This is a genomic window from Virgibacillus litoralis (assembly GCF_017873675.1).
Lineage (GTDB): Bacteria > Bacillota > Bacilli > Bacillales > Amphibacillaceae > Lentibacillus > Lentibacillus litoralis.
Genome location: NZ_JAGGKK010000007.1, coordinates 1 through 57671, shown reverse-complemented (window position 1 = coordinate 57671; position 57671 = coordinate 1). Strand labels below are relative to the sequence as shown.

The window sequence follows — 57671 nt, the reverse complement described above, 5'->3', positions numbered from 1 at the left end:
ATAACTGTAGAATTTTCTTCCCCATACTTTGACCGCTTCATTCGTAATACCAAATATATCAACCACGGTGCTCCTATAAGCGCGGTTATTGCACCAACAGGCAGTTCGGAAAATGATGGATCAATCACTCTTGCCAATACGTCAGCAAACAGCAGTACATTTCCTCCCCAAATAAACGACGCAATAACTAATGGTAAATGTTTTCGATAGCCAATTAGCTTTATAATATGTGGTGCTACCAGCCCAACAAATCCTATGGGCCCGACAACACTTACCGTTACTGACGTCAGTAATACCGCTGCGATAATCGATACAAACTTGACGACGTTCACATTTTGACCCAGTGCAACAGCAACATCATCACCTAATGTCAGTGTATCCATTTTGAATGTAAATCCCAGATTCACCACTAAGCCAATCACTACAAACGGTAAGGAAAAATTCACACCGCTCCAGTCATTTTGAACAAGCGTACCAGATCCCCATAAGAATAATCCTGCTGTTTCATTTTCATAAAAAATCTGCAACACGCTGGTCAAAGAAGAAAACAGAAATGTCACAATCATCCCTGCTAAAACCATGCGTACCGGTGTGGCACTGTTACCCCCTGATAATATAAACACTACTAAGAAGGTCATAATGCCGCCTAGAAATGCGACAATAATTCCATTTCCCACTAATGCCGCCGGAAAGAAAACCGTACTAAAGACTACTGCAAAATAAGTACCAGAATGGATTCCTAAAGTACTTGCAGATGATAAATGATTTTTGGTCACTGTTTGCAGAACAACACCAGCTACTGCAAGCGCACCCCCGGCAATAATACCCATAACCGCACGTGGCAGGCGTAACGTGCGAATCGTATGATGCTGTAAATTATCTTCCGGCGCAAAAATAGAATCAATAATTGTACCCGTTGGAATGGATACACTTCCTTGATTAATATGTATGAAGGTTAATATGCACAAAAGCGCGGTTCCACCACCAAAGGTGAGAACCGCAATCATAGATTTTCGTAATGCCTCATTCATCAAATCACTCTTTTACCATAGCATCGACTAATTGTTTTGTTAAAACTTCTGCTGATAATACACCACCAAATGTCCACGTATCTCCAGGTAATTGATGTGTATTACCATTTTTGACAAAGCTTAAATTTTCCCATACAGGATTTCCTTTAAGCTGATTTTCGAAAATATTATCTTCTTCCTGCACAATATACAGGAATTGGAGGTCATCCTCCTGGAAGTTCTGCAGTGCTTCCACCGTAACTTCGCTATAACCATATACTTCTGTTTTGTCTGTCGAATATGCATTCTGAAAGCCGAGTTTACTCATTAATTTCGCAACGATAGAATTCTCGGTGAATAATCTTAATGTCGGTGTATTTTGTGCTGTGAATGCCTGTGTTGCAACATATTTCGAACCTTCCAGCCCTGCGTCTGTTACACGCTGCTTTTGTTCATCAACAAAATTATTTAAATCTGTTACCGCTTGTTCCGCTTCGTCTTCTTTGTTAACTATTTTAGCAACCGTGTTCAATTCGTCAACCATATTCTGATAATGGTCCTGCACAGCTTCTTCCCCATATGGAGCAAACGTTACAACTGGAGCAATTTCTTTTAATTTATCAAGGTATTGTTCATGTCGGAATTTAACCGCAATAATTAAGTCTGGATTTAATCGGGAAATAGCTTCCAGATTTGGTTCCTGGCGTGTTCCCACATCTTTAACACTCTCATCAAATTCCTTATCGATGTTTACCCATTGATGAAATCCATCTAAATCAGCAACACCAGCTGGCTGAATACCTAGTGCCAATAGGTTTTCTGCGTAGGACCACTCAAGTGCTACTATTTTTTCAGGTGTTCCTTCAATTGTTTGTTCACCCAATGCGTCCTGAATTTTTACCTTACGTTCTTCATTTGAACTGTTATTCTCATTCGCATTACCGTCATCACTATTTCCACTGCAAGCAGTTAAAATTGATAATAGTAAAATTAACATAAAAATGGCTAATTTCTTCATGTAAATCGCTCCTTTATTCTGTTTGAATCCACTCGATGGAATTACGTATCGGTGTCCGTCCACGATTACGCGGGATTCTGTTAGGATACCCAATCTGAACAACAGCTATTAACCGGTGTTCAGTTGATGATAAACCAATATCCCTTATAAATTCTTTATCCAAAAGTGTCGGCTTCGCTGTCCACATCGTACCAATTCCCTCCGACCAGGCAGCTAGCTGAAAATTCTGGATGAATGCACATACAGCAGCATAGTTTTCATCATCCAGGTACCCGCCATTATCCTCTTTATTCATGTAGAACAAAGCATGGTGTGGTACGGAATTGAAAAATCGATCATACTTTTGTCGTGCTTTCTTTAACTTTTCATCTGAAAGTGTGTTTAAATATCCGTATCGTATGTAACTATCTACAATTTTTTCGCCAAAGGCAGATCGAGCTTCATCTTCAAAAATTTTAATTCTCCATGGTTCCTTCAAATGATGATTCGGTGCATATGCAGCATGGCCAAATAATTTAATTAGTAAATCTCTATCTACCTTTTGTTCTTTGTAATCAAGTATCGTGCGCCGGCCACGCATTAGTTCAAACAGATCGATCTTTCTCACCTACTTCATATTAACTAATTGATAAAGATTATCATTATCATCTATAATACTACGGAGTATCATGACCCCTGTCAAGAAAATCTTTTAGCTATTAGCCATTTCTACAAATTTATTTTCATAGTATCGTTTTTTCTTAGGATTGTTTGTGTTATCAAAAAAGGCTATTACATCAGCCAATGCATTTTCCTGCAACTGACGATCCTTTGTAAGTTCAAGAAGCTCAATTGCCTTTTCGTAATTTTCCCCTGCATTCTGGATGCTACTTCTTTCCTTATGTTCCAGACAATAAGCGTATTGCATATGAATCATGCCTAGCTGTCGATGGGATGGAAATTGCAAATTATTATACCTCTCAATTGCATCCTGATAATAAGGAACCGCCTCATTATGCTGTGATTTGTCAAAATAGAAGTACGCCATTTCAGTTAATGCCTCAGCGTGTGCTATCGTATTCACTAATGAAGAGCCCTCCAAAAGCTGTAATGCTTCTTCTAAGTACGGGTATGCCTGCTTATTTTGATCCTTGCTGCCGTATGTCTTAGCGATACTTACAAGACTTTTAATTTTAAGCTCATCATTATCGTTACCTGCCATTTCAATCACTTTATTTAGGTATGAAATAGATTCTTCTCCTTTATTTTGCATCGAATATAGCATCCCAATCTTAAAATGGATATACAATATCATATACTTGTCCCGGTTATCTTCTTCCTCGAAATAACCGAGCCCTTTTTGGAAATACTTCACGGAGCGAACAAACTTTTCAAGCTTTTCTTCCACTTCAGCCAATACCAAAAAGCCCCTGGCAAGTTTGATTCGATATGTCTCCTCTTCTTCCTCCATTTGTTTAACCGCAGCAGACATAATTCTGCGTGCTAATTTATAGTCGCACATAAATGCGAGTTCACCAAGTAGCATCAAATCGCTATCATCATCCATATATAGTTTAGAGATAATTTCGGATGCAGCCCTGCTTTCGCCAATTTCCGCATGACAAATCGCCTCAACCATCCACAATTTTTTAACAAGATCAGTATGTAATTCATTATTTTCCCGTAATGTTTTTAGCTTGGACAACACATTCGGATAGTGTCCACGCTTAAACTCGTCCAAAATCTGAACTAAATCATCTTTATGTTCATCTGACACATTATTATTAAAAAGTTCTTCTAAATTTAGAATATCCATAACCAAAACTCCCCTCTATAACTAAATATTAACCAAAATTCATGTTAAAATAAAGCAAAAGGTGAGTGTTCAAACGGAGGATGATAATGACAAGTCGGCTAAGTTCACAACATCCTGTCCTTCGAAAGTCGAGGCTAGCGTAGCTTATTTCGGTAGCGCACATGTATAGGATGTACTGACATCTGTGTTACCCACGACGAAATTCGTTGCGTCATTTTTACCGGACTTTTTGAACAACCTCTAAAGGAGTGTTATGAAAATGATTATTTACTTTGATAGCTACTGTAAAATGTGCACAAGTTCATCAATATTCTGGAAAAAAATAGATTGGAGAAACCAGCTTTCATTTGAATCGTTCCGTACGATTGAAAATTACCCAAAAGCAATGGAAGAAAGTCTGCATGTATACCATCAGAAAAAGTGGTTTGAAGGCTTTGATGCTATTATTGAAGTCTCTAAGAAACTGCCGCTTATGTGGGTTCTTCTCCCTATCATGTATCTATTCAAATGGATAGGTTTAGGTGACTTTACTTATAAAAAAATCGCCAGGAATAGAAGGCTTGTACCCGTCAATCAATGTGACCATGATGGATGCAGAATAAACTCAGAGTGATTCAGAGGTTAGTATCTTAATAATCATTTTTCCCTCATCAACTGATGCACGAATCAGGAGTGGCTGTTTGTAATTATTCTTAAAGACGAAGTCAGGTCCATACCAGCTAACAGTTGCGTCTCGGCCTGGCGGTACATACGGAACACTTCGGCTGTGTGAATATCGTTCGACTATCTGGACGCCTTTAAGTTCTACGGCATTATATAACGTAGAAGAAACCTGGCATATTCCCCCGCCAATATCTTCGGCCAGTTCACCTCTTACTATTACCGGTGCACGCTTATAGCCTCTTTCTTTCGTTCTTTTACCAACTACATTATTAAATGAAAATCTTTTACCAGGAAAAACAACATGATTATTTATTGCTTCAGCTGCGAGCACAATATTATGTGACCGTTCCTTATTATTCTTCCTAAAATAAGTAGTATATCTGCCGATTTCCTTTTCACGGATTTCTGCTAGTAATTCACTATCAACACGAGGGTAAACCTTTTGTCTTGGAAGAATGATTTCTTTCCTGTTATTATCATAAAAATAATCTTGAAAAAGCTTTTGGAATTTAATGCGGTCGAGTGCTAATCCAGGCTTTTCCTGCACTATTTGACCTTCATCATTTAGCTTTGCATTTGTAGGTTTTTCATATACTTTTTCACTTAGGATATTCATTTCGAGTTCCAGCTTCTGATTGTCTACAAACAAGCTGTCTACATAGGTTAACGTAAAATCATTCCTCGTTAATTCCCCTACAGACTTTTCATCATTAATTATCGTTAGCGGAGTCGAAGCTAATAAAAAAGACAAGATAACGGTTACCAAAAAACCACCTCCTGTCTTAGTATTCGATAGATAAATAAAAACATGTAACAAATAAACTACCTGTATTAGTGATAATCAATTTAAGTGAGATAAATTGCAAAAACCACAAGTGAAATTATAATCGTAACAGTATAAATTATAAGCTGCAGGGGAAGATTTGACTTCAGCGATGATGATTCATATTCATGTGATCGACGCAGCTGATCTTCTACGGTATCCCCTTCTTCTTCATATCTTTTCATTTTATTTTCTTCTTGTTTAAATACCAATAACGTTCCAACCAACGCAACAACAAAAAGAAAAACTAGCAAGATAATAAGTTCAATACTCACGAAAAGCCCTCCTCTATATAATTACACTATAAATGATTAACACTATATAAACAGTGATATCCATCACAGATATAGAAAACAATCCCAAACATACCCAGAAACTTGACTTATCTCCACTTTAATACAGTAAGAATGTATTTATAATTTCTTTAATGCTAAAAACCACCCTGCTACTCTAACAGGATGGTTTTAACTAGTCTTATCGAAAATCTCTTGAATCCTCTAGGCTACGGGTTGCTACCGTATACCCAATAATTGATGCCAATGTAATCAATAATACATATAATGTTCCATTTTTCATGAAAATGTCCCTCCTCATTTATTTAAAGCATGCGTAATTTACCTTTTTTCAAGATAAGTTTAGGTCCACCAAGTAAGAACAAGTAACGATTATCAATTACTTTTTTCATTGCAGTAGCAGGTGTACCATAAAGCAGGCGCTCAGAGAACACAGTTCCCATCGCGTCATTTTTACCAAGGGAAGCTACTGTACCTTTGTCATCAAAAGTAAAGCTTTCTAATTGTTCATTACGAATTAGGCCTTTTAAATTGGTAGCACATGTATCAGCATGCTGCATTGCAGCTTGTGCAGTTGGTGGGAATGGACGACCTTCTTCTTGATTCATTACCCAAGCACAATCCCCAATAATGAAGATATTTTCTTCACCTGGTGCACGAAGATCAGACTCAACGGTAACTTTACCTTTTGTTATTTCAAATCCTGATTTGCCAAGAATAGAATTACCGGTAACACCGCCAGTCCATACAATAGTTCCAGCTTTAATCTCTTCCCCATCATCTCCAATAACAAAGCTGTTCTTCTTACACTCGGAGATTTTGGCACCTTCTCGGATTTCAACACCGCGGTCTTCTAACGATTTCTTAGCATATGCAACTAGATCATCATTAAAGCCAGGTAAAATTCTCGGTGCTGCTTCCACATTAACGATACGTGCTTTACTGCGATCAATATCATACTTTTTGCATAGCTTCGGTACTTGTTCAGCAAGTTCACCAACAAATTCGATCCCAGTGAAACCGCCACCGCCAACAAGAATTGTTAAATCATTTTCATTTTTCTTGTCTGAAGTACTGTATTTTGCAAATTGGTACTCAATATGTTCGCGAATCATGCGGCTTGATTCGATGTCTGTAATGGAAAATGCATTCTTTTCCATTCCTTTAATTCCAAATGTATTTGTTTCAAAACCGAGTGAAATAACAAGATAGTCATAAGAAACTTCACTATTTTTCAATACAACACGGTTTTCATCTTTTTTCACTTCAACAACTTCATCATAAATTAGACTTACACGATTCGGATTAATTACATCACTAATCATCATTCGCGCCTGATTCTGATTCCTCGTTCCGGCTGCAACCTCATGTAGCCAAGTTGTCTGATAGTGATAGTTATGTTTATTTACTAATACTATCTCCGCTTCATCTGGTCCTAGTTTTTGCATTAATCGTTTAGTCGTCATCATTCCAGCATAACCAGCGCCAAGAACGACTATTTTTGGTTTACTCATATAATATCCACCTTCCTCAAATAGTAAAATAGCAATTTCATACGATAATCATATAAAATGCAATTAAAACCTTATGTCCACTTCCCCTATAATATCAAAGATTTTGTAAATAGGCTAACATATCTGTGCTTCAGAGGGTATTCTTTGTAAAAATGATGAAAATCATTCTATAATTATATGGAGGTGGATTATGGAAAAGCTTAAAATTTATCATGATGACAAATCTGTGAAAGAATTAGGCAATGCTGATCCGCAAATGAAAAAACTCATACAAATCATTGGAGATATCGAAGTTATAATGCGCCTCGATTATTTTACATCTTTAGTGCGTTCGATGATTGGACAACAAATTTCGGTACAAGCAGCAAATGCCATATATAAAAGGCTTGAATCGCTTATGGAAAATAATATTACAGCTGTCTCAATTCTTAAAACATCTGATGAGCGATTGAGTTCAATAGGTTTATCAGGACGAAAAATCATCTATTTACGGGATCTGGCAGAAAAGGTTAATCAAAGCGAAGTCGATTTACAAAAATTGCACACACTTGATAATCAGACGATTATTAAACAACTGACAAGTATTAAAGGTATCGGAAAATGGACGGCTGAAATGTTTCTTATTTTTTCTTTAGGCCGAATGAATGTACTAGCATTAGATGATATTGGTATTCAACGGGGCGCGAAATGGCTTTATGAAGTTGAAAAGTCAGAACGCCGAAAAATTTTAGTCGACAAACAGCCAATCTGGAGTCCGCACCTGACAATCGCGTCGTTCTATTTATGGGAAATTGTACACTTGGATTTTCTGAAAAAATATAATTCAATTGAAGATATTGGAGGAAATTAATCGTGGATGACAAAAATAAAATCAAAGCACTTTACCAGAAAATGATTGACGGATGGAACACTAGAAGCGCCCATGATATGGCAGGACAATTTACCAAATTCGGCGAATCAATTGGGTTTGATGGCAGTCTGATGTCGGGGCAAGATGAAATGATTTCGCAACTAAGCGGAATATTCGACGAGCATCCTACACCACCATTTGTAACGAAGATTAAAGAAATACGTTTTGTCGGAGAGGACACCGCAATCTTACGCGCTATTGTTGGCATGGTGCCACCTGGCCAGAATGAACTGAATCCAGAGTTAAATGCCTATCAAACAATTGTTGCTGCTAAACAGTCAAATGAATGGAAAATTGAACTGCTTCAGAACACACCTGCACAATATCATGGCCGACCAGACCTGGTTGAAGAGATCACTGAAGAACTGAAGTGTGTAATGTAATACTGATTATTTATATAGTTAGTTGTTGATATATATTGCATCACAGTGAAAATCCACTTTTATGCTGTTTCCTCTTGTTCTAATGATGGTTGAGTGCTAGCATGTCGCAATTCACAGAAACTTCGACGATTAAAAAGCACAAAACATTTGAAAAGAAAGGGAATGCTGATTATTTTTCAGCACTCCCTTTATGTTTAACTACACTGGTCTTACTGTCACTTCATTAACATTCACATAATCCGGTTGTGTAACCGCATATACAACGGCACGTGCAATATCATCTGCTTCTAACTTTTTCCGATCAGAGTTGGAGGCTTTCTTTTTAAGATCTTCATCTGTTCCATGTGATGCAAGATCAGTGTCTACAGCTCCTGGCGAAATGTTTGTTACACGAACACCTGTCCTTGCAAGTTCTTTTTCTAAGCCCATTGAGAGTGCACGAACAGCAAATTTTGTTGCACTATAAACTGCATTCACTTTGGAAACTTCATGTCCTGCGACTGAAGAAATATTGACAAGATGCCCTGTTGAGCGCTCTACCATTTTAGGTAAAACCGAGTTAACCCCGTAAAGAACACCTTTAATATTAACATCAATCATCTGATCCCATTCATTAACATGTCCTTTTTGAATAGTTGACATTAACATCAGCCCTGCGTTGTTAACATAAATATCTACTTCGCCAAAGGTTTCTGTAGCTTTTTCTGCAAGCGTGTCTACTTCTGATTGTTTTGCAACATCTGTTTCAACAGCAATTGCTTTTCCATTTTCTTTTTTATTTATTGATTCTACAAGCTCATCCAGCTTTTCCTTGCGTCGTGCAGCTAATACTACATTAGCACCTTCATTTGCAAGATGTTCTGCAATCGCAGCACCAATTCCGCTGCTAGCACCTGTTACAATAGCAGTTTGCCCTGATAATTTTGCCATAGTTAATTCCTCCCTTACAGTTATGAGTTTATCATGTTAGAAATGTAAGTTCTAAATATTTGGATTAGTATTAGGATTACATTGATTGACAAAAAAATGAGAGTGATCATCCATACTTGATCACTCTCATTTTAAACTCAAAATTGTGAACTTCGGCGGGGAGATTGTGAACTTGAGCCAAATGTGTGACAACTTCAGCCGAATGTGTGACCACTTCGGCGAAATCTCTGTGAACTTCAGTCGTTCGACAAATTTCGACACTTCGGAATCATACTCGATCCCGGAAAAGTCATTCTAACTACACTTCACGGCCGCAGCACGACCTTAATGCAATCATCTTCTTTCCCGTTAAACATTTTATATCCATCAGAGGCATCATCAAGCATCATGTGGTGTGTTATGATCTCTTTAGGATCGATATCTCCTTGAACAACCTGATGATAGAGCCTATCCATATAAGATCTGGCATGTGCTTGACCTGTCTTCAGCGTAATGTTCCTTGAGAAAAACGGCCCCAGCGGAAACATATTATACAGTCCACCATAAACGCCTGTGATTTGGACGATTCCGCATTTTTTCACTGCTTTTGTTGCTATTTGGATTGGTCCAAGTGTGCCACCCTGAAGTTTAAGTTTTTGTTCAATAAATTCAAGGGGTGACTTTTTGCCGTCCATTCCGACACAATCGATAACAACATCAGCTCCACCGTGAGTTACCTCTTTTAATTCTTCACCCATATCATCATATGCAGTAAAATCATACGTTTCAGTTCGATTCATTTTCTTTGAATGCTGAAGTCTAAATGGAATGTGATCAACTGCTATTACACGGGATGCACCCTTTTGCCATACGAACTTTTGAGCCATCAATCCGACCGGACCACAACCCAATACCACAACTGTATCTCCTTGTTTAACCCCAGCATTCTCCACACTCCAGTACGCAGTTGGCAAAACATCAGATAGAAATAATAGTGAGTCATCATCCATTTCACAGTCTTCTGGTATTAAGAAAGGTGTATAATTACCATAAGGTACACGAAGGTATTCTGCCTGTCCACCTGGATAATCACCGAATTTCTCTGAATATCCAAAATAACCACCTGAATCATAATGGGGATTCGCATTGTCACATTGAGATTCCTGATGATTCTCACAGTATGGGCAGTTTCCACATGCAACTGTAAACGGAATGACAACGCGGTCACCTTTTTTAACCTTGGTTACATCATTACCGACCTCTTCCACAATCCCCATTGGTTCATGACCAATCTGATAACCAATTGGTAGTGGAAAATTACCTTGATATAAATGTAAGTCCGATCCGCAAATTGCTGTTGATGTAACTTTTATAATAACATCTTCTGAATCCTGAATTTGTGGAAAATCAACATTTTCGACACTGACTGAATACTTGCCTTGATATGTTACAGCTCGCATAGATACTCCACCTCTGCTAAATTAATTTAACTAAGCATTAAGATGTCCTAATTGCAATAATGTATGTACGCTATTACTTTCTTATTCCAGACTCCGTAACTTTAAATTTTATTTTTAAATCAATAGGAAGTGTCTGATATTCTGCTTTAAACTGTTCCTTGTCATATTTTCGAATGCTGCTTCTTACATGTTCTTCAATTCCAAGAGGGTCTATGTTTAACTCCTGAAATTGTTTTATCAGTTCATTTGCTTTCTTTTCAAAATCGTTTTCTAAATCTTTTTCAAAAGAAGGAATATGTTTGGTTAAATTTTCTTTTGTGTATTCCCTAAAAACCCCCGATAATTTAACATCTATCGTAACATCTATACTGCCTTTTTCATCTGTAACACGAATGTTCCTCGTTGAATCAATATTTTGAAGTGATGCCTTGTAATTTTCAGTGACTAAATTATACTGTCCATCATTAAAATTTTGATAAAGCATTTTAAAGATATTTGCATCCTCGATCGGTATACTGTCAACAAGTGAATCATTATTAAAGAAAGCTATAGATTTTATGCTCGGAATTCCTTTCTCCATACTTAACATTGGCAAAAATGGATCCCTGGTCTTACTTTCTAACACGGAGGAGAAAATTTTTAAATTCGTCTCGGGTAGGTTCCCATATTGAACATTGTGTTGGAATAAATCGGATAAATAAAACCCCGCTCCCTTACTACTATTAATAGAGGTCAATAGTTCATATGCCGATTCCTCCACTATTCCTAAGTACAAACGTGAACCAATCGACGGGTCTCTCAAAAGGTAATCAAGTGTTTCTCTAAGTCCGTTCTCTGCTAACTCCTTGTTAAAAAAAGCGATTTCCAATTTTCCGTTATGAAGCTGTTCAGAAGCTTGGGCATTCAGTTTCAATCTGTTTTCATAAACCATAGAGGATGTATCCGTATACACCAAATCAGTTAATTGATTTTTCTGTAAAAACATGGGTGATACGACAGTCCCTTGTATAGTCTCTTTATCTACATAATCATATCCTGCAACCGTAACCATTCGAATCTGATCAATAATCTTCTTTGGCATACCAAAATTCGCAAATATACTGACAGCTATAAATGTAAAGAAAATAATATATTTAAGAGGCATTTTTCTTCACCTTTCTGCGAATTAGGTTAATCAAAAATAATATTGGAATGTAGCAAAATAATAGTATGCCTCCTGCTTTACCTGTAATATCATTGATAAAGGCTATAAATTCCCTTCCACTAATAATAATGCAGGCAATATAGACGATAGCAAGTAAAAATACCGCTGTTTTTTTATGGGAAATACCAAATAAATTGTGCAGCGATCTAGTACTTGCCCACAAATATAGTGCAACGTTAGGCAGGATGCTAAAAAACAGTGTTGCAATACCAACGTATTCAAAACGAGCAAGAAAAGGCATCTCAATAATTTTCCACAGACCTAATGTAGCCCATATCGTATTTTGCAATTCACTTTGGTTGTAATATATGTACGAAACAAGGCAAATAAATACATATAAGAAAGTCGTATATATATTTCCGATATGAGCAAATTTTTGTGATTTTCTGGACTCACGTATAAAAGGATAAAATACAAGTAATGTGCTAATTCCCAAAAAACTGAAGATGGCCAATGATGAAGACTGCAGTATTTCCGTAAAGGAGTGATCAAGAATCGGTAATATATTTGTTAGATTAGAATACTTTAATGGATAGAATAAGGTGAAAATCAAAAAGAATGGATAGACAACACCAAAAAAGCATACACCCACTACAATTCTAAACTCTCCTGATATAATATAATAAATTAGTGGAATAAGCAGTAATAACAATGCCCACACTTTCACATATGGGAACATCCATACTTGAATAATTTCTATATATGTTCGCAATACAACTATGGAAGTCAATATTAAATACACAGAAAATATAAAAGAAAGAATACCCCCAAGCCATTTACCATATGTAAACTTGTGTATGGAAACAATTTCCCCTCCGTCATTATTTTGCAGGATTCTATACATAATCCAAATGATAATATTAAATCCAAGCCCAGCCACGATTATCGATATCCATGCATCATGACCAGCATACTTATTGATAACACTTTGAAAACCAAGGACACCAACACCTGATTGTGCAGCAGAAATCAAAAAGAACACCATAAGTGCCGGCACTTGATCTTTTACCTTAACCATCGCATACCCCTCTACTTCTCATAATCTTGTTTCGCAGATCGTAAAACTTTTTCAGGTCTTACTGCAAAAGGACGCTTATTTTGTTTATCAAAAGGTAAGCGGATAAAAGCATCTTTTAGATCGGTCAATCGAAATGGAAATATTGGTTCTAGGAACGGTCTTCCTAACGATGTTAGTTTTAGCAAATGAACCATAATATATGCAATACAGATACCAACCCCAAGAATCCCGTAAATATGTGCAAAAGCCAATAACGGAAATCGGATAAGGCGAATCGTGTTACCCATTTGATAGACGGGAGTTGTAAAAGATCCAAGTGCTGCCAATGCAACAATGATCAACAAAACATTACTTGTCAGACCCGCTTCCACTGACGCTGTTCCGATTACAATTCCTCCCACAATACCAATTGTCTGACCAATTTTACTAGGAAGCCTTGCCCCGGCCTCACGCAATAATTCAATTGTTAACTCGAGAATGATAGCCTCCAATATTGGAGGAAACGGGACTTGGGTTCTTGAACTAACTAACGTTCCCAGCAATGTTTTAGGTATTAGTTCAAAATGATGGGTAAGAATCGCAACATATAATGGCGTAATTAAAATAGAGAAAAATACCGCAAATAAACGAATTAGACGAAATGCCGATGCAAGCGTCCAATTTAGAAAATAATCCTCAAAAGCTGAGAAGAATTCTACCAGCGTGGTCGGGCCGATTAAGACATGTGGTGAACCATCTACAAAGATAGCTACTTTTCCTTCCGTCAACACCGCAGCAATTCTGTCAGGTCTTTCCGTATCAAGTAATTGCGGAAATGGCGAATTCTGGTTATCAGTGATCGCCTGTTGGATATAAGAACTATCTATTACCTGGTCCATCTGGACATCTTTAATCCGCTGAATAACGGTTCTAACATTTTCTTTGTCAGCTATACCTTCAATAGATACGACTGCAACCTTCGTTTTTGTTACCGTACCAACCTTCATCTTTTCCATGCTTAATTCAGGTACAGAAATCCGCTTTCGGACTAGATTTAAATTTGTATCAATATTTTCAACAAAAGCTTCTTTTGGCCCTACAACACTGAATTCTACTTCTGGAATACCAACTTGGCGTGTCTTGGTAAGCGGAATAGGAATTAGCAGATACTGAGGATTCACATTTTCCATATAAATGAATACAAAACCTTGAATTAGCATCTCCTGAAGTTGATCAGGATCATCGATTAATTGTGACTTAGTAATAGGAATATCATTAATAACTTCATTTAAATCAATATAATCATTTTGCTGTATTTGTGGAAGTATGTACTTTTCTAACTTTTCTGTGTCAATTGCTGACTTTAAATACCCAAGACAAATAGAACTGTCATTGTGTTCAAATTGATAATCAATAAAATCATCTTTTTGTGTCAATTCAGCTAATGTATTTTGGAAGTCTCGTTGCTTCTTCTTTTTAGTCACTTTCTTTTTCATAGGAACATCCTCTTCAAACAGTGCTACAAAGTAGTATGAAAAATAAAGTGGTTTCTTATGCATCTGTTTGAGTTAACATGTATGTAAGTAATTTATAAACAAAGTTAGCTTTCACAAAAATTTTTTTAAATAATACATAATCTATTGAAACTTGCTAAACAATACGTACGGAGCACAAAAAAGCTCAATAAAATTAATGGAGGTTTTTAAGTTATGGCACAACAAAATCCACAGCAGCAACAATTACAGCAAGCTGTACAACAGGCTCAACAAGCTCAACAAGCGGTACAGCAAGCTTCTGCTAGTGCTGATCCACAACAGCTTCAACAAGCTCAGCAACAATTACAGCAAGCTGAACAAGGTCTTCAAAATGCTCAATCCCAAGCTGGTGCTGCTGGTCAGCAAGATCCACAAGCTCAGCAAGCACAACAGCAGTTGCAACAGGCCCGTCAGCAAGCAAATCAGGCGCAGCAAGCACAGCAAAACAAACCTCAATAATGCCAGAAATAATAAGGGAGCCTCCAACACAAAAGCGGAGACTCCCTTCATTATTATTGATTTGCTATAAATTCCACAATTTTATCCTCAATTTCCGGACCATCATCCTCATCCAACAAGTTATTAAGCATAATTGAAAAAATGAGGTTATCCCCGCTTTCGCTCTCTACCATCCCTGATAGTGTACTGACACCATAAATAGTTCCGGTTTTCGCCTGGACATTCTTATCTTCCATCCGGTTTTTCAATGTTCCGCCAATCATCCTGTCAGCTTTACCAGCAATAGGCAGTGAATGAAGATATGAATCATACCAACTTTGATTCTGTACTAAATAGAGTAATTTTGACATCTCATTTGGGGGAATTAAGGTTGCATGTGAAATCCCCGAACCATCGCGAATCATGAGGGAATCTGTGTTCATCCCTATTTTTGTTAATTCTGTTTCAACTACTTCCAGTCCTTTCTCCCAGCTGCCTTCACCGTGTACAACCTTCCCCATTTCTTTAACCAATATTTCCGCAATCGTATTATTACTTAATTTCATGAACGGTACCAGCATTTCAGAAAGCTGCATCGATTTATCGGAATAAAGAACTTCTGCCTTATCCGGAGCAGCTCCAGTTTTCACTTTACCTTCCCAGGATATCCCCTGTTTCTGAAGTGATAGCTGAAACAATTCCATGGCATACTCAGTTGGTTCCCATACAGCCATCCACTCCTTAGTAACAGTAGACCCAGCAGGAATGGTACCCTCAATGGTAATTGTATTTCCACCATGAACTCGCTCAAGTGTTAAATCCTCTTCCATATTTGTATCGCTGGTTGTAGCTGTATTCTTCACTTTTATATAATTGTTCTCAGGTGAAATAGTAACATCAGGTTTTTCCCCTTTACTACCAGGGCTTACCTCAACTATCACGGTGCCAGCATCATAATCTTTATCTGGTGAAGCAGTTAAAGCAGAAATTTGTGCTCCATAAAACCAATGCTCATCACTCCAAATCAGATCTGGAGAAAGACGTACTTTGTCGTACCACGTATCATCTCCCACAATATCCCCCTTTATCACATTGACTCCACTTTCTTTTATTTTATTCGCGAAATTATCAAAGTCAGAAGGCAGCAATGTTGGGTCTCCTTTACCCTTTAAAAAAAGATTGCCAGACAATGTACCATTATTAATCACCCCACTGATAAGCACCTCAGTTGAAAAGGTATGATTCTCACCCAGCACGGAGAGTGCCGATGCAGCTGTCAAAAGTTTCATGTTTGATGCAGGTCGCAAACGAACATCACCCATATGATCATAAATCTTCTCCCCATTTTTTGCTGAACGGATACTTATTCCAGTTATCGCTCCACTCAATTTCGGCTCAGTTTTTATAAAATTCTCTATCTGTTCTGTCATTGTACTACTCTCCTCTGTTGTGTTAACTGGTTCACTTTTTTTATCTGTTGCAGCAGACCCTATCATGAAGATTAATAAGAATAGAAAAAGCATTCCAAAGCTATAATTTTTTACTGTCATCCCTATCACCTCATTTCAGACCTAATACTGATTTCTGTATTTATGTATAGATTCCTTTTTTCTACTCATATATTTAAAGAACTTTTCGATAAACTGACCCAAAAACAGCCTATTCCCAATGATTTACTTGACTCTAAAATTATATACTTTATTTTTAGAAAACCAAGCTTATTCCCAAGGCTTAGTTGCACTTATGCAGTAAGAAAGGATTTATTCTTTCTTACTGCCAAAGAAAAAAGCACCGCATAAATGAGCGATGCTTCCACTTTCTTCTATTCTACTAATAATTAACTGCATCGTAAGAATTAATTAATCCATCTTCAAAATAATAGCCAGCACCATTCATGTAATCAGCTGTATTTTCTATGGCTGCTCGGATCTGGTCGTTATTTCTGCCCTGACCCGCCAATAAACCAGCAAGCCCTGCAACATGTGGTGAAGCCATCGAAGTACCCGACATATAAACATAACCATCACGCAAATATGTTGATGCAATATCGACACCAGGTGCCATCACATCCACCCATTCACCATAATTTGAAAAACTCGCAATTTGATTATTACTATCTACAGCCCCAACAGCGATAACATTTTCATAGGAAGCAGGCTCGAAAGTAGTCGAAACACCATCATTTCCAGCAGCAGCTACAATAAGTGTACCTTTATTCCATGCGTAATTTACTGCATTTTCCAATGTTTGCGTATCACAATCACAGCCAAGTGATAGATTGATAACTTCCGCCCCATAATCAGCAGCATAGATAATTCCATCTGCTATATCTGCCAGAGATCCACTTCCTCTTGCATCTAATACTCTAACAGCTAGAATCGATGTATTTGGTGCCATACCAGCGATTCCAATCCCATTATTCGTTTCTGCTGCTGCAGTTCCAGCTACATGTGTACCATGGCCGTTTCTATCCATTGGTTTATAATCATTTTGGACAAAATCATACCCCAAAATTGTTTTACTATTTAAATCTTCGTGACGATAATCTACACCAGTATCTAAAACAGCAACTTCCTGCCCACTATTTCCTCTGGTAACATCCCATGCGGCGTTAGTATACGTATTAAATATTCCGTATTGGTAACTAGGATTTGCGTATGTGTCATTTGGAGACCAAGTAGCACTCATTTTATAATTTGGTTCTGCGTAATCGACATTGGGATTTTTGTTAAGTGCTTTAACCACAGCCTCAACATTTCTAACTTCCAGGACTTTAAAAGGAGATTTAACGGCATCTTCATCAGGCATCACTTCCGCCTTCACCCCTTTTAATGCCTTTTTTTGCCCATTTTCTGTAACACCAGTCTTAAACTTGACGATCACCTCTCCTTTTACGTGTGAACCATTTTCATTCGATTGCTCCATGGCTGACACTTTTTCTAACTTACTTGCATTGCTCTGATCAGATGATTCTGCACTTCCTAATGTTGGAAATGCCAACAGCATCGCAATAAACAACACACTAAAAAGCTTTATTCTCATCACTATTCCTCCTTTTTTAGACTTATATATATATTCTGAAAAAAGGAGATGAAAACCTTTATAAAAAGCTTGGGAAACATGGGGGCAAAGAATGTCGAATAACGGCAACTTTTGACCCACACTTTCCTGTGGTTGGAGAAGTGATTTTTCATAAAAACTAATGACCCTTACGTATCAACGGTTTGAGAAAAATAACAATGTCTTTATGTATACTTAGATATTTTAGTAAATAAAGGCAGTTCAAATTTAATTTAACAACGAATTTATAATTTCAGTTAATATTACCCAGTGCAGAATACAATTAAGTTCCATTAATTAAATATATAAGTGCATTTGCGCAAGTGAATTTCAAGTTAACCTTACGATTATTAGATTAGTGCAAACGCCCGTTTAGCAAAATACTTTTGTTTAAAATTACTCTTTAGCTCTATTACAAATCATTATTTTCATAACAGATGGGTGCTGCGCATTGCGGAGTCACGGAGGTTTAACGATTCATTTTCATGTAGAAGGTGGCTTGCATCTGGCAGCCATGTTGATTTCTTAAATGCTAAAAAATTATAAATAATTCTGATTTAAAACATCCATCCTAATTATGTTAGTAATGTGTATGAAGGTGTGAGCGTAATGGATTTTTTCAGTGGCCAAGAATCACTTACCGCAATACAATGGGCATTAAGAGCTGTTGTGGGATTTATCTTTTTAATTGTCATAGCAAAAATTATGGGACAGCGATCAATTTCACAATTGAGATTTCTCGATTTTGTCGTAGCATTGCTAATAGGAAACATTATTGCCCATCCGCTATCAGATGAAGGACTGGGACTTAAGGGGTCAATGATTACAATGAGTGTTGTAGTAGCGTTATATATGTCTGGAGTATTGTTGAGTTTAAAATGGCCACCGATACGAAAGATATTCAATCCTCCCCCTATACCTCTGATTGAATACGGGAAAATAAAGTATAAAAACCTGAAGAAGGCAAGGATATCAGTAGACGTACTTTTATCCGAACTACGAAAAGAAAAAACAGAGGATATCCAAAAAGTAGCACTCGCATTGTGGGAAAATGGTGGAACTATATCGATATTTCTATATCCTCAATACCAGCCACTTACACATTCAAATCTGACGCCACCTTTAAAACCATTCCATTATCCTCATACTCTCGTTAAAGAACGTAAAATCGATTATGAAATTCTGCAAAAGGCAGGAGTAGATGAAGAATGGCTAGTTCAAGAATTGACAACAACCCATAATGTAAAACTAAACGACGTACTGTTGGCAACAATTGATGAAAACAAAAACCTCAAAGTATTTCTGTATAACTGATAACATGGTTAAACACTTATCAATCATATTGTTAGAAGACTTTGCAAGCACCAATAAGTGCCTTAATTGCACTTATTGGTGCTTTATAAGATCCTGATAATGGATATAATAATTAATTTTTAAAAAAGGCAGTGAAAAAATCCACATATTGTGCTGTGCCCTAAGATTTCCCTTTTCAGCCTCTTCAACATAGAATTTTTCTTCAATAGGTAAGCGGAATAAAAACTTGCCAAAGGCTAAATAAATCCCTGAATTATTAGCTTTATTTGCACTTGAAAGTTGAAGTGCCGAATCATCCTGGTTTAGTTCAAGTACGCCAACCATTGAAGCGTACGGTAAAGGTAAGGCTATGTTCATGTAGGACCGACCTTGTTCCTTATGTGCAGAATATAAAGCCACAAAAGTGGTCTCCTCATTTATTTTTCGAACCCATGCCCTTACATCATTGCGTCCATCATCCTCATCCTTAACCGAAAAAATATTCCCATTCATCTCGGCCTTTTTACTGGAAAATGGTAAGTTAATTTGCCCAACATATCTGCTGATCAAACGATACATTGCTGCAAAAGGCTTAAACCATGGTCGCCATTTCACCTCAGCAATTAACCGGTACTGATTTGTGTTTTCATAAAAATCTGTAATAGCTGGTGATAATGTATCCGTATTTATATCACTTTCATACACGCTCATATCATCTACTAATCCCTTATATGTCTTATGATCTGTTCTGCCAGTTAAAATCCCTTCACCAATGACACTTTTCCCTCTAATTTGACTAACCGGAAAGTTCGGCCTTCGCATCACAGTAAAAGGAAGCTTAATATACCAGCCTATAATACCTGCTGCTGCAAACAACACAGAGTTAGTTATTCCATGAAATAAAAGCATAAAATTAATTGTTACGGTATACAGTCCGGTAACATTACCAAATGCGTATACTAATGAAAAAATGATTGCCACACCCAACGCAGCAAAAGACACTCGATTCAGCCAATTAATAGATGCTTTAAAAGATATGTAGATTAAACCATAAATACCAATGATATAGATTATTACCGATAACAGTTCTAATAACGTCGAAAATGTGATTCCTACCGCTACAATAATTGGTGAAACAATAACAACTATGCCTACCAATTTATATAATGCTGATTTGTATAACCTGCCAAGCAGACCAGTAAAGATAGGCAACAGAAAGGCCGAATAATGAAAATGGATACCTGTCAGCCATGTCATCATTGGAGAGAATCCGGTATCCACATTGGCTTCATATGCAACAAACCAGCCACCGCCGATTGCTATATAAATGAGGCCGATATCAATTAAAAATTCCTCCAAGTGAACAAAACCTCTATGTAAAAATCGACTGACTCCATATCCAGCAATGAACAAAGTAAAAAGAAAATAAATTACCGTAAAGACCGTATCCCATGCAGTATCATTTGTAACTTGCAAAAAAATAACAGCAGCAAATGCAGGTATTGCTAGATAAGGAAGAAATCTTGGAACCTTCCAGTTATCACCTTCCATTACCAGATGAAGTGTAAGCGGAACGTAGACTAATTGAGCTACAGTCAACATCATAAAATACCATGGATGTGGACTGAATATAGCAATCACGAGCACTATTAATATGTTACATAATCCAATGTTACGAAATGTCATCGGCTGTAAACTCTCCTTCATACGAAAACAGTGTACCAATCAACGGATTTCTAACTTTAACATGTATCAAGTATACATCTTTTTCCTCCAAATACTTCTCCGTAACTGTCGCCAACCCCTGAAACAACGTTGGCAATGGAATTTCCAGCCGGCCGAGTACCAAGCGCTGCCGATTTGATGAGATTTTCAAAGCCCCTTCTGTGGTTACATGAAGTGACAAGTCTGAATAAAATAGATGTGGTTCACCAAGGTAATCCTTTATAATCTTCCGTTCGGAGTCTAAACTCATCAGCGCATTAAAATACCTTTTCTTCGATCCAAAATAAAATGTCCGTTCCCAACGGATCTGCTCCTCACCATTTCTACCAGTTTCTGAAGTATTAACAATTTTAAAGGGAATATTCTCCCCATGCTCCGGAAAAAGTAACCTAAACTTCACGCCTATCCAAAATAAAGGATACAGCCATTTCGGTCCACCTGTTATACTTTCCATCATACCAGTCCCTTTAAAGGATATTCCCCTTTGGATCTCATATCTTTTTTGCAACATGGGATGAAGCTGATAAAAATCTTTCCCCATAACACGTTTATAAATCGACATCTTAATCTCCCTACCTCTTTCGCTTACAATTTTTTGCTGTAGGAACATTTTTGCTGAACATTAACCCCACTACAGACAGAATGAATAATGCTAAGTTGAATGTTAAGGGATTAAACGGATCCACAGCACTGCTTGGCTGTGCGATAATTGCTCCCATTGTTAACAGAGGAAAAATAATAATTTGTAACTGAAACAATTGTCTTTTTTTCGAATACACCAGCCAGGCCGCCCCGAATAATACTTCGATAATTCCAGCAATCAGAACAACCCAGGATGCTTGCATATACGAAATAGGTACAGCACTTTGGACCATACCTACCTCAGCTGGATGCATACCAATTACTTTTGGAACAAGCCCATGATACAGCCAGATAAATGAAAATAAGAGCGTAATAATCCAATAACTAAAAAACTTCAGATACTGTGATGAAGGTGTGTCCCCTTGCTCCAGCCATCGTTTCAATACATCAAAACTTAGCGCAGTCCCCCATCCTATAAGTGGGCGAAACATAAATTTATCAATCAATTTACCAATCCTGCCAAGACCGGGTTCATAATTGTATTGTGTTAAAAATATGATTGAGGAATCTGATCGAGGAATATACTTCCAATACCCTCTTCCTTCACGAATAAGGGAGCTTGCCTGGTCTGTTCCAAAATGTAAAGAAGATGTTTTCGATCCATCTTTCGCATGAAAACTGCCAACACTTTTCCCCCACCCTTCAACTGAGAGACCAGGACCAATAGTTGTCTTATATGTAAATTCCTGTGGCTGGTTTTCTTTTTTAGGAAGATAGGTAATTGACGAAAAACGAAGATCCCACTGTTCATGGAGTTTTGGAGTTTGTGTTGCATCCCATAACATATTCATCTCTGATTCAATGGGTACTTCAACGTATATTGGTTTACTCTTCACAATGTTCACCTCAACTTGCACATGGAAATAGTAGTTTTAGTTTAACATATAGAAAGATAGTTTTATTATTTAGAAAAGCTTAAATCTCCACTAGGACTTAAGCTTAACTTTATAATGAATATGAATGCTTATCTTAATTGGACTTTCTGTTTGCTACCCAAAAAGCTAGTATAACCAGTGGAATTACCAGGAATATTGGAATGTTAATATGACTTTGTGTAAGCATTGCTAGAAAGAACAGTACTGCAATTCCTATAATTATGTACAAACATCCGCGCCCGAATGCTTCCAACACTTTAGCCCCCTTCCCATTCGAAAATTTAACTGTCTATCTACTTAGTCGAGAGTACCCCATCCTCAAGGAACCTGAAGAGCAAAGCCCAGTGAGTAGGGTGGGGTTAATCGACTTCGGATCAGAGATGGCTAATGCCATCCCAATGATCCGACTTGCCTCTTGAAAAGTTATGTGCTAGAATAACAATAGAACACATGTTCCTAAATCAGGAGGTGAATACAATAAACAATCAGAATTGTGAAGCATCTTACCATACGCAACAAATTTGGATTAAGCCTGGTCACCGCATGTACGACTATTTTAAAGAGTTGAGTCAATGTGCCAAAAACATGCATAATGTGGTTAACTTTTACATCAGACAAGTGTTTACCGCTTTGATAAATGAAGGCCGCCTGCACCCTTTGCAGGAAGAAGTACTGACTACCATTTACCATAACTTAGATGCGATGAATGAACAACAAATGCTGGCATATCAACGCAGGCTAGCAAAAGAAAATGCCAAGCCCGTGGATGAACGAGAAAAACTTTCGTGTAACATATTCCAGGCACCGACAAAGGAAAATCCATACATCAACTATTCCTTTTTAAATCGTTTGTTTCACACCATCAAACAACCTGACTACCTTGCCCTGCCAATCCAGAGCAGTCAATGGGTGATGAAAACAGTCTTTCAAAACTGGAAAGGTTTTTACGCCAGTTTAAAAGATTATCGCCTCCATCCCGAAAAATACAAAGCCAGACCAGGCATCCCGAAATACTGTCGCTCCTTAGAGAAAGAAGTTATTTTCACCAACCAGGATTGTGTTATCAAAGACCAAAAGTATTTGAAATTCCCTAAAACAAAAGAAAGACTTAACATAGGCAAGCTTGGCATGGCGAATGGAAAGCTCATGCAGGTACGGGTCATTCCAAAATATGGTCACTATGTCGTGGAACTGATCGTCAAAGCGGACCAGCTTCCGACCAAACTTCCTATGACCGGCAGATTCATGGCACTTGATCTGGGAATTAACAATCTCATTTCCGGGGTCACAAACACCGGTACAAGGCCATTTCTGATCAAAGGTAAGCATGTGAAATCCATCAATCACTATTACAATAAACAAAAAGCTCATTATTTGGGCGTTCTTCGTCATGGAAAAACAACCAACGAAGGTCCCTTTACCTCCCGCCGATTGGAGCGATTGCATCAAGTTCGATATAAAAGATTAAAGGATATCTTTCACAAGGCCAGCCATCAAGTGGTGAATCTTGCCATGGAAGAAATGGTAGACACCATCATTATTGGTCAAAACAAGGGCTGGAAACAAGAGACAGGTATGGGAAAACGAAACAATCAGGCCTTTGTAAGTATTCCGCACGCCATGCTGATTTCCATGATTACCTATAAGGCGAAAAAACATGGAATTCGAGTAGTTACAACAGAAGAGTCCTACACATCCAAAGCAAGCTTTATAGATGGCGATGCCATACCTATTTTTGGTGAGGCCAACGAACAACGACCAGCATTTACTGGAAGTCGAATCAAGCGCGGCTTATATCGAACAGCCAAAGGGTTATTCGTAAATGCTGATGTCAACGGTGCAGCGAATATTCTAAAAAAAGCTGTAGGCCTCTTACAAGTTAACCAGCCATTCTCCTTTCATCATGTAAATGTTTGGAATCCCAAAGTCATATAAAAGAAGTGCCAAAGGAAAACCGATGGCATAGAGGGGTTGGGTGTTTTCAGCACACCAACGTGTCAACCCCACTAACGTTAAGCGTCTTTGCATGACGATACGTTAGAAACCCCCACTTCAAGGAATCCTGGAGGGCGAGTAAGTGGTGGGAGTATTCATTGTATATGTATTAACAGTACTCTTATGATCTAGCCTTGCATACTGTGAACGCCCTAAATAAAGCGGAATTTCAAGTTTACTGAAATCCGGAAGTCCATTCTCCAAAAATAAATCATCATCACGATAGCATTGTGTAATATCGCCTACAAACCAATCATGATCACCATACGTATTAATATCAATTGTCTTACACTCATAGGCAACATATGCATCATGAAGAATTGGTGCATTGATAGTTAAACCGTTATCATATGATATTTTACCATAGTCAAATTTGTCGAGATCCTCCCCAGTAAATACCCCTGTTTCTTGAATGAACGCGGCTTTTTCATATGGAACGAAATTAATCGCAAATTCTCCAGCATCATAAACCAGGTCAAATGTATAACGTTCTCTCCCAATTGCCACCCCATACATCGGCGGGTCAAAAGAAATATAGGAATGCCATCCAGCAGCCATAATATTACTTTTTCCATTATAGGTTACCGTAACTAGTGCGACCATACCAGGATAACTGTGCATGACCGTCTTTGATGTCGCTTTTCTCATTGTAATCACCCTATCTATGTATCTATTTTAACCCGATAAAAAAGCTGAGAACTAATTTGTTTAACACTGCCATACCAGAATAAGTAATTATCTTTATTTATATTAACACCATAGTAGTAGAGCAACAAGCCAATAAGCAGTAAGTTCTTTAATCTAAATGACTATTTTTTATAAAAAAATATATACATTACGACATAATCCGAAAAAAAACTGACCGGGTCTCATAGCCTTAGTGAAGACACGTTTCTCATTATTTGAACAGAATTCACGTTCTCATAACACCGATGAAGACCTATTTGAACAGCTGTCGCTTTCTCATAACCCTGATGAGTGGCCGCTGAGCAAATGACACATTAGTGCTAAAAGTGGTGAAAGCAAATTATTCTGCCGGAACTTTGAAGTACTCAGATAAGAACAAGAGATAGCAACATAATAATTTTCACTGTGTCACATTTTATATCAACTTCAAATGTTAAAGTGCAACAAAGGTTACAAGCAGAACTATAATAATTTTACTATTTCCATGCCACCTTAGCCAGTTGAGAATCGATAGTAATAATAAGAAAGGTTCACTACTACTATCGTTAATCAAGCTTAAAAGGTGGCATGTTAAACGAATAAATTTCAGAAAAATGTAAGTGAATCAAGAACAAAAGCGCAAGCGCCTGTTAAGCGCCGTATGGACTGTGCCCGCGCATCGCGGGTAGGTCGACGTTGCCGCGCAAAGCGACGGTCTTAGTCGATCTTTCTTTTCCCTGAGATAAAGGATACACGAAGAGCGTAAGCGATTCGATGTTGACTTATCGTAGACACGGGGAGGGAAGTCCACTAGGCGCTAGGCGCTGGAGCTGGACGTCGGTGATTCAGAAGTCCAGTTATCCACTGCACTTAAATTTTATAATTTCCTATACAATTAGAAAGTCACTTTCCAATTAAATGAAAAGTGACTTCAAACTTCTTTACTGTTGTACTGGCTGATATATATTAGCTATCGTTTGGATTGCGTTTTGTAGTGCAGCCATAAGTGGATAGTAACCCTATTTAGTCATGTATTGCCATATTTCATAAGCCTATTCACGTTTTTGGTCAATTGTTCCTTCAAAATAATCATCTGAAACTTGTTCATGTGTTTCGGCCAAACCTTTTTCAATCTGTGTATGACCTTGGTAATCAGACGTCTCATAATTCTTTTCAGCGACTTTACGGCTATCTTCTGGATTTACTTTATTTCGTTTTTTTGGCAAATTCACACCTCCATTGCTTTAATTATTGCAATTTAGCTCTGACTAGGTATATCAGTATGAAGCGGTGGCGTTATTAGCCATCCTTTTTCCTTATTCAGACGAAGTGCCTTTGCACTCGTTTGACTTTTGTTCATATGGAACTGGCCGAACAACATTGCAACGTCTTCACGAGTACACTGGCCCATAATTGAACTGCAGGATACTAATCCAGCAGCAAGGCTTGCTGATGCCATTGCACTTATTTCCTGATCATTAAACTTTGCCCCTGAAGGAATGTCTTCAAGGTCAGCTAAAGAGCGTTCTGGAGGTGAAGGAGGAATCGTGATGCCATTCATCTTCAAAATTTCCTCTATATCTTCAGATTCTTTTTTTATACCTTGAATTAATTCTTCCAGCAATTGTCTTAAATCCTTGTCACCCGTGTGATTAATATAAGTTTGAAATGCAGCATAGTTCCCTTTTGCTACCACCAAATATGACCACATGCTAAATACCTCTCCATAGTGAAGTGGCTGTTTCTTTGGGTTACCTGACAAAATACCCATAATAATACACTCCTTTGAATTTTATTTACAAAGATAGTTTTACTCCAGACGTTATTTTTATTCAGGCTAAAACAATAAATATTAACCTGACAAGTTGTAAACAATAACATTTAAGGTGGTAGAAATGAGGGGATATTTTGCAGAATTACCAAAACACAGATAGATCCAGACGATATAAAGCATATGTAAGCCCATTGGGTACCACTCAAATCCATTTAAGAAACCCATATGTGATTGCTTGGTGGTCTGCGGCAATTCCCGGCTTTGGACACCTGCTTCTCTCGAAATATTTAAGAGGTTTTCTGTTATTTATATGGGAAATTGTTATTAATGTTAATTCGAAATTAAATCTATCTATGGTATATACCTTTGGAGGACAATTTGATATGGCAAAAGAGGTTTTGGAACCCAGATGGATACTTTTATATATACCTGTCTACATTTATGCTATATGGGATAGTTATCGGACATCGGTTGATTTAAATAAAGCTTACATACTTGCTGATCATGAAAATGCAAGCTTCATAAATTTTCAAATCACATCCATGGAGATTAACTATTTGGATAAACGAAAACCCTGGATGGCTGTTATGTGGTCTTTTTTCATGCCTGGAGCTGGTCAGATATACATCCACCGAATTGTTGTAGCTTTTTTCCTTGTATCCTGGACGACCATCATTGTTTATTTTTCACATGTTCTTGAAAGTGTACATCTATTGGTTTCAGGAGACTTTTATTATGCTAAGGCGATATTGAATCCTCAATGGTTAATGTTCTTACCCTCTGTTTATTTTTTCTCTATCTATGATGCCTACGTAAATACCGTGGAGAATAATAAATTATTTGATAGTGAACAGAGAACTTTCCTAAAAAAGAAATACCAAAATAAACAATTTAATTTACCCTTAAACCTTATTAAAAGGAGCAAGTGAAGAAATGTATATAATGGCCACTTTTGATCATTCAGCCTATTTGGAGTTAGTACTTTCTTATTTGGAAAAAGAGAATATTCCCAAGGAAAATATTTTGGCAGTTCCCATCGACAGCAGAAAGGAAAAAATGAAATTGTTTGATACACTTCATAGGTCGGACGGGGTAAGCTTATTCGATATGGCAAGTGCCTTTGCAACTGCTTTTGCTGTGATTGGGGCAAGCGTTGGATTCCATTTGAAATTGGGACCGATTATATGGGGAATTATTGGGGCGGTAGTAGGGTTTGTTTTAGGCTTTGTAATTAAACTTTTCATTCAGAAGCTGAAACAAAGTCACCAATTAAAGAAGAAAAACAAATCAACTGAACTTGTTCTCATCATTCACTGTAAAAAAAGTCAAGTGGAAATGATTGAAAAATTACTTTGGGAACACTTAGCTTTTGGTGTCGCAATCCTGGATAACAATTTTCAAAGCCAATAATGAAAACAAAGGGGATGTGAAATAATGATATTTTTACTTGTGTCTGTGGCAGTCTTTAACCTAGCAGCAATATTAATACCAAAAAATATTTCATGGATAGAAATCTATGGCACAATTTTAATTTCTATTGTTCTTCATCTTCTCATAGATACTTTCCTTGATCTTAAATATGACCTGTATGGCTATTTTGATAAAGGGGTCGATTTTAAAACTTTGATTTTTACCTTTGGTATTTATCCTGCAGTAAATATAATAATTGTAAATTTATACCCTTTAGTCCACGGAATCCTCTCTAAATCATTATATATTCTTATTCTAACTATATTTGCTTTATCATATGAAGTTGCACTTTTGAATGTAAATATTTTTTATCACAATGAATGGCGACTTTGGTATTCTGCCATAGTATATCCCTTCCTATTAATCCTTCTGTTTCTTAACAGAAAACTTCTTAAACGACTATTGAATTAGCATATTCGAATAATATGTAGATGAGCGGGGAAAATAATCATAATGACTATATAGGAGGGTATATTTTTGGAAAATACAAATGCCTTAACACCTGGGGAAATCACCAATCTTTGGAACTCCTATCTAAGTAATTCAATGGCTGTGGGGGTGACAAGTTACTTTATAGGAACTGCAAAGGACCCAGAAATAGTCGAGTGGCTTGAAAAAGCCCTTGACCTTACTTCCTTTCAAGTACGTGAAGCGAAGAGTTTATTAAATCAGTCCGGCCATCCTCTACCTCAAGGTTTTTCAAGTGAGGATCTTAATTTTAAGGCACCTGCACTATATAATGACAACATTATATTGTTTGTGAAATATATTTTGTCAGAAGATGCTGGTCCAGTTTATACGATTGCTTTGTCAGAGTCAACAAACTCTGATGTACGAAATTATTATCTAACTGTTGTAACTAAATTAGTAAACTTAACTAATCAGCTTGTTATGCTAATGGAGAAAAAAGGGCTATTCGAGCCAAAAATACACCTGCCTATCCCTGGTAGTGTCGAAAAAGTACAAAAACAGTCCTTTGCAGGTAATTGGCTTACTGGGCGACGGCCACTCAACGCGGCAGAAATTACTCAGTTAAAGTCTAACTTTATCAATTTGGAACTGATACATGAATTTTTTAGAAGTTTTATTCAAATATGTTCATCCAACAAACTGCGAGAGCATTTTAAACGGGGTCAGGAGATCACAGAGAAACACATGGACATTTTTCAATCATTATTGACTGCGGACGAACTGCCAAACCTTCCTACGTGGGAAAGTGAAATCACCGATAGTACAGTTTCTCCTTTTTCAGAACGTTTAATGCTATATAAAATTTCGGTATTTGTATCATCAACCGTCTCCCGGTATGGTACAGCACTAGGAACAATTATGAGAAAAGATATTGGTGTCGAATTTTCACGTCTATTAGCAGAAATATCATTATATGGCGAAGACACACTTAATTTGATGATTGAATTTGGCTTCTTAGATCAATTACCACTGGCTAAAAGCAAATAATATTTAATTTGAGAGTAGGTAAACAAGATGGGCGTACCTGAATTACTAGTTCGAATTATATTAGCATTTTTTGTACTATTTATCTTAGCAAGGATTATGGGTAGAAAAGAAATCAGTCAAATGACATTTTTTAATTTTGTATCTGCAATTGCAATTGGTACCATTGCCGGAAGTCTTGTTACAAGTCAGAATTTAAGTATACGGAACGGTATTTTAGCTCTAGTTGGATGGACTTTATTCACCCTTGTTATGGGCTTTATTGATATTAAATCAAAAGGTGCACGAAAAGTGACTACCGGAAATCCTGTGATAGTTATTAAAGATGGTAAAATTATGGAAAATTCACTTCGTAAAACCCGATTAGATATTGAAGCACTTAAGGCATTGCTGAGACAAAAAAATATATTTTCTATGTCTGATGTTTCCTATGCTATTTTCGAAACAAGCGGGAAACTATCTGTCATGAAAAAAGAAATTAATCAACCTGCAACAAAAGGTGATATGAATGTTTTAAGCACAACACCAGACACGTATCCGATAGCAACGGAAGTAATATCTGACGGTATCATAAACACTAAAAACTTAGCCAAATTAAACCTTGACAGGGATTGGGTAGAAGGCCAAATTAAAAATGCTGACGTAAATTATCCCTCACAAATCTTTTATGCAGAGGTTCAGCCAGATGGCACCCTTTATATTGATAAGAAGGACGATCATATCTAACTAAAAACTAATTTATGTAATAGGCCCTAGTCACCGGGCCTAAAGTGAATTAGTACATTGTATTATAATTATTTGGTATTGCGTTGTACTGTTGTGCCATATTTTCTTCCATTTGCATATATAATTTGTCAACCATTTCAGCATAATAAAAATGTTTTTGATAAAAGTACATATGCTTCTTTGGATCTACATATTCGTATTTTTTTGCTAACAAAAAGTATAAATTTGCATTTGTAAGGGCCTCATTAAGTTTCGGATCAATTTGCACTAGATATTCCTCCTATTTTTTGAAATCAGTATAGGATATTCATCTATCAGCACTTGGTTCATGTGGTTTGCCTATAGATCCTTATTAAAAATTGGGAACGAAACTGTAATGTCCATTATCCTTCTATTTGAAGTGAAGTATAATTTATTTTTCACTATCTTCACTTTTAATCGTATGTTCATTCGTCTCCTCGGAAAACTCGGTTTGTAATTGATTTAGTGATCGTGAATCCTCGCGTTCATCTCCATCAGCAAAACGTTCTTGTATAAATCCGTGAATAAAAGGTTCGCAACAAGTGATGAAGAAGGCTACCATTATAGAAATAGTTATAATGGGAATACCTTCCGCTAGAAACAAATTGCCCAGGATCCATAATGACAGAAATGCTAGCGGAAAATCTGCAAAGGATGCCGTAACATTGCCGAATTTTCGAAGGATAAATAAATCTCCTATTAAATAAGATATCCCTGTAACCAGCAGACTTATCCAAAACAGATTATACAGGGTGGCATCATAGAAAATCCCGAATATCGAGAATACTGTAATAGAAATAGCGACAAATTTAAGTCCTAACGCTTTTAAATGATCCATAGAATAAAAATCATCCTTTCCTAATTTGTATTTATTAGTTATTAGTGTTTGTCAAATCATCCAAAATATCACGATTTTCATGAAAAGCTTATATTCATCTTATCCTCGTTATTCTGATTAGAAACAAAAGTTTAGGATTAATTTAATTGAAATGGATAAAATAAGGTTTGCGGTGGAATTATACTTCGAGCAACAGGAAGTAATTTTTTACACTAAGTCTAAAAATAGGAGGTTAGTTATGGATAACAGAGACAGAAATCGCAATAACCGCAACAACGATAACGACCGTAACCAGAACGCTGACAATGTTGAATTCGCTAATGAAAACGAGTTTGTTGATGATTTAGATAACAACAATAACAATAATAACGACAACAATAATAACAATAGAAATAACCGCAACAATCGAAACTAAATTAAAGGTACTAAAAAACCTGTATCACTCTTGATACAGGTTTTCCTCTGTTCATCCTTTATTCCATTCAATCTGCACCGAAGAAGCTTTTGAATGACTGAATTGTAGCTTCCCTGTTGACTGCGCCAATTGAAGTGGTTATAGGAATACCCTTAGGACATACTTGAACACAATTCTGGGAGTTTCCACAGCCTTGTAGTCCGCCATCATCCATGAAACTTTCAACTCGTTCATCTTTATTCATTTCTCCGGTAGGATGGGCATTTTTAAGCCGAACTTGAGGAAAAACAAATGGTCCCATAAATTCATTCTTATCATTCACATTCGGGCATGCCTCTAAACAAACACCACACGTAAAACATTTCGATAGCTCATAGGCCATTACACGCTTATTTTCACTCATCCTTGGACCCGGACCGATATCATATGTACCATCAATGGGTATCCATGCTTTTACTCTTTTAAGTGAATCAAACATGTCTTCTCTATCGATGATCAAATCCCTAACAACCGGAAATGTTCTCATCGGTTTTATCCGTATAGGATGTTCTATTTTATCGACCAAGGTTGAGCATGCTTGACGAGGAACATCATTTATGAGCATTGAACATATACCACAAACTTCTTCCAGACAACTCATTTCCCACTGTACTGGAATCGTGTTTTCCCCGTCTTTATTAACTGGATTTTGCCGAATATACATTAAGGCAGAAATTATATTCATATTAGGGCTATATGGCACCGTAAATTCTTCATTATACGGCTTTGAATCTGGATCTTCTTGTCTCTCAATAATTACATGAATGTTTTCCATATCGAAGCTCCTTTTAAGTTAAATCAACAATTCTAGTCTTTACATATTGTAATCAAAAAACTTTATTTTAAACTATTTCTTTAATTTTTAGATTCAATATGAATAAAGACCTAAATGTCAATTGGAGCTTTTTATTATAAGTCTATAGGCCACTTATTGGAGGTTTTCTATAAAGTTTTTCAATACATGAACGGTTTGTACGCAATCGTTTAAATCAGACCACTCTGCTGGGTTGTGGCTTATACCATCTTTGCTTTGTATAAACAGCATTGCAACGGGAAGTTTGTCTCCAATAATCATTGCGTCATGCCCTGCGCCACTTGGTAATTTATATGGCTCAATTCCTTGTTCATGGAATGATTGTTCAAGAATGTTCTGTGTTTGTTCCTCGATTGGAACTGGTTCTACACGCAACTTCTCTTCATGCTCGACAGTAATTTGATGTTTTTGGGAAAATTCTTTTGATAAAGATAATACTTCATCTACTAATTGATCCCTTGTTTCCAGAAAGATATCCCGGATATCAACATATAAAACTACTTTTCCGGGAATCACGTTCACGCCATTTGGTTCAACTAATTGCTTTCCAACCGTTGCAACTGCTGAATCACTTATTTGACCTGGAAGCTTATTGACTTCAAATATAAACTCACTTGCTGCTACCAATGCATCTTTCCGGTCGTTCATAGGTGTATTGCCTGCATGTCCTGCTTCTCCTGTAAACGTTAATTCCAGCCAGCACGGACCTGCAATACCTGTGACAATTCCACAGGGTAATTCCCTGTTTTCAAGCCTCTTCCCTTGCTCAATATGCACTTCAACGAACATTTCAATATCATCTAAATTGCGATTAGCCTTAGAATACCCTTCAATAGTTAATTCAACATTGTTAAGTACTTCTTCAAAGCTTAGTCCATCTTTATCAACAAGTTTTAATTTTTTCTCCAGGTGACTATTTCCGATTAATGCTTCACTACCGTTTAGCCCACCATTAAAACGTGACCCTTCTTCATCCGAAAAAATGACTACTTCAAAAGGTTTTTCAGGCTTAAAACCAGTTTTATTCCAAGCTTCAACCACTTCCAATGCCGATAATACCCCAAGCGGTCCATCAAAATGGCCTCCATTTGGCACGCTATCAAGATGTGAACCACTTAGAATCGCCGGGAGTCCGTTATTTCTTCCATCAAGTCGTCCAAATATATTCCCGGCCCCATCTTCTCGTACATCCAGTCCTGCTTCCTGCATCCATCTTGAGACCAATTCTTTTGCCTGTTTCTCTTCCATTGAGAAACCTGGCCGGTCTGAACCATTATCGTCTGTTAGACCAATTTGAGATAATTCATTTAATCGAAAGGCAAGCCGTTCTCCTAGAACACCATCATAATTATGTTCATCGTTATACTCTTCCAGCAGTTTTTCATTTAACGAGAAATAGTTATTTGTATCCATTGTCTCAGCTCCTTTTAAAATGTTAAAAATTTGGCTTATCACCAAGCCTTAGTTGCGCTTATGCAGTAAGAAAAAATTATTTTCTCTTACCTGCAAAAATAAGCATGGAATAGTATCCATGCTCATTAATATGCGAAAGTCAGCATTTAATCCTGTATATTTTTCTCTACTTTACCATCTTTAAGGACAACCTGCACTGTTTCATTATCACTAATGCAGAACGAAAGTAGTTATACTTTGAAAACTGCTAAAAATTAAAAATGCTAAGCATGTATTAATGCATGGATTTTCCAATATTTCTCCATCACACTTGTAAACCATGAAGCCTCAGGAATATCTCTCTTCCCTTACACCTTCTAATTCACCTTCTTCGACCCTTCCCAGTACATTTCCCTTAAGCGATATTTCTGCAATTTTCCTGTAGCTGTTTTCGGCAATGCTTCCACGAATTCAACTGCTTTCGGTGCTTTAAAATGAGCCATATTAGACCTGCAATAGTCTATAATTTCCCCTTCCGTTACATTCGTATTTGGATACAACACTACAATAGCTTTAGGGACCTCGCCCCATTTCTCATCAGGTATTGAGATAACTGCAGTCTCCATAACAGCCGGATTTTTATACAATACACCTTCTACCTCCGTGGAAGAAATATTTTCACCACCGGAGATAATCAGATCCTTGGCACGGTCCCGAATCTCGATAAACCCATCCGAATGGGTGACCGCTAGATCCCCTGTATAAAACCACCCATCCTTAATTGCAGCAGCAGTTTTTTCCTCATCCTTATAATAGCCTTCCATCACGACGTTTCCACGTGTAATAATTTCTCCTAATTCTTTCCCATCCCAAGCAACTTCTGCGTCATCTGAATTGACCACCTTGGTTTCTCCATTAAATGCCAATTCAATCCCCTGTCTCGCCTTAATTGTCGCTTGTTCATCAGCGGATTTTGAATCAAATTCTCTTTTCCATTCACAATATAATATAAAAGGTGAAGTTTCGGTCAAACCATAAACATGGATCATATTTAACCCTAATATATCTTGTGCTTTGTTAATAAGAGCCGCAGCTGGGGGCGCGCCAGCTGTCGCCATACGCGGGTGCGTCTTAACGTTTGTTTCCTTTGCTTTTGGTTCATTTACCAGCATGTTCACAACAGTAGGGGCACCACATAACAATGAGATATTTTCACTTTCAAATAAATCGAGAATATGAGGCGGATCGACCTTCCTCAAACAAACATGGGTACCACCAGCTGCCGTAATCGCCCATACGCCTCCCCAGCCATTTGCATGAAACATCGGTAATGTATGAAGATAAACATCATCGTGATTAACACCAAGATGGTACATGAAATTAGCTGCATTGATGTAATTACCTCGATGAGTCAACATCACACCTTTAGGTTTCGAAGTCGTTCCACTCGTATAATTTAACGTTAGAAGCTGATTTTCATCAATTTCAACAAATGGAGGTTCAGCATTCTTTGAAACATGTTGAAGAAATGCCTCATAATCCACGCCTTTTATAGTCGTTTCATGGCCTGGAACCGAAACAATGACAATCTGTTCCAACGAAAGCTGATCTTGAATTTCCTCAATCGGACCACAAAACTCCTCATCAACAATTAACATTTTCGCATCACTGTGATTGATAATATATTTCAAGTCCTCAGCAGTTAAACGATAATTCAAAGGAACCATTGCAGCGCCAAGCTGACAGATACCATAAAAGCTCTCAAGCATATAGTGCGTGTTGGGCAGCATTACTGCAACATGATCCCCTTCTCGTATGCCTGTTTCATGTAAGGCCACTGAAAGCTTGTCTGTACGCTCCCCAAATTCCTTGTAAGTAAACTGCTTATCCCCGTCGATGACCGCAGTTTTTTCCGAATAATATTTCACCGCTCTCCGTTTCCAATCAAGTGGGGTTAATGCAGAAAACATAATAACCAGCTCCTTTATAATTTATATATAGTTACTCAAATCTACTATTGATGATATACTAGGCTATTATATGCTGTAATGTTTACTTAGAAGATTTGATGGAAATCCTAATTACTTCAGTAATCACGATTAAAACAGTTATGTTTATATTCTACTTCTACCTGCTACCATTTCACTTCTATCTACCACCTAAATATTCCTTCTTTTTCCACATTAAATAGCTTCAACGATTTATAACTCTGATGAGTGACATTTTTACTGGAATTGAATAGAAATCGTGTTCTCATAACTTAGAGGTGAACGATTTTAATAGGCATAAAAAAACGCATTGATTTAATTAATATCAATGCATTTTCGTGTTGCTTTTAAGTGATTGTTTTCAAAAAATTTGATATAAAAACAGGAAATGACAGAAGCACCCTTACCCTTTTTTCCGTTTCTTGTATCCCCAAATGAATAGAGCCAATGGGAGAATTGCACCCATCAGTATATTTATAGGAACATATGACTCAAACAGGAATTCATTTAGTTCTGCATAATTCTTGGCGAATAGAATGGCACCTATTCCAATCAGCCAGGCTAGTGGGATGACTAAAGGTTGATATGTATTTAATTTAAGAGCTTGAGCCAAACCTAAACTTAATCCGTAATAAAATAGAGCTATTCGAATCATAAGGCCAATCGTCCAAAAAAGAACCGCAATAACATCAAATCGATTGATAACCTCTCCTGCTTCAATGTAGCGAACTTCTGAAAAGGTGGGGAATGCCATTTTTGCAGCCTCATCGGCACCAAATAAAGCAATTGGCCCAGTAATTGGACCAAGGAAAAAAATTAACGTAACAACTGCTACTCCCACCCCAGTTTTCACCAGTTTTTTCGGTCGTTGAACATAGGGAAGGATCATGCCCAAAATGACAAATTCACCAAACCATCCCATTACCGACAACGACCCTATTGTAACAGGCATAAAACCATCCCCCATAATTGGCAGCAAATTGGTATAATCCTTCTTCTCCCCCATCGTCATAAAGACCACCGCAATCGCGATGATTACGAGTATTGGTAACATAATCTGATTCAGTCGTCCCATAGTTTCTAATCCCAAATACACAATAAAAGACGTTAAAAGAAGTATAACTGTCACAAAGGCCCACATTGGTGTTTCATCCATAATTAATTTATAGGCTTCTACAAACAACCTTGTTCCTAAAATAACCATGATATAAAAATAAATCAGATATAGCACACCAATGATTTTCCCAATCCACGAGAAATGTTTAAATAAAATTTCAATTAACGTAAGACCCGGGAAGCTTTGGGACAGTTTCACTAATGAAATAATGCCAACCAACCCTAAAATGGTGCCTGCAATAGCTGCAATCCAACCATCCTGACGACTTTGGTGGATAACCACTGTTAGTAATATCAAATGTCCAATGATCGTTAAGGATGTGATAGCTAACATTGCTGCCTGAATATTACTAATTCTGCCTTTTTCAATCATGGCTGGTACCTCCGTTTCATTTCTCCAGTGGACTCAACATATTTAATAATTTGGAAATCGAAGGGTCTGAAAGATTATAAATCACTAAAATCCCCGCAACAATACTGAGACCGACTATCCCAAATTGGACGAATAACGTTTTATAATCCTTCTTTTTCCATACAAAATAGATATGTGTTCCTGTCGTGATGGCAATCAATACGATGAGGAGTAAACTAAATAAAATATTCATACGCTACCTCGATTCATTCGCCTTACTTGGATTTTTAAAAACTCCAAACCGTGTAATATTTGCTGAAACGTTTACATCAATCTCCATCTCTTTTAGCAGGCCATTCCTCCAATTAGGGGCTAGTTGATCCCACTTGTCAGGTGACTTTCTTGAAAAAGCCTTACCGAATCCAAAAATATCTGTTTGCCATTGATTTTTTGCTTTTCTTAATACGCTAAATGCTTCCTGTTTAACTAAATACTCTAATTGTTGATTTAAACGATCGATTTGACGAGTAGTCATTTTTATATCAGAACAAGTTACTTGACCGATGTCGGCATCCACCTGAATATTCACGTTCATCTTTGGTTTTCTGCCAGATAGTTGAGGGGACATTTGCGATTTTGAACCGGTTATATTCAAGCTGACTGTTCCTTTATTTTTCCCACCACATTTCAGGCTAACAATTTCATGTTGGAGTTCTCCTTTTATCCATAATAGTCCGCGAGTATCCGGTTCATCGAGAAAACCTCTTAAGTGCCCATTTTTAAACACCGCTGTACCATTCAAACTTAATACTTTTGGTATATCCTGTTGGTTTTCTCCTTTGTTATCTGACCGTTGACTCTTTGTTTTTTTCTCATCTTCTTGAACATCAATTCCTTGCTGTTTTGCAGGACTAATGACTCCTGTAGTAGCGTCTATCGTATTGCTGGATAGGGCTTCTCTAAATTGACTAATATCTTCAACCATACCTACAGGAGCAAACTTACTCAAAAGTGCTGAGTTTGTTATTTCCAAACCAAGTGTCGCATTCAACTGTGGGGGGGATTTTACCACGTCGGATGCGGATCCCTTCGTTACAAGTAACAGGACATTAGGCCGAAAATCACTTTGTCTTTTAAAATAGTCTAAGGAGGATAACATCCTTTCACGTGCTGCCCGTTCACCAAATACAATCGCATCAACATGTCCAAAGTATGGTGTTTCCGAAATAGCAGTCGATAAGTTACCCATTGCCTCAAATACGGTCTTACCTGTTGCTGTTTCAATCAGAAATTGGCCTTTTCCTTCACCAGAAATAGCAGTTTCTGCAAAAAGTGTATGGGGTTTTACAATTACAGTAGTGACCTCAACTTCACCAGCTTCATTTTCATCAATGGCCATAAGATTGACAACTGCAAGGTTATTGATTTCATCGGCACTCCAACACCCTGTAAGTGATAGAACGACAATAAATGCTCCCATTATATAGATTGATCTCATCCATTTGAAAGACTTACTTTTTCTCATCCTGATCCTCCTTACTAGCTTTTGGAGGCCGAGCACGATTACCTTTACCTGCGCGATCTATGTTTTCGACTCCAATCCCCGGTGTACGGGTATCCATGGCCCACCAGGGTGCTCGAATGAATACGTCTTTCCACCCTTCTTTTCTCGCAGGAGAAACCGGGGAGAAGTAAGGGACACCAAAGGACCGTAAACTCACTAAATGGGTTAAACCAAACATCAGACCGACGATAGTACCCATAAAACCAAAGAATCCTGTCAATAAAAGTAACGGAATGCCACAAAAGCGTATCACCTGGTGAAATTCGTAATTCGGTAAAATAAACGAAGTCAAGGCTGTCACTGAAATAACAATCGCCATCAACGGTCCAATAATTCCTGCCTGTACAGCTGACTGGCCGATTAACACCAGCCCTAAAATCGTAACCACTCCGCCACCAAACACTTTGGGCATACGTAATCCGGCTTCTCGAATGAATTCAAATGTCAGCAGCATAAAAAGTCCTTCAATGAGTACTGGATACGGCAACGCCTCACGATTAGCCGCAATCTGAATTAGTAAAGGAGTCTGCAGTAAGTCTTGATGAAACATCGTTACTCCAACATAAAATGATGGAAGAATTAAGGTGACGAAAAGTCCCACAAAGCGTACCCAACGAATGATGGTTGAAGCTAACGAACTGTCATAGTAATCCTCACCCGAATGAAGAAATTCGACAAACATAGAAGGAGCGGTCAAAGCGAAAGGTGAACCGTCTGTAATAATACCAACTTTCCCATCTAACAGCCCGCCACAGACACGATCAGGACGCTCAGTGCTATATATAGTAGGAAAAGGTGATTTTGGTGAATCTTTAATCATCGATTCTATATAGTGGCTGTCTAAAACCCCATCAATATCGATACGGGATAACCTTTGGTGTACCTCATTTACAATGCCGTCATCAGCTACTCCTTTGATATAAACAATACTAACTTGAGTATTTGTCTGTTGACCTAGTGTTAAATGTTCTACTTTTAAAGAAGGCGTCTGCAGTTTTCTGCGAATTAACCGCAAATTTGTATGAATATCTTCAACGAATCCTTCTTTCGGTCCCTTAACCGTTGACTCAGTAGTCGGCTCCGTAACTTCCCTACCTGTTGAATTTGTGCTATGGAATGAAAAGATGTGATCCAACTCATCAACTATAAGTATTGTATGGCCAGAAAGAATCTTCCTAACAACAGACTGTAGTTCACTTAATTCATTTACTGTTCCCAATGGAAATTGTTGTCGAATATGTGATGTAAAACCTCTGTTAGCATCAGTAGAATAATGAGACAGGCCTCGGTCAATTTCGTACAGTACCTGATTGTTGACCATTTCTGACAAATAGACAAAACATACAGATTTATTATCTATCTGGGTGGGTTGGAAGATAATATCATCACACGATTCAAATATCTCTTTTAAGATAGAGACATTCTTTTCCAGGGACGATGAAATAGGAGCGGAAGAGGTTTCAGAGGTCATTTCTCCGTTTTTCTTCTTTCCAGTAAAAGATTTACTCATGTGCCGCACCTCCTTTGAAGATAGTTTTTCATATAGGTGGATATTTATTCTCGGTAATTGAAATTGCAGATAGAATTAGAAAATGAATATTTCATATATTAACGTCAAATAATACAAGGAAAGTACAATACCGCTATATGGAGGATTGAAATCATGAAAACTGAACAAAACATAAGACTGACTTCAGCAGAGCTTTCACAACTTTGGACTTCATATCAAAATGATAGTGCTTCCATATGTATGATAATGTATTTCTTGAGGACTGTTGAAGACCCCGAGATTCGCCCAATCTTAGAACACGCTTTACAATTATCCCAATCACATATCCAGAAACTAACGGCCATTTACACCGATGAAAATTATCCACTGCCAAAAGGGTTTTCGGTAGATCAAGATTCAAATTTAAACGCCCCACGATTATATTCTGATAATTACATGCTACAGTTCATGAGTCAGATGGGCCAAATATCACTTAATGGATACAGTGTCGCTAAGTCTTTAGCTGTAAGATCAGATATTGACGAGTTTTATGCACAATGCGCAGCAGAAGCGAATCAACTGGACACAATGACAAAAAATCTTTTGTTGTCGAAAGGACTTTATGTACGTTCTCCTTATATTCCTTATCCTGAAAAGGTTGATGTTGTCAAAAAGCCAAGCTTTCTAACCGGTTGGTTTGGCGAAAGAAGACCATTACTATCATTGGAGATGACCAATCTTTATGCTAATTTCCAACGTAATGCTTTAGGAATAGCAACTTTAATAGGGTTCAGTCAAGTCGCTAAATCAAAAAAAATTTCACAATTCTTTGTACGCGGTAAGGATATTACTGCAAAACACAACGAAGTTTTCAGTTCCATATTACGTGAAGATGACCTTACTGTTCCGATGTCTTCAGATACATATGTAACGGAATCCAAGGTCGCTCCATTTTCCGACAGCCTGATGTTGTTCAGCGTTACTGGATTAATCGCATTAGGCATTGGCTATTATGGAACAAGTATATCCACATGTTTAAGGCGCGATTTAACAGCACATTATGACCGTTTCATACATGAAGTCCTGAAATATTCAGAAGACGGCGCAAACATTCTTATTGATAACGGTTGGATGGAAGAACCTCCCCGTGCTAGTGATCGTGATGAACTGTCGAATACCTAAAATTACAGATTGGAAAAGAATTGAAACCTGTTTAGTAAAATTATCATTTTCTTTTTTTAGCCAAAGCTTCACGATCATCAACCATAGGGGGTTGCTCCAGCCAGCAATTTTTAATCATAAGATTTATACCATCCTCAGCGTACAGTCCAATTTCCCCTATAAGCCGCGTATACTGTACTGCTAAATCTCGTCTTTGGACAACGGACAATGCTGCCCCGTAAAATCCTGCCGCTGTGGAAACAAGTGAGACAATATGGTAAAGCATAAGCTTATCTGAAAAGGGTGGAACTGTAGAATTTGTGACTTCCGATTCCCATTTCTTTGGTGCAGGCAGGTTATCTCCGGCCAAGACTGAATCAAGGATTTTAATGTGCTTTTGGCAAATCTTTTCCCCTTTTTGAAAATACTTACGAAGACCCTTTGATTGGGTGACCTGACTGAACCCGATTTCTAACACGACTTTAACCATAAGTTTTTGTGCATTAAAAGTGAGGCCATCAATTTCGATTGCATTTAATGGTCGTTGTTTCCCAAACCACCCGTTTAAATAACGTTGATTCTTCACAAAGTCAGTTTGTTCTGGGGCGTTAATAATTGGAGGTCTACTAACTATTCCTTTTTGAAGCATCACCTCCACGATATTATCGTATAGTTGCATGGATTCTTTATTGCACTGAATAAAGTAACTTCTTTGGTCAGCACGGACGGAAGTGCCTGTAGCCGCAGCATAACCCGTTATACCGTGAAGTGTCATAATATACATATAGTACAAAGTTAAAGAATCTGAAAAAAGTGGCGGTGCTTCAAGGTTCACATCTTCTTTCGTGAACCCTTTTGGGACAGGGTAATTAGCCTGATTTAAAAAATCCTTAATTTTTCCAACATGAGACTTCGATAATCCTAATGCAAATTTAAGGATTTCTCGAACATTTGAATCTTCTACTTTCTCCAGGGAATGGCCTAAAAAACAGATGGCCATACTGTCATTTTGAAATTGTGTCCATAGATTGGCTAATTCTGAAGAAGTTAAGGGCACATTATGATACTTGTTTTCCATGAAAAAACGCCTCCAATTGAAAAGTATTATAGTGTCTTTTACTTTTCATATGTATATTTCCACTTTCACCGGAAAAATATCCATTCTTAGTAACCTTTGTGTTCATTGACTTTAAGGCTGTAATCATGCTATCTTTTGATGGTATAATCAATAAATGAAAGAATTTAAAGGAGAATTATTCCGATGTAAATCAAAATTCCCTATCGTAACTAGAGTAACTATAATTGAACAATTTAGAATGGAAGGGATTTTGTTATGAGTCTAAACGACGAAGTTAATAAAAGAAAAACGTTTGCTATTATATCTCACCCGGATGCCGGGAAAACAACCTTAACAGAGAGGTTACTTTTGTTTGGAAATTTAATTCGCTCAGCCGGAACCGTCAAAGCAAAAAAGTCCGGTAAGTTTGCAACATCAGACTGGATGGAAATAGAAAAACAACGTGGCATATCGGTAACATCGAGTGTAATGAATTTTCCCTATGGTGGATACCAGGTTAATATTTTGGATACACCTGGACACGAGGATTTTAGTGAGGATACGTACAGAACGCTTACTGCAGTAGACAGTGTAGTTATGATAATTGATGCAACAAAAGGGATTGAAGCACAAACAAAAAAATTATTTAAAGTATGTCGTATGCGCGGGATTCCGATTTTCACCTTTATCAATAAACTGGATCGTGAAGGAAGAGAGCCATTTGATCTATTAGAAGAAATTGAGGAAGTATTAGATATTGAGACATACCCAATGAACTGGCCAGTTGGAATGGGCAAACGATTTCTAGGAGTTTTTGACCGCCATAAAGAGCAATTTGTCCAATATAACGGTAACGAGGAAGAAGTCTATATACCATATGAGGATTTGGATAAACCTGAACATCAGGAATTAGTGTCTGATTCCACATTTAAGGCAACAGAAGATGAGCTGGAATTATTGGATGAAGCGGGAGATAATTTTTCATTAGAGACTGTTTTATCAGGAAAACAAACACCTGTATTCTTTGGAAGCGCTCTGGCACCATTTGGTGTGGAAACTTTTTTTGATACATTCATATCCATGGCACCCGCACCGAAACCAAGGAAATCTACAGAAGGAGTCATCCAGCCTGATAACCCGAATTTCTCAGGATTTGTCTTTAAGATACAGGCAAATATGAATCCCGCTCACCGTGACAGAATAGCATTTTTACGGGTATGCTCTGGTAAATTTGAACGTGGAATGAATGTTAATTTGGCAAGAACTAATAAGCCAATTAAATTAGCGCAATCCCAGCAATTTGTTGCATCTTCAAGAGGTACAATTGAAGAAGCATATGCTGGTGACATTATCGGGATATACGATCCGAATGCCTACCGAATTGGTGACACGTTAATTGAAGGAAAAGAACACTTTGAATATGATGAGCTGCCTCAATTCCCGCCAGAATTGTTTAAAAAAGTAACAGCTAAAAACGTAATGAAAGCGAAGCAATTTAAAAAAGGTCTTGAACAGCTTGTGCAAGAAGGTGCAATTCAATTATTTAAAAGACATCGTACTGAATCCTATATTCTAGGGGCAGTAGGAGAATTGCAATATGATGTGTTCAAATATAGAATGCAAAATGAATACAATGTGGAAGTAGAGCTAGAGTCAATTGGAGAGCGTATTCCCAGGTGGCTAAAAGTACACCAAGTTGACGAATCATTATTTGATGAACGGAATATCCTCGTCAGAGATAGAGAAGAGAATCATATTGTTTTATTCAGAAATGAATTTGCACTGCGCTGGTTCGAGGATAAACACCCTAAAATGGAATTAATTGATTTATTCGAAGTAAATCAATATGATCAAACTAATTAAAGAATCAGCCGTTACCGTGAGAGAGATTTGGTAACGGCTGATTTTATAGATAAAATACCACTTATTATATGATTTACTCTTTAAGATATGGATTGATTTTATTGATAAGATCCTGGAGTTCTATTGATTGATTGTAATACATTTGTTTAGCATTCTGGTCATTAGTCTGAATCGCAAATCCCTCCAAATCAGCCTGCATTTTTCTCAGTTGTGCAGATAGAAGAGGCTTCTGTTTAACTTGTGTCACCTTTTCTTCTTCATTATATAAATCAACATAAACATTACCTTTTGAATCAATTTGTGCTAAGAACACATCTTTAAAATTTTTGGCACCTTGTTTCAGAACTTCACCAAGAAGCCACTCTTTTGAATAACCAAGATAATTAAGCCGCTTATCTAACAATATTCCATCGACAATAATCACTGATGGAGTATGCTCCGCTTCGACTGGTATACCCATATCTTTTGGTGTTAAGGGATTAAATTCTGCTTTTTTCATCACAGTTATAACGCCACTTGTCTCCAGGGTCGCCGTTTCAACGTCTGCTAATTTAAAAACACTCTTCTCGCGCAAACCCTGCATTAAGTCATCAAATGTTATCTTCTCTTTTAATAAATTCTTCTCTAGCACATTTCCATTTCTCATTAATATTGTTGGTCTTCCTTCAACAAGTTTTCTAAATTTTAGTGATTTTAAGGCCCCAAAAACGACGATGGTAGTTAAAAGCGAAAATAAGAGCAAGCCTATTATCGCATCCATTGGTTGCATATTTACATCAATAGCTAAAGCTGCAGCCATATTACCAATAGAAATTCCTGTTATGTAATCAAAGAATGTCAGTTGAGCAATTTGTTTACTTCCAAGTATTCTTGCTAGCAATAAAATAAAGAAGAAGGCAAATATAGTTCGAACAATTACTATTGTATATTCAGACATGTTAATCCTCCATATTATAAGAACTATTGTTCATATCTTTTATTATTATGGTTAAGTTAATTAAAAAGATACGAGGAGTACAAGATATGAAAATACCAAAATTAGCTATACTTTTCCTTTGCTTCACAATATTATTCGGATGTTCAACTGAAAAAATACAAGGTTTGCCGATTTCACAAAAAGCCATCGAAGTTAGAAAATTAGTGAATCAGTCCCAATGGGATAAAGCTAAGCATGAGGCAGCTCTTATCCAGGAATTATACGAGAGTAATTTATGGAGATACCAGATATTAGGTGATAAAACGGAATATCATAATTTAAGCATACATATCAAAGAGTTAAAGGTAGCTTTGGAAGAAAAAGATAAAACGGAGGCTAAGTTAAATATAGTTATGATAGAAAACTACATAGAATCACTGTACTTCAGATAAACACTAGAATTTTAAAGCAGTTATATGCCAGTTCCTGTCATCCCCCTAAAAAAAGACGTTAGGTAATAGTGTCATATCGTTGTAGTATACTGCACCAATTAGGTTATAATAATTGTAGTGATCGTTCATCAAAGGAAGTGAATTACACATGAATAATGACTACAACAAAGCCTTGCTATTTAAGCAAGTAAATTACTCAGTTGACGGTATACATATTTTGAAAAACATTACAGGATCGATACCTAAGGGTAAAATAACTACACTAGTAGGTCCGTCTGGGTCTGGGAAAACCACATTATTCAAACTATGCAATGGATTGCGATCACCAGATTCTGGCGATATTTACATAGATGACAAGCCTATCAATAGCTATGATCCGGTGAAACTGCGTCGGAACGTTGGTATTGCTCTGCAAAACGCTGCAATGATTAGTGGAAGCGTGATGAAAAACCTTTCCCTTCCTTTAGATTTACAAGGAGAAAAACTATCTGAAGAACGTGCAAAGGAATTACTGCATCTCGTCGGAATGAATAGGGATTCGTTACAGCGTAATATCAAAGATTTATCAGGCGGACAACGTCAAAAAGTATCAATTGGCCGAACACTTGTAAACAAGCCGAAGATTTTATTACTTGATGAAATTACATCCTCGCTGGATAGTGTATCAAGACAGGATATTGAAGAACTTATTACTAAAATTAATCATACGTATGATACGACGATTTTCTGGATAACACACAATCTGCAGCAGGCAATGACAATAGGAGACTATACATGGGCTATGATGGACGGAGAAGTAATAGAAACTGGCGAAAGTGACTTTTTAAAAGATCCAACTGATGAAAGAATGAAGGACTTTGTTAGGGGTGAAGTGGAATGAGTTTTCTTACCTTATCCATTGCACTTCTTTTTGTAATTATTCCGCTCGTCTTATCCAAAGCATTAAATCTAGGTCTGGAAAAGGATACTGCCATTGCAGTGGTTCGATCCATCATCCAATTACTCGCTGTTGGGTACGTCCTTCAATTTGTATTCAATACCGAAAACATCATCTACATCTTACTGATGATATTGCTTATGATTGGAGCCGCCACACAAAATGCCAGGAAAAAGGGAGCGTCTATACCAGGAATCACATGGAAGTTAATAGTAACCTTTGTGTTTATTGAAGTTTTGACACAGAGTATTTTACTTGGACTGGATATCACTCCTCCGACACCACAATACGTTATTCCAATCAGTGGAATGGTGATCGGAAACTCAATGGTGCTGTCAATTTTATTTCTTAATCGCTTTACATCAGAAATCGAAACACATCAAGATGAAACGGAACTCATATTATCGCTCGGCGGAACTCCCAAACAGGCGATTCACACTCAACTAATTACATCCATTCAAGCGAGTACAATCCCTACAATTGAAAGCCAAAAAACAATTGGGCTTGTACAGCTTCCGGGAATGATGAGCGGTCAAATAATTGCAGGAGCTGACCCGGTACAAGCAGTATTATTTCAATTACTCATATTGTTCCTCCTTCTGACTACTGCTGTTATCACAAGCATCATACTTGGTTATTTATCATATCCAACCCTTTTTAATCAGCGCATGCAACTATTGAAGGAAAACATTCAAAAAGAGTGAGTTTTACTTATTATGACTGGTAAAACTCTTTCATTTTTCAACTCCTTTAATACCCGCATAGGTATTTTTAAATGTGTGACATATATCACTGCAGATAAATGTCTTGTGTATTATTATTAAGACATTAAATACCCCGATAGGTATTATACAAGGAGGAAATCATTATGAATAAAAAAATTGTAATAGTTGGTGGAGTTGCAGGCGGTTCAACAGCTGCAGCACGTCTTAGAAGATTAGATGAAAATGCGAACATTATCATGTTTGAAAAAGGTGAATATATTTCTTTTGCAAATTGTGGATTACCTTACTATATTGGCAAACGATTAAAGATCGTGAAAAACTACTTGTTCAGACTGTCGATAGTATGTCTTCCAGATACAACCTTGATATTCGTACATTTAGTGAGGTCACACAAATTGACCGCACAAATAAATCAATAAAGGTGAGCAATTTACAATCGAATGAAACGTATGAAGAAACTTATGATGAATTGATTTTGTCACCAGGTGCGCGTCCAATCGTACCACCTATACCGGGTATTGACGAAGCAAGAGCCCTATTTACGTTACGTAATATTCCAGATACAGATAAAATTAAGGCGTATATTGATGAGCAAAAACCTAAACAAGCTGTTGTTGTCGGTGGTGGTTTTATAGGTTTGGAAATTGCCGAAAACTTACATGATCGTGGTATTGAAGTGACTATAGTTGAAATGTCTAACCAAGTAATGGCACCAATTGACTATGAAATGGCTGCAATTATTCATCATCATCTTGTAGAAAAAGGGGTAAATCTTATCTTAAATGATGGTGTGAATTCCTTTAAGAATAATGGTAAAAAAGTGATTACAAACAATGGAAGAGAAATTGAAACTGACATGATACTACTATCAATCGGAGTTCGTCCGGAAAATGAACTAGCAGTCAATGCAGGCTTAAACGTTGGTGACCGTGGTGGAATCCAGGTAAACGAGTCGTTACAAACCAATGATCCTAATATATATGCAATTGGTAATGCTGTCGAAGTAAAAGATTACACAATCTATCAACCGACAATGATTCCATTAGCATGGCCAGCCAACCGACAAGGTCGAATTGTAGCAGATAATATTTACGGCGAAAAAGTAAGATATAACGGTACCCTCGGTACTTCAATTGCCAAAGTTTTCGATTACACTGTAGCTGCAACAGGTAATAATGAGAAAACGTTAAATCGCTTAGACATCCCATATCAGGTCGTTCATGTACATCCTGTTTCCCATGCCGGATACTATCCTGGGGCTACACCAATTGCATTAAAACTTGTTTTTGATCAGGAAACAGGCAAAATTTATGGGGCTCAAGCTGTTGGAATAGATGGTGTCGATAAGCGTATCGATGTGATTGCCACAGCCATAAAAGGTGGCTTAACAGTTCTTGATTTACCAGATTTGGAATTAGCATATGCCCCCCCTTATTCTTCGGCAAAAGACCCGGTCAATATGGCTGGCTATGTTGCTGGAAATATCGTAGAAGGTTTTGTTGAAACAGTTCAGTGGAATGAAATCGATGAAATTGTAGCAAATGGTGGTGTATTAATCGATGTGCGTAATCAAGACGAGTTGGAAAATGGATTTATCACAGGTGCCAAGAATATTCCACTTGATGATTTACGGAATCAGCTTGATACGCTGCCAAAAGATGAAACAATCCATGTTAACTGTCAAGTAGGCTTACGCGGTTATATAGCGACGAGAATATTGCAGGAAAATGGCTATAAAGTTAAAAATCTGGAGGGTGGCTGGAAAACTTATTCCGCCGCACTAGGTCACCTTAATAATGTAAAAGCATCCGTATAAAAATATATTAAAAACGTTGCATTTATTAAAGGGGTTCTTATGAAAGTATATTTTACTTTCACAAGAACCCCTGTTACTTTGTAATAAAAGCCATAATGTTTACTGCTAAAAAAAGAGGCTGGGACATAACAAAAACTTTCCACTTGAAAGACGAATAAAATAAATGATAGGATGTTAGATTGTTCATTATTTTCAATGGCTGACTTTAATACGTAGTTGATATAAAATGCGAACTAGGAGTTGTGTGCAGTAATACCGCTACGGAAATACACTTCGCTTTCCGGGGGCGGCTGTTGAGCCCTCCTCGTGCTGACGCACTCAGATGTCTCATCTAGGCCTTTCCTCCCCCAGGAGTCTACGTGTATTTCCTGCGCTGGGATTTGCTCGTTATAACTTGATAAAATAACAAAATATACATTGTGATGGATAGAGAGTAAAAATTTTTTAAACCATTTAAACTAGCAGCTGGAATATGCGAGACTCCTGTGGGAAAAACAAGCTAGGCGAGACCCCGCAGGCGAGGTATGAGCTGAGGAGGCTCGGCACTTGCCCACGGAAAGGGAGCATATTCCAGCTGCGTGGTTAGAGAAACTTACAAATTTCACTAGTTCGTAGTTTATATCTACTGCAACACTAGAAAACTAGGTATTCACCAAGCCTTTTGGTGAATGATTAGTTACAATTATGCAGTAAAAAAGTAGTTATACATTCTTAACTGCAAAAAATCCGAACTAATTCGAATTCCAATTAAAGAATTTTGAATTATAAGTTCGGATTTTACTTTGACTAAATATACTTTTGTCCCATTCTCTTCATTTTATATTATGCTACGACATCATAGCCTTGATCTTCAATTGCTTCGTGCATGTCTTCTACTTTAACAAGTGCATCATCATAAGTGACATCGACTTTCCCAGAACCTAAATCTACTTCTACACTTGTTACTCCCTTCAGTTCTTCAAGTGCACCTTTAACTGAGGATTTGCAGTGGCCACATGTCATACCTTTAACATCCAATGTGATTTGCATACTAATTCCCCCCTTTCCTAAATGCTTTTTAATTATATCTTAACTCGCTTCAACCGAAGTGAGTTAGAAACAACACTGACCGAACTTAAAGCCATAGCACCGCCAGCAATCCACGGTGCCAATAATCCAATAGCAGCTATCGGGATACCAGCGCTATTATAAGCAAATGCCCAGAATAGATTTTGACGAATATTTTTGATTGTAGCTTTACTGATTTTAATTGCCTTTGGTATCAGCAGCAACTCGCCGCCAAGGATTGTTACGTCCGCTGCTTCAATTGCTACTTCTGTACCAGTACCAATGGCAATGCCAATATCAGCAGTTGCCAATGCAGGCGCATCGTTAACTCCATCACCAACCATGGCTACCTTTTTACCAAGCAACTGAACTTCTTTAACTTTATCCGCTTTTTCCTCAGGTAAAACTTGAGCAATAACCTGATCAATACCCACCTGTTTTGCAATTGCCTTCGCAGTTCTTTCATTGTCACCTGTAAGCATAATTACTTCCAAGCCTTGCTCTTTCAATTGACTAATTGCTTCAACGGCTGTTTCCTTAATTGTATCTGCTACCGCGACTATTCCACGATATTCACCATTTACCGCTATTAGCATAGCCGTTTTTCCATCTGTCTCATACTTAATCATTTCTTCTTCAGATTGAGCAATTTCTACATCATTTTCAGTCAATAATTTTCTGCTTCCTACAAGTATCTGATTGCCAGAAATTACAGCATTGATACCTAGGCCGGGTACTGCTGTGAAACTAGTTGCTTCTGTTAATGAGATACTTTTTTCCGTAGCATATGCAACAATTGCTTCTGCTAAGGGATGTTCTGAACCTTTTTCAGCACTGGCCAATAGTTTGAGTGTTTCTTCAGCACCAGTAAAATCAGTCACTTCCGGTTTACCTTTTGTAACCGTCCCTGTTTTATCCAGAATAATAGTATCCAACTGATGTGTGCGCTCCAAATGTTCGCCGCCCTTAAACAAAATACCAGACTCAGCAGATTTACCAGTTCCAACCATTATGGACGTTGGTGTGGCCAAACCTAATGCACAAGGACATGCAATAACAAGCACTGCAATAGCCGCTACTAATGCTGGTTCAAATGCACCTGGTGTTACAAAAGAAATCCAGATAATAAATGTCAAAATAGCGATACCAACAACAATTGGAACGAAGTAGCCTGAAATAACATCCGCCAGCCGCTGAATAGGCGCTTTTGTACCTTGAGCATCTTCTACCGCCTTAACAATCGACGCAAGGGCTGTGTCTTTACCAACCTTAGTTGCTTCCATTTCGACCGTACCATTTTTATTCATCGTTGATCCGATCACATTTGACTGTTCATCTTTTTCAATTGGAATAGATTCGCCTGTAATCATTGATTCATCAACAGATGTCTTACCTTTTACAACGATTCCATCGACAGGGAATTTTTCACCTGGTTTTATAATCAAGTGATCACCAACAGCCACTTCTTCAACCGCAATCATCAATTCTTCACCATTACGGATAACACGTGCCTGTTTCGCTTGCAGGTCGAGCAATTTTGATAATGCAACCGTCGTTTTACCTTTCGCATTTGTTTCAAGATATTTCCCAAACAAAATTAATGTAATTAATATTGCACTTGTCTCAAAATAAAGATGCGGCATATATCCGGGATTACCGATTGTGTTAAAGGCTTCGTATAGACTATAGAAATACGCGGCACTTGTACCCAAAGCAACCAGCACATCCATATTTGCTCCACCATTGCGCAGGTTTTTATAAGCACCAACATAAAATTGCCAGCCAATCACGAATTGGACAGGTGTTGCTAATGCAAATTGGAACCATGGATTAAGCAGAATAGCTGGTACGTTAATTCCAGCTAAGTGAACAAGCATCGTTATTAAAAGCGGTGCTGAAAGTAAAACAGAGACAATCAGTTTCGTCTTCATTTGATTTAACTGCTTTTCCTTCTGTGTCTTTTTATCTTCCTGATTTGCTTTTATTTTAGCATCATAGCCAAGTTTCTGAATCCTGCCAATGATATCAGCTTCTTCCATCAACCCTGGATTATATTCAACAGCAGCACTTTCAGTAGCTAAATTTACACTGGCAAGCTTGACACCAGTTTGTTTATTCAGCACTTTTTCTATTCTGCTAGAACAAGCTGCACAAGTCATGCCATAAACATCAAATTCAGCTTTTTCAGTTTGAACACCATAGCCTAACTTTTCGATTTTAGCCGTTATATCATCATAGGTTGTTGTAGATGGATTATAGTCAACGGTCGCCTTTTCGGTTGTTAAGTTAACCTTTGCTTCCACACCATCCATTTTGTTTAGTACTTTTTCTATTCTATTGGAACAGGCTGCACAAGTCATGCCTGTCACGCCAAGTTGTGAATGTTGTTGTTCTTCTGAATCGCTCATATGATTGATCCCCCTTTATTTGGAAAACTGTTTCAAAACCTCAAGAAGCTCATCAATTGCTTCATTTCCATTACCCGATTGTACTGCATCGCTGATACAATGCTTCGTGTGACGCTCAGCTATAGAGAAGCCTACTTTTTTTAAAGCAGCATTAATTGCACTTATTTGAACTAATATATCTATACAATAACGATCTTCTTCAACCATTTTCTGAATTCCTCGTACTTGGCCTTCAATTCGTTTCAGCCGGTTAGCGACAGCCTGTTTCTCATCTTCTGTTCGAGGCGTAACCGGATGATCATGCATGTATTCTCCCATTTGCTTCACTTCCTTTCAATCTTTAATTTTAATATACCCCCCGTATGTATTTTTGTCAACTGATAACTTATTATTAAGGCAAATATGAATACAAAAGAGTTCTACGAATTTATAATATACATAAATTCAACATTATACCCTCGTATGGTATTGCATATTGATAGTTGTCCGTGAATATAATACTATTGGACAACTTACGATTGGAGTTGAAGAGATGGCGATTGGATTATTTTTTATTATAGGAACATGTATCATTCAAGTACTGGCAATTATCATGTACATTACTTACTATCGAAAATGGGTAACTCAAATGTATGGAATGATGTTTTCCATGGCCGTTGCTATGATGGTAGGTATATTAATGGGGACGATTTTAGGGGTATACAACCAGGGAGATCTATTTGCCTCAACCATTTTGTCTATCTTAATCGGTTTATTTGTGGGATTCATTGCTGGAATGCCTGTGGGGTTGCCTGCTGTCATCGATGGCATGATATCCGGATTAATGGGGGGCATGATGGGGGCAATGCTTGGGGATATGTTGGCTATGGCTAGACCCGAAACTATTATTAAAATCATGGCACTTATCGTGACAATGGTCTTATTGCTAGTTTTGTATACAGCCGAAGACCTAATACGCAGAAAATCTGATCAACTAGTATATTCTTTTTTCAAATATCCCTTTGTTCTTCTATTTATCATTGCTGTTCTTTTTCTCGGATTAACCAAATTGGAAGTAAAATAAATTGTTAAAACCAGTGAACAAAGAACTATCCTATCCGCCAATATACTATTTTAGTATGCTCACGTTAGGAATAGTTGACCTTTCCAGAACTATTCCTACATTTCTTCTTTAATTCCTTTTCTTACAAGAATCCAATTAGCAGGATAACTAGTCAGGAATCCTAGAATCATTGCAATTTGCATCATGAACCAATAGGATGCCTCATTTGGTTTTGGCGGTTGAGCAAATAGTACAAAATGGACGATTGCCATCCACCCGAACATCCCAATTTCAAATGCTATTAAAGACAGGGTATCAGCCTTAATAGCAGCTTTAATTGATCCAACTATCCCTTGTTCCTTATTCATGGGATATATGGCATAAAACTGGAACACAATCCCAAAGATATACGCCAATATAAATTCAACAACATAATGAGCATACAAGGTCGACCCAATAACAGCCATTCCTGTTAATGCTACGATTGGTACACCTGCTGCGTCTCCAACAGTGCACCCAGCCGAACAATGGCTAGTGGATACAAATACCCTTGCAAGTCTTCCACGACGGTCTTCATCCTTAATCTTCTTTGCTTTTAATCTGCCCCACTTAAAATATGTCCATAACGCAAATGGGCCAAAGAACCACCCATTTATCGGCCAAACCACATTCATTATTTTCATCATCTGCGGATATCTAATCACATCAATAACAATGATAAATGAACTAATTAACCCCATTGTTAACGCAATCCATGAAATAATTGTTAAGAGCATTTTATCACCTTATCTTGTTAAAACATTCTGTTTGATTAATACCCGTTTGAATACAAGATAAACGTTTCAAGTGAGTTAAAGAAACAACAAAGGGACTATCAAAATTTATAGTCCCTTTGTTACTTTATAGTTATAATTTTTAAGTTAAACCATTTACTGTCTGGGCTTAAATTCCTCCCTAAGCAATTGTTCTGCCTGAGGAAAGGAAAGACCCATTTTCCAGCCACCCATTCCATATAGATTATAGTCTTTCACAAGGCGGTATTTTGCTAAAATTGACCTCGCATCCTCAAACCACACTTCATGCTGATCGCCATTTTTATCTTTATATCTAAACCACGGCTGATGAGTTTCCTTATTATAATGAATGACTGAGCCATGATCAAGAGCTAATTTAATTGCATGTTCCTGGGCATATGCACTCCCCTTTTGCTCTTTGTTATCAATATTCCAGTCATATGCATACATAGGAATCCCGAGAATGATTTTGGAACGCGGGACTGCAGAAATTGCATATTCGATGGTTTCCCTAACCTTTCCCAGGGGAGCAATAGCACCAGCAGGACCTCCAGACCAATGCCAATCATATGTCATAAGAAACAAAGAATCTACAGTTTTTCCAAGTGTTTTATAGTCGTAACCTGAATAATAATCCGGATAACGGTCCCCTTGCATTGGTGGTAATGATACATTTACTTTCATACCAACCGGATGAAGTTTAGCTGTAAGTTCCTTTATAAATTGATTAAAGTTCTCACGATCATTGTTTTTAATTCCTTCAAAGTCAATAATGACTCCTTTATAATCGTTTTTATGCAGAACAGAATAAATATTATTAATCAGCTTCCCTCGGGTCTCTTTGTTGCCTATTACTTGGTGAGCTAATTCATCATCAAATCCGTTTGAACTTAAATTTGTTATTGTTGCATATGGAATTAAGTTATTATTCCATGCTGTTTTCACAGTGACCTCACCTGGCATTTTACTGAGATTCCCTTGTGAATCGGGATGGTATTCAAAAAAACCGACTGTTGATATAAGTTTTTTATAGTGCTTTAATAATGATTTACTAGCTTTTTCTCCTGCAGGTACCATAAACGCACCAGTAAATATTTCCTTTTTTGGTGTAGAAGGGATAGTTAATTTTTGGTTAGGGTATAGATTATTTTTCTCTAGATTATTTGCGGACATTATCTTTTCTATTGTAGTTGAATGACGCTGTGCAATTTCCCAAATACTTTCACCTGATTGAACAATATATTGATTACCTGAAATTAATAACGGTAATCCAGGGTTAATTACATCTTTATATGGCAGACCATTGGAGTTTACTATCTCCTCTACTGACGTTCCATATATATTTGAAATTCCCCATAAGCTTTCCCCTTTTTTTACAACATGAATGACACTTGCAGAGGTTACTTGGGGAAGAAGTAAAATACATACAATTACAGTAATTACGATTTTAGTTTTAAACATCATTACGCTCCTAATAAGTTTATACCTATATTGTCTCTCTCATCTACTAATTCATGTATAGGATTTACACGAATATTTGTTAGGAGTTTGCGCCAAAACGAATCCTAATTGCTATGATATTTCAAATCTCATTTGTAACGCTAAAAATGAGTTGTTTCTGTTTTTAAGGGTTTTGGGGTTATGGTATGTTTGTAACTTAGACTGGCAGGATTATACAATATGGAAATGAAGTATTGCGACTCGGAATCCGGATTTGCAATCAGTCGACATGAATCCTCATTCCGCTAAATAGCAGAAAAGATGCTCTCATAAGGGTGAGGCGGATCCTCATTCCGTTAGAAAAATAGATTTTTCAATAATAGGGGCGAAATATATGCTAAATTATAATATGATTTCTAATGCAACTAACAATTATTCTTCCAAAACTAATCCCGTTATGAAACTTTAATTTTCACTTACATAAGTTCCACCTATCATATCGTGAATTGCTCTTCTGTCTTCTCGTAATATTACCATAAAAATACTTACTACTAAGGATGTTCCAAGAGTGACAATACCAATAAGGTGAAAACCTACAAGCTCTCTTAAAAAGGTATTGGAAAGTTTAACATTGCCACCATCTGTTCGTTTTAATTTGATATCACAAATTCGTTTACCCATAATATATCCGGCCCATAACACAGGGATTACAATTAAGTATAATGTGTAAAATAAATCCCAAATCAATCCTTTATTCCAGGCAATACTGTAATCACCTGTAAAAACATAAAATAAACCACCAATTAAAATTGAAAAAATGGTAACATCTAAAAACCTTGCTAATAATCTTTTACCAAATCCAGCATAACTTTTCACAATAGTTCTCCCCTTTATCGTATATTTTTTCTTGAAAAATTGCTTGTTGAACTCCCTAAACTAACTTGCTCTGTCTGGCTAAATACCGTTAGTAATCTTTATATTTAGTTTAACAGAAATATTCAGACTACGTTATAAACAGCTAGTCAATTTCACACGAAACTGTAGGTCAAAATGCAGGCTAGCACTGAACCAAAAATACTATTATACCAATAAAAATAACCATCAAATTGATGACAAAATGATGGTCACTCTTCTTTTACCTTTTTAATGTTTTAATAAAGTTTAAGTTTTATTGTACTTCCTTAATCAGAAAACTTGGCTTATCTCCAAGCAATAAAAAGCCCAGGTTATGAATTATCATATCCTGGGCTTTTATTGTTTGCCTGGCGGCGTCCTACTCTTGCAGGGGCAAAGCCCCAACTACCATCGGCGCTGGAGAGCTTAACTGCTGTGTTCGGCATGGGAACAGGTGT

General features: G+C 37.3%; 55 protein-coding genes, 1 rRNA gene and 2 pseudogenes (1 of these 58 running past the window's edge). 19 read left to right on the top strand and 39 right to left on the bottom strand.

Annotated features, from left to right (window positions below):
• The 4 genes from J2Z82_RS07805 to J2Z82_RS07790 all read right to left on the bottom strand — a co-directional run.
• Positions 1-1031, bottom strand: the 5' portion of a protein-coding gene (locus J2Z82_RS07805) for an iron ABC transporter permease (protein ID WP_209480225.1). 994 nt of this gene lie to the left of the window's left edge; only the first 1031 of its 2025 coding nucleotides appear in the window; it begins with the start codon at positions 1029-1031; its stop codon lies beyond the left edge, outside the window.
• 4 nt (positions 1032-1035) lie between these two features.
• Positions 1036-2028, bottom strand: coding sequence for an ABC transporter substrate-binding protein (locus J2Z82_RS07800; protein WP_209480224.1), 993 nt, complete (start codon positions 2026-2028; stop codon positions 1036-1038).
• 13 nt (positions 2029-2041) lie between these two features.
• Positions 2042-2635: a nitroreductase family protein gene (locus J2Z82_RS07795; RefSeq protein WP_209480223.1), complete on the bottom strand. Its 594-nt coding sequence runs from the start codon at positions 2633-2635 to the stop codon at positions 2042-2044.
• Between the two features lie 84 nt (positions 2636-2719).
• Positions 2720-3823 (bottom strand): tetratricopeptide repeat protein, encoded by a 1104-nt coding sequence (locus J2Z82_RS07790; protein WP_209480222.1) that lies wholly within the window; start codon positions 3821-3823, stop codon positions 2720-2722.
• Between the two features lie 259 nt (positions 3824-4082).
• Between J2Z82_RS07790 and J2Z82_RS07785 the strand changes: the two genes are divergently transcribed.
• A complete protein-coding gene (locus J2Z82_RS07785) occupies positions 4083-4436 on the top strand; it encodes a DCC1-like thiol-disulfide oxidoreductase family protein (protein ID WP_209480221.1) in 354 nt (117 codons plus the stop codon).
• Here the strand turns inward: J2Z82_RS07785 and J2Z82_RS07780 are convergent.
• The 3 genes from J2Z82_RS07780 to J2Z82_RS07770 all read right to left on the bottom strand — a co-directional run bounded on the left by J2Z82_RS07780 (position 4428) and on the right by J2Z82_RS07770 (position 7116).
• Complete coding sequence (locus J2Z82_RS07780; protein WP_245251234.1) at positions 4428-5252, bottom strand: VanW family protein; 825 nt, start codon at positions 5250-5252, stop codon at positions 4428-4430. The genes J2Z82_RS07785 and J2Z82_RS07780 overlap by 9 nt on opposite strands.
• Positions 5253-5332: 80 nt before the next feature.
• Entirely contained in the window at positions 5333-5584 is a 252-nt protein-coding gene (locus tag J2Z82_RS07775) for a hypothetical protein (RefSeq protein ID WP_209480220.1), read from the bottom strand.
• A 323-nt stretch (positions 5585-5907) separates the two neighbouring features.
• Complete coding sequence (locus J2Z82_RS07770; RefSeq protein WP_209480219.1) at positions 5908-7116, bottom strand: NAD(P)/FAD-dependent oxidoreductase; 1209 nt, start codon at positions 7114-7116, stop codon at positions 5908-5910.
• A 190-nt stretch (positions 7117-7306) separates the two neighbouring features.
• Between J2Z82_RS07770 and J2Z82_RS07765 the strand changes: the two genes are divergently transcribed.
• Together J2Z82_RS07765 and J2Z82_RS07760 are read left to right on the top strand one after the other, a co-directional pair.
• A complete protein-coding gene (locus J2Z82_RS07765; protein ID WP_209480218.1) occupies positions 7307-7966 on the top strand; it encodes a DNA-3-methyladenine glycosylase family protein in 660 nt (219 codons plus the stop codon).
• 2 nt (positions 7967-7968) lie between these two features.
• Positions 7969-8409 (top strand): SgcJ/EcaC family oxidoreductase, encoded by a 441-nt coding sequence (locus J2Z82_RS07760; protein ID WP_342453610.1) that lies wholly within the window; start codon positions 7969-7971, stop codon positions 8407-8409.
• Positions 8410-8607: 198 nt separating this feature from the next.
• Here J2Z82_RS07760 and J2Z82_RS07755 read toward each other — a convergent pair whose 3' ends face one another.
• From J2Z82_RS07755 to J2Z82_RS07735, 5 genes are all read right to left on the bottom strand, one after another.
• On the bottom strand, positions 8608-9339 hold the full coding sequence (locus tag J2Z82_RS07755) for an SDR family oxidoreductase (RefSeq protein WP_209480217.1): 732 nt from the start codon (positions 9337-9339) through the stop codon (positions 8608-8610).
• 305 nt (positions 9340-9644) lie between these two features.
• The gene (locus J2Z82_RS07750; protein ID WP_209480216.1) at positions 9645-10778 is read right to left on the bottom strand and encodes a zinc-dependent alcohol dehydrogenase; all 1134 of its coding nucleotides are present in this window, start codon (positions 10776-10778) and stop codon (positions 9645-9647) included.
• Positions 10779-10851: 73 nt separating this feature from the next.
• Positions 10852-11922 carry a Ger(x)C family spore germination protein gene (locus tag J2Z82_RS07745; protein WP_209480215.1) on the bottom strand — a complete coding sequence of 357 codons (1071 nt, stop codon included), beginning with the start codon at positions 11920-11922 and terminating at the stop codon, positions 10852-10854.
• Complete coding sequence (locus tag J2Z82_RS07740; protein ID WP_209480214.1) at positions 11912-13000, bottom strand: GerAB/ArcD/ProY family transporter; 1089 nt, start codon at positions 12998-13000, stop codon at positions 11912-11914. Before J2Z82_RS07740 ends, J2Z82_RS07745 begins: the two co-directional genes overlap by 11 nt.
• 11 nt (positions 13001-13011) lie before the next feature.
• The gene (locus J2Z82_RS07735) at positions 13012-14475 is read right to left on the bottom strand and encodes a spore germination protein (protein WP_209480213.1); all 1464 of its coding nucleotides are present in this window, start codon (positions 14473-14475) and stop codon (positions 13012-13014) included.
• 213 nt (positions 14476-14688) lie between these two features.
• Here J2Z82_RS07735 and J2Z82_RS07730 point away from each other — a divergent pair, with 213 nt between their 5' ends.
• Positions 14689-14973, top strand: coding sequence for a hypothetical protein (locus J2Z82_RS07730; RefSeq protein ID WP_092493187.1), 285 nt, complete (start codon positions 14689-14691; stop codon positions 14971-14973).
• A 53-nt stretch (positions 14974-15026) separates the two neighbouring features.
• Here J2Z82_RS07730 and dacB read toward each other — a convergent pair whose 3' ends face one another.
• Entirely contained in the window at positions 15027-16502 is a 1476-nt protein-coding gene (gene dacB, locus J2Z82_RS07725) for a D-alanyl-D-alanine carboxypeptidase/D-alanyl-D-alanine endopeptidase (RefSeq protein WP_209480212.1), read from the bottom strand.
• A 280-nt stretch (positions 16503-16782) separates the two neighbouring features.
• The gene (locus J2Z82_RS07720; RefSeq protein WP_209480211.1) at positions 16783-17994 is read right to left on the bottom strand and encodes a S8 family peptidase; all 1212 of its coding nucleotides are present in this window, start codon (positions 17992-17994) and stop codon (positions 16783-16785) included.
• A gap of 627 nt (positions 17995-18621) precedes the next feature.
• Between J2Z82_RS07720 and J2Z82_RS07715 the strand changes: the two genes are divergently transcribed.
• Positions 18622-19326 carry a DUF421 domain-containing protein gene (locus J2Z82_RS07715; RefSeq protein WP_209480210.1) on the top strand — a complete coding sequence of 235 codons (705 nt, stop codon included), beginning with the start codon at positions 18622-18624 and terminating at the stop codon, positions 19324-19326.
• 72 nt (positions 19327-19398) lie between these two features.
• Here the strand turns inward: J2Z82_RS07715 and J2Z82_RS07710 are convergent, their stop codons facing one another.
• From J2Z82_RS07710 to J2Z82_RS07695, 4 genes are all read right to left on the bottom strand, one after another.
• Positions 19399-20991, bottom strand: coding sequence for a YndJ family protein (locus J2Z82_RS07710; protein WP_209480209.1), 1593 nt, complete (start codon positions 20989-20991; stop codon positions 19399-19401).
• The gene (locus tag J2Z82_RS07705; RefSeq protein WP_209480208.1) at positions 20978-21592 is read right to left on the bottom strand and encodes a DUF4166 domain-containing protein; all 615 of its coding nucleotides are present in this window, start codon (positions 21590-21592) and stop codon (positions 20978-20980) included. The genes J2Z82_RS07710 and J2Z82_RS07705 overlap by 14 nt, the downstream gene beginning before the upstream one ends.
• 10 nt (positions 21593-21602) lie before the next feature.
• Positions 21603-22508, bottom strand: a complete 906-nt coding sequence (locus J2Z82_RS07700; RefSeq protein ID WP_209480207.1) for a DoxX-like family protein — start codon at positions 22506-22508, stop codon at positions 21603-21605.
• Between the two features lie 133 nt (positions 22509-22641).
• Positions 22642-22803 (bottom strand): hypothetical protein, encoded by a 162-nt coding sequence (locus J2Z82_RS07695; RefSeq protein WP_209480341.1) that lies wholly within the window; start codon positions 22801-22803, stop codon positions 22642-22644.
• A gap of 329 nt (positions 22804-23132) precedes the next feature.
• On the opposite strand from J2Z82_RS07695, the gene J2Z82_RS07690 reads away from it, so the two are divergent.
• Positions 23133-24482, top strand: coding sequence for an RNA-guided endonuclease InsQ/TnpB family protein (locus tag J2Z82_RS07690; RefSeq protein ID WP_209480206.1), 1350 nt, complete (start codon positions 23133-23135; stop codon positions 24480-24482).
• A gap of 117 nt (positions 24483-24599) precedes the next feature.
• On the opposite strand, the gene J2Z82_RS07685 is transcribed toward J2Z82_RS07690, so the two are convergent.
• From J2Z82_RS07685 to J2Z82_RS07675, 3 genes and pseudogenes are all read right to left on the bottom strand, one after another.
• Positions 24600-25190, bottom strand: coding sequence for a flavin reductase family protein (locus J2Z82_RS07685; protein WP_209480205.1), 591 nt, complete (start codon positions 25188-25190; stop codon positions 24600-24602).
• Between the two features lie 1070 nt (positions 25191-26260).
• Positions 26261-26419 (bottom strand): annotated as a pseudogene (locus J2Z82_RS07680) (DUF4025 domain-containing protein); the annotation flags it as partial.
• Positions 26420-26466: 47 nt separating this feature from the next.
• Positions 26467-26979: a DUF3231 family protein gene (locus J2Z82_RS07675; protein ID WP_209480203.1), complete on the bottom strand. Its 513-nt coding sequence runs from the start codon at positions 26977-26979 to the stop codon at positions 26467-26469.
• A gap of 137 nt (positions 26980-27116) precedes the next feature.
• Here J2Z82_RS07675 and J2Z82_RS07670 point away from each other — a divergent pair, with 137 nt between their 5' ends.
• The 5 genes from J2Z82_RS07670 (at position 27117) to J2Z82_RS07655 (ending at position 30633) form a co-directional block, all read left to right on the top strand.
• Positions 27117-27911 carry a hypothetical protein gene (locus tag J2Z82_RS07670; RefSeq protein ID WP_209480202.1) on the top strand — a complete coding sequence of 265 codons (795 nt, stop codon included), beginning with the start codon at positions 27117-27119 and terminating at the stop codon, positions 27909-27911.
• A gap of 4 nt (positions 27912-27915) precedes the next feature.
• A complete protein-coding gene (locus tag J2Z82_RS07665) occupies positions 27916-28392 on the top strand; it encodes a Z-ring associated ZapG family protein (protein WP_209480201.1) in 477 nt (158 codons plus the stop codon).
• A gap of 24 nt (positions 28393-28416) precedes the next feature.
• On the top strand, positions 28417-28863 hold the full coding sequence (locus tag J2Z82_RS19575; RefSeq protein ID WP_280922980.1) for a CBO0543 family protein: 447 nt from the start codon (positions 28417-28419) through the stop codon (positions 28861-28863).
• A gap of 66 nt (positions 28864-28929) precedes the next feature.
• The gene (locus tag J2Z82_RS07660; protein ID WP_209480200.1) at positions 28930-29910 is read left to right on the top strand and encodes a DUF3231 family protein; all 981 of its coding nucleotides are present in this window, start codon (positions 28930-28932) and stop codon (positions 29908-29910) included.
• Between the two features lie 27 nt (positions 29911-29937).
• Complete coding sequence (locus J2Z82_RS07655; protein WP_209480199.1) at positions 29938-30633, top strand: YetF domain-containing protein; 696 nt, start codon at positions 29938-29940, stop codon at positions 30631-30633.
• 49 nt (positions 30634-30682) lie between these two features.
• On the opposite strand, the gene J2Z82_RS07650 is transcribed toward J2Z82_RS07655, so the two are convergent.
• Entirely contained in the window at positions 30683-30901 is a 219-nt protein-coding gene (locus J2Z82_RS07650) for a hypothetical protein (protein WP_209480198.1), read from the bottom strand.
• Between the two features lie 144 nt (positions 30902-31045).
• Positions 31046-31492 (bottom strand): YndM family protein, encoded by a 447-nt coding sequence (locus tag J2Z82_RS07645; protein ID WP_209480197.1) that lies wholly within the window; start codon positions 31490-31492, stop codon positions 31046-31048.
• Between the two features lie 238 nt (positions 31493-31730).
• Here J2Z82_RS07645 and J2Z82_RS07640 point away from each other — a divergent pair, with 238 nt between their 5' ends.
• Positions 31731-31907 carry a hypothetical protein gene (locus tag J2Z82_RS07640; RefSeq protein ID WP_209480196.1) on the top strand — a complete coding sequence of 59 codons (177 nt, stop codon included), beginning with the start codon at positions 31731-31733 and terminating at the stop codon, positions 31905-31907.
• Between the two features lie 67 nt (positions 31908-31974).
• Here the strand turns inward: J2Z82_RS07640 and sdhB are convergent, their stop codons facing one another.
• The 7 genes from sdhB to J2Z82_RS07605 form a co-directional block, all read right to left on the bottom strand.
• Entirely contained in the window at positions 31975-32721 is a 747-nt protein-coding gene (sdhB, locus tag J2Z82_RS07635) for a succinate dehydrogenase iron-sulfur subunit (RefSeq protein ID WP_209480195.1), read from the bottom strand.
• 153 nt (positions 32722-32874) lie between these two features.
• The gene (locus J2Z82_RS07630; RefSeq protein ID WP_209480194.1) at positions 32875-34173 is read right to left on the bottom strand and encodes a M20 family metallo-hydrolase; all 1299 of its coding nucleotides are present in this window, start codon (positions 34171-34173) and stop codon (positions 32875-32877) included.
• A 356-nt stretch (positions 34174-34529) separates the two neighbouring features.
• Positions 34530-36122, bottom strand: a complete 1593-nt coding sequence (locus tag J2Z82_RS07625) for a long-chain-fatty-acid--CoA ligase (RefSeq protein WP_209480193.1) — start codon at positions 36120-36122, stop codon at positions 34530-34532.
• Between the two features lie 421 nt (positions 36123-36543).
• Positions 36544-37629, bottom strand: coding sequence for a GerAB/ArcD/ProY family transporter (locus tag J2Z82_RS07620; protein WP_209480192.1), 1086 nt, complete (start codon positions 37627-37629; stop codon positions 36544-36546).
• Positions 37630-37645: 16 nt separating this feature from the next.
• Positions 37646-37861 carry a hypothetical protein gene (locus J2Z82_RS07615; protein WP_209480191.1) on the bottom strand — a complete coding sequence of 72 codons (216 nt, stop codon included), beginning with the start codon at positions 37859-37861 and terminating at the stop codon, positions 37646-37648.
• 3 nt (positions 37862-37864) lie between these two features.
• Complete coding sequence (locus J2Z82_RS07610; protein WP_209480190.1) at positions 37865-39133, bottom strand: Ger(x)C family spore germination protein; 1269 nt, start codon at positions 39131-39133, stop codon at positions 37865-37867.
• Positions 39120-40682 (bottom strand): spore germination protein, encoded by a 1563-nt coding sequence (locus J2Z82_RS07605; RefSeq protein WP_209480189.1) that lies wholly within the window; start codon positions 40680-40682, stop codon positions 39120-39122. Before J2Z82_RS07605 ends, J2Z82_RS07610 begins: the two co-directional genes overlap by 14 nt.
• A 153-nt stretch (positions 40683-40835) precedes the next feature.
• Between J2Z82_RS07605 and J2Z82_RS07600 the strand changes: the two genes are divergently transcribed.
• A complete protein-coding gene (locus J2Z82_RS07600) occupies positions 40836-41843 on the top strand; it encodes a DUF3231 family protein (protein WP_209480188.1) in 1008 nt (335 codons plus the stop codon).
• Positions 41844-41886: 43 nt separating this feature from the next.
• Here the strand turns inward: J2Z82_RS07600 and J2Z82_RS07595 are convergent, their stop codons facing one another.
• A complete protein-coding gene (locus J2Z82_RS07595) occupies positions 41887-42900 on the bottom strand; it encodes a DUF3231 family protein (RefSeq protein ID WP_209480187.1) in 1014 nt (337 codons plus the stop codon).
• 255 nt (positions 42901-43155) lie between these two features.
• Here J2Z82_RS07595 and J2Z82_RS07590 point away from each other — a divergent pair, with 255 nt between their 5' ends.
• Entirely contained in the window at positions 43156-44742 is a 1587-nt protein-coding gene (locus J2Z82_RS07590; protein WP_209480186.1) for a peptide chain release factor 3, read from the top strand.
• A gap of 73 nt (positions 44743-44815) precedes the next feature.
• Here the strand turns inward: J2Z82_RS07590 and J2Z82_RS07585 are convergent, their stop codons facing one another.
• Positions 44816-45679: a DUF421 domain-containing protein gene (locus tag J2Z82_RS07585; RefSeq protein ID WP_209480185.1), complete on the bottom strand. Its 864-nt coding sequence runs from the start codon at positions 45677-45679 to the stop codon at positions 44816-44818.
• Between the two features lie 86 nt (positions 45680-45765).
• On the opposite strand from J2Z82_RS07585, the gene J2Z82_RS07580 reads away from it, so the two are divergent.
• From J2Z82_RS07580 to J2Z82_RS07565, 4 genes and pseudogenes are all read left to right on the top strand, one after another.
• Positions 45766-46110, top strand: a complete 345-nt coding sequence (locus tag J2Z82_RS07580) for a DUF4363 family protein (protein ID WP_209480184.1) — start codon at positions 45766-45768, stop codon at positions 46108-46110.
• A 148-nt stretch (positions 46111-46258) separates the two neighbouring features.
• Entirely contained in the window at positions 46259-46990 is a 732-nt protein-coding gene (locus J2Z82_RS07575; RefSeq protein WP_209480183.1) for an ABC transporter ATP-binding protein, read from the top strand.
• Positions 46987-47751 (top strand): ABC transporter permease, encoded by a 765-nt coding sequence (locus J2Z82_RS07570; RefSeq protein ID WP_209480182.1) that lies wholly within the window; start codon positions 46987-46989, stop codon positions 47749-47751. Before J2Z82_RS07575 ends, J2Z82_RS07570 begins: the two co-directional genes overlap by 4 nt.
• Positions 47752-47915: 164 nt before the next feature.
• Positions 47916-49588 (top strand): annotated as a pseudogene (locus J2Z82_RS07565) (CoA-disulfide reductase).
• A gap of 822 nt (positions 49589-50410) precedes the next feature.
• On the opposite strand, the gene copZ reads toward J2Z82_RS07565, so the two are convergent.
• The 3 genes from copZ to J2Z82_RS07550 are packed head-to-tail and all read right to left on the bottom strand — an operon-like array spanning position 50411 to position 53361.
• Positions 50411-50617: a copper chaperone CopZ gene (gene copZ, locus J2Z82_RS07560; RefSeq protein ID WP_209480181.1), complete on the bottom strand. Its 207-nt coding sequence runs from the start codon at positions 50615-50617 to the stop codon at positions 50411-50413.
• Between the two features lie 32 nt (positions 50618-50649).
• Positions 50650-53043 (bottom strand): heavy metal translocating P-type ATPase, encoded by a 2394-nt coding sequence (locus J2Z82_RS07555; protein ID WP_209480180.1) that lies wholly within the window; start codon positions 53041-53043, stop codon positions 50650-50652.
• Between the two features lie 15 nt (positions 53044-53058).
• Positions 53059-53361, bottom strand: coding sequence for a metal-sensing transcriptional repressor (locus J2Z82_RS07550; RefSeq protein WP_209480179.1), 303 nt, complete (start codon positions 53359-53361; stop codon positions 53059-53061).
• A gap of 157 nt (positions 53362-53518) precedes the next feature.
• Here J2Z82_RS07550 and J2Z82_RS07545 point away from each other — a divergent pair, with 157 nt between their 5' ends.
• On the top strand, positions 53519-54106 hold the full coding sequence (locus tag J2Z82_RS07545) for a hypothetical protein (RefSeq protein WP_209480178.1): 588 nt from the start codon (positions 53519-53521) through the stop codon (positions 54104-54106).
• A 95-nt stretch (positions 54107-54201) separates the two neighbouring features.
• Here the strand turns inward: J2Z82_RS07545 and J2Z82_RS07540 are convergent, their stop codons facing one another.
• The 4 genes from J2Z82_RS07540 to rrf form a co-directional block, all read right to left on the bottom strand.
• Entirely contained in the window at positions 54202-54861 is a 660-nt protein-coding gene (locus J2Z82_RS07540; protein ID WP_209480177.1) for a DUF4396 domain-containing protein, read from the bottom strand.
• 153 nt (positions 54862-55014) lie between these two features.
• Positions 55015-56340, bottom strand: coding sequence for a glycoside hydrolase family 18 protein (locus J2Z82_RS07535; RefSeq protein ID WP_245251229.1), 1326 nt, complete (start codon positions 56338-56340; stop codon positions 55015-55017).
• A 444-nt stretch (positions 56341-56784) separates the two neighbouring features.
• On the bottom strand, positions 56785-57195 hold the full coding sequence (locus J2Z82_RS07530) for an RDD family protein (protein WP_342453609.1): 411 nt from the start codon (positions 57193-57195) through the stop codon (positions 56785-56787).
• Positions 57196-57579: 384 nt separating this feature from the next.
• Positions 57580-57671 (bottom strand): 5S ribosomal RNA (rrf, locus tag J2Z82_RS07525); the annotation flags it as partial.

Excerpts from the sequence above, each read along its gene's own strand:
- J2Z82_RS07800 (WP_209480224.1), bottom strand. The coding sequence starts at position 2,028 with ATGAAGAAATTAGCCATTTTTATGTTAATTTTACTATTATCAATTTTA.
- J2Z82_RS07790 (WP_209480222.1), bottom strand. The coding sequence starts at position 3,823 with ATGGATATTCTAAATTTAGAAGAACTTTTTAATAATAATGTGTCAGAT.
- J2Z82_RS07785 (WP_209480221.1), top strand. The coding sequence starts at position 4,083 with ATGATTATTTACTTTGATAGCTACTGTAAAATGTGCACAAGTTCATCA.
- J2Z82_RS07770 (WP_209480219.1), bottom strand. The coding sequence starts at position 7,116 with ATGAGTAAACCAAAAATAGTCGTTCTTGGCGCTGGTTATGCTGGAATG.
- J2Z82_RS07765 (WP_209480218.1), top strand. The coding sequence starts at position 7,307 with ATGGAAAAGCTTAAAATTTATCATGATGACAAATCTGTGAAAGAATTA.
- J2Z82_RS07755 (WP_209480217.1), bottom strand. The coding sequence starts at position 9,339 with ATGGCAAAATTATCAGGGCAAACTGCTATTGTAACAGGTGCTAGCAGC.
- J2Z82_RS07750 (WP_209480216.1), bottom strand. The coding sequence starts at position 10,778 with ATGCGAGCTGTAACATATCAAGGCAAGTATTCAGTCAGTGTCGAAAAT.
- J2Z82_RS07745 (WP_209480215.1), bottom strand. The coding sequence starts at position 11,922 with ATGCCTCTTAAATATATTATTTTCTTTACATTTATAGCTGTCAGTATA.
- J2Z82_RS07740 (WP_209480214.1), bottom strand. The coding sequence starts at position 13,000 with ATGGTTAAGGTAAAAGATCAAGTGCCGGCACTTATGGTGTTCTTTTTG.
- J2Z82_RS07735 (WP_209480213.1), bottom strand. The coding sequence starts at position 14,475 with ATGAAAAAGAAAGTGACTAAAAAGAAGAAGCAACGAGACTTCCAAAAT.
- J2Z82_RS07730 (WP_092493187.1), top strand. The coding sequence starts at position 14,689 with ATGGCACAACAAAATCCACAGCAGCAACAATTACAGCAAGCTGTACAA.
- dacB (WP_209480212.1), bottom strand. The coding sequence starts at position 16,502 with ATGACAGTAAAAAATTATAGCTTTGGAATGCTTTTTCTATTCTTATTA.
- J2Z82_RS07720 (WP_209480211.1), bottom strand. The coding sequence starts at position 17,994 with ATGAGAATAAAGCTTTTTAGTGTGTTGTTTATTGCGATGCTGTTGGCA.
- J2Z82_RS07715 (WP_209480210.1), top strand. The coding sequence starts at position 18,622 with ATGGATTTTTTCAGTGGCCAAGAATCACTTACCGCAATACAATGGGCA.
- J2Z82_RS07710 (WP_209480209.1), bottom strand. The coding sequence starts at position 20,991 with ATGACATTTCGTAACATTGGATTATGTAACATATTAATAGTGCTCGTG.
- J2Z82_RS07705 (WP_209480208.1), bottom strand. The coding sequence starts at position 21,592 with ATGTCGATTTATAAACGTGTTATGGGGAAAGATTTTTATCAGCTTCAT.
- J2Z82_RS07690 (WP_209480206.1), top strand. The coding sequence starts at position 23,133 with ATGCATAATGTGGTTAACTTTTACATCAGACAAGTGTTTACCGCTTTG.
- J2Z82_RS07685 (WP_209480205.1), bottom strand. The coding sequence starts at position 25,190 with ATGAGAAAAGCGACATCAAAGACGGTCATGCACAGTTATCCTGGTATG.
- J2Z82_RS07675 (WP_209480203.1), bottom strand. The coding sequence starts at position 26,979 with ATGGGTATTTTGTCAGGTAACCCAAAGAAACAGCCACTTCACTATGGA.
- J2Z82_RS07665 (WP_209480201.1), top strand. The coding sequence starts at position 27,916 with ATGTATATAATGGCCACTTTTGATCATTCAGCCTATTTGGAGTTAGTA.
- J2Z82_RS19575 (WP_280922980.1), top strand. The coding sequence starts at position 28,417 with ATGATATTTTTACTTGTGTCTGTGGCAGTCTTTAACCTAGCAGCAATA.
- J2Z82_RS07655 (WP_209480199.1), top strand. The coding sequence starts at position 29,938 with ATGGGCGTACCTGAATTACTAGTTCGAATTATATTAGCATTTTTTGTA.
- J2Z82_RS07645 (WP_209480197.1), bottom strand. The coding sequence starts at position 31,492 with ATGGATCATTTAAAAGCGTTAGGACTTAAATTTGTCGCTATTTCTATT.
- J2Z82_RS07640 (WP_209480196.1), top strand. The coding sequence starts at position 31,731 with ATGGATAACAGAGACAGAAATCGCAATAACCGCAACAACGATAACGAC.
- sdhB (WP_209480195.1), bottom strand. The coding sequence starts at position 32,721 with ATGGAAAACATTCATGTAATTATTGAGAGACAAGAAGATCCAGATTCA.
- J2Z82_RS07630 (WP_209480194.1), bottom strand. The coding sequence starts at position 34,173 with ATGGATACAAATAACTATTTCTCGTTAAATGAAAAACTGCTGGAAGAG.
- J2Z82_RS07625 (WP_209480193.1), bottom strand. The coding sequence starts at position 36,122 with ATGTTTTCTGCATTAACCCCACTTGATTGGAAACGGAGAGCGGTGAAA.
- J2Z82_RS07620 (WP_209480192.1), bottom strand. The coding sequence starts at position 37,629 with ATGATTGAAAAAGGCAGAATTAGTAATATTCAGGCAGCAATGTTAGCT.
- J2Z82_RS07615 (WP_209480191.1), bottom strand. The coding sequence starts at position 37,861 with ATGAATATTTTATTTAGTTTACTCCTCATCGTATTGATTGCCATCACG.
- J2Z82_RS07610 (WP_209480190.1), bottom strand. The coding sequence starts at position 39,133 with ATGAGAAAAAGTAAGTCTTTCAAATGGATGAGATCAATCTATATAATG.
- J2Z82_RS07605 (WP_209480189.1), bottom strand. The coding sequence starts at position 40,682 with ATGAGTAAATCTTTTACTGGAAAGAAGAAAAACGGAGAAATGACCTCT.
- J2Z82_RS07600 (WP_209480188.1), top strand. The coding sequence starts at position 40,836 with ATGAAAACTGAACAAAACATAAGACTGACTTCAGCAGAGCTTTCACAA.
- J2Z82_RS07595 (WP_209480187.1), bottom strand. The coding sequence starts at position 42,900 with ATGGAAAACAAGTATCATAATGTGCCCTTAACTTCTTCAGAATTAGCC.
- J2Z82_RS07590 (WP_209480186.1), top strand. The coding sequence starts at position 43,156 with ATGAGTCTAAACGACGAAGTTAATAAAAGAAAAACGTTTGCTATTATA.
- J2Z82_RS07585 (WP_209480185.1), bottom strand. The coding sequence starts at position 45,679 with ATGTCTGAATATACAATAGTAATTGTTCGAACTATATTTGCCTTCTTC.
- J2Z82_RS07580 (WP_209480184.1), top strand. The coding sequence starts at position 45,766 with ATGAAAATACCAAAATTAGCTATACTTTTCCTTTGCTTCACAATATTA.
- J2Z82_RS07575 (WP_209480183.1), top strand. The coding sequence starts at position 46,259 with ATGAATAATGACTACAACAAAGCCTTGCTATTTAAGCAAGTAAATTAC.
- J2Z82_RS07570 (WP_209480182.1), top strand. The coding sequence starts at position 46,987 with ATGAGTTTTCTTACCTTATCCATTGCACTTCTTTTTGTAATTATTCCG.
- copZ (WP_209480181.1), bottom strand. The coding sequence starts at position 50,617 with ATGCAAATCACATTGGATGTTAAAGGTATGACATGTGGCCACTGCAAA.
- J2Z82_RS07555 (WP_209480180.1), bottom strand. The coding sequence starts at position 53,043 with ATGAGCGATTCAGAAGAACAACAACATTCACAACTTGGCGTGACAGGC.
- J2Z82_RS07550 (WP_209480179.1), bottom strand. The coding sequence starts at position 53,361 with ATGGGAGAATACATGCATGATCATCCGGTTACGCCTCGAACAGAAGAT.
- J2Z82_RS07540 (WP_209480177.1), bottom strand. The coding sequence starts at position 54,861 with ATGCTCTTAACAATTATTTCATGGATTGCGTTAACAATGGGGTTAATT.
- J2Z82_RS07535 (WP_245251229.1), bottom strand. The coding sequence starts at position 56,340 with ATGTTTAAAACTAAAATCGTAATTACTGTAATTGTATGTATTTTACTT.